The sequence below is a fragment of the Mycobacterium sp. genome (assembly GCF_046091765.1).
In the GTDB taxonomy this organism is placed as follows: domain Bacteria; phylum Actinomycetota; class Actinomycetes; order Mycobacteriales; family Mycobacteriaceae; genus Mycobacterium.
On record NZ_JBJTCF010000061.1, the window covers coordinates 1 to 54,244 of the forward strand.

The 54,244-nt window shown below is 69.5% G+C and carries 63 protein-coding genes and 1 pseudogene (1 of these 64 cut by a window edge); 15 read left to right on the forward strand and 49 right to left on the reverse strand.

Annotation, left to right across the window (positions count from 1 at the left end; translation table 11 throughout):
• Window positions 1-547: VldE C-terminal domain-containing protein (locus ACKOB8_RS06415; RefSeq protein WP_526376387.1), on the reverse strand; the 547-nt coding region annotated here is incomplete at its 3' end.
• Window positions 548-723: 176 nt separating this feature from the next.
• Between ACKOB8_RS06415 and ACKOB8_RS06420 the strand changes: the two genes are divergently transcribed.
• Window positions 724-1,692, forward strand: a complete 969-nt coding sequence (locus ACKOB8_RS06420) for a hypothetical protein (RefSeq protein WP_526376388.1) — start codon at window positions 724-726, stop codon at window positions 1,690-1,692.
• A gap of 9 nt (window positions 1,693-1,701) precedes the next feature.
• Here the strand turns inward: ACKOB8_RS06420 and groL are convergent, their stop codons facing one another.
• From groL to alr, 9 genes are all read right to left on the reverse strand, one after another.
• Window positions 1,702-3,321: a chaperonin GroEL gene (gene groL / locus ACKOB8_RS06425; protein WP_526376389.1), complete on the reverse strand. Its 1,620-nt coding sequence runs from the start codon at window positions 3,319-3,321 to the stop codon at window positions 1,702-1,704.
• Between the two features lie 129 nt (window positions 3,322-3,450).
• Entirely contained in the window at window positions 3,451-3,753 is a 303-nt protein-coding gene (groES, locus tag ACKOB8_RS06430; protein ID WP_509633913.1) for a co-chaperone GroES, read from the reverse strand.
• A gap of 197 nt (window positions 3,754-3,950) precedes the next feature.
• Window positions 3,951-4,424: a nuclear transport factor 2 family protein gene (locus ACKOB8_RS06435; protein ID WP_526376390.1), complete on the reverse strand. Its 474-nt coding sequence runs from the start codon at window positions 4,422-4,424 to the stop codon at window positions 3,951-3,953.
• Window positions 4,421-5,446 carry a tRNA (adenosine(37)-N6)-threonylcarbamoyltransferase complex transferase subunit TsaD gene (gene tsaD, locus ACKOB8_RS06440; RefSeq protein ID WP_526376391.1) on the reverse strand — a complete coding sequence of 342 codons (1,026 nt, stop codon included), beginning with the start codon at window positions 5,444-5,446 and terminating at the stop codon, window positions 4,421-4,423. The genes ACKOB8_RS06435 and tsaD overlap by 4 nt, the downstream gene beginning before the upstream one ends.
• Window positions 5,443-5,910, reverse strand: coding sequence for a ribosomal protein S18-alanine N-acetyltransferase (rimI, locus tag ACKOB8_RS06445; RefSeq protein WP_526376467.1), 468 nt, complete (start codon window positions 5,908-5,910; stop codon window positions 5,443-5,445). The genes tsaD and rimI overlap by 4 nt, the downstream gene beginning before the upstream one ends.
• Window positions 5,911-5,918: 8 nt before the next feature.
• Window positions 5,919-6,566 (reverse strand): tRNA (adenosine(37)-N6)-threonylcarbamoyltransferase complex dimerization subunit type 1 TsaB, encoded by a 648-nt coding sequence (gene tsaB / locus ACKOB8_RS06450; RefSeq protein WP_526376392.1) that lies wholly within the window; start codon window positions 6,564-6,566, stop codon window positions 5,919-5,921.
• The gene (gene tsaE / locus ACKOB8_RS06455) at window positions 6,563-7,018 is read right to left on the reverse strand and encodes a tRNA (adenosine(37)-N6)-threonylcarbamoyltransferase complex ATPase subunit type 1 TsaE (RefSeq protein ID WP_526376468.1); all 456 of its coding nucleotides are present in this window, start codon (window positions 7,016-7,018) and stop codon (window positions 6,563-6,565) included. Before tsaE ends, tsaB begins: the two co-directional genes overlap by 4 nt.
• Window positions 7,019-7,031: 13 nt before the next feature.
• Window positions 7,032-8,090 (reverse strand): alpha/beta fold hydrolase, encoded by a 1,059-nt coding sequence (locus tag ACKOB8_RS06460; RefSeq protein WP_526376469.1) that lies wholly within the window; start codon window positions 8,088-8,090, stop codon window positions 7,032-7,034.
• A gap of 64 nt (window positions 8,091-8,154) precedes the next feature.
• The gene (gene alr, locus ACKOB8_RS06465; RefSeq protein WP_526376393.1) at window positions 8,155-9,330 is read right to left on the reverse strand and encodes an alanine racemase; all 1,176 of its coding nucleotides are present in this window, start codon (window positions 9,328-9,330) and stop codon (window positions 8,155-8,157) included.
• A gap of 82 nt (window positions 9,331-9,412) precedes the next feature.
• On the opposite strand from alr, the gene ACKOB8_RS06470 reads away from it, so the two are divergent.
• Together ACKOB8_RS06470 and ACKOB8_RS06475 are read left to right on the forward strand one after the other, a co-directional pair.
• Window positions 9,413-10,333 (forward strand): phosphotransferase, encoded by a 921-nt coding sequence (locus ACKOB8_RS06470; RefSeq protein ID WP_526376394.1) that lies wholly within the window; start codon window positions 9,413-9,415, stop codon window positions 10,331-10,333.
• A 14-nt stretch (window positions 10,334-10,347) separates the two neighbouring features.
• Window positions 10,348-12,804, forward strand: coding sequence for an FAD-dependent oxidoreductase (locus ACKOB8_RS06475; RefSeq protein ID WP_526376395.1), 2,457 nt, complete (start codon window positions 10,348-10,350; stop codon window positions 12,802-12,804).
• 4 nt (window positions 12,805-12,808) lie between these two features.
• Here the strand turns inward: ACKOB8_RS06475 and gad are convergent, their stop codons facing one another.
• Genes gad through glmS form a run of 3 tightly spaced genes read right to left on the reverse strand, consistent with a single transcriptional unit; the run spans window position 12,809 to window position 17,546 of the window.
• Window positions 12,809-14,200, reverse strand: a complete 1,392-nt coding sequence (gene gad, locus ACKOB8_RS06480; RefSeq protein WP_526376396.1) for a glutamate decarboxylase — start codon at window positions 14,198-14,200, stop codon at window positions 12,809-12,811.
• 49 nt (window positions 14,201-14,249) lie between these two features.
• Complete coding sequence (locus tag ACKOB8_RS06485) at window positions 14,250-15,677, reverse strand: NAD(P)H-hydrate dehydratase (RefSeq protein WP_526376397.1); 1,428 nt, start codon at window positions 15,675-15,677, stop codon at window positions 14,250-14,252.
• Window positions 15,678-17,546: a glutamine--fructose-6-phosphate transaminase (isomerizing) gene (glmS, locus tag ACKOB8_RS06490; protein WP_526376398.1), complete on the reverse strand. Its 1,869-nt coding sequence runs from the start codon at window positions 17,544-17,546 to the stop codon at window positions 15,678-15,680.
• 38 nt (window positions 17,547-17,584) lie between these two features.
• Between glmS and ACKOB8_RS06495 the strand changes: the two genes are divergently transcribed.
• Window positions 17,585-18,442, forward strand: coding sequence for a hypothetical protein (locus ACKOB8_RS06495; RefSeq protein WP_526376399.1), 858 nt, complete (start codon window positions 17,585-17,587; stop codon window positions 18,440-18,442).
• A gap of 1 nt (window position 18,443) precedes the next feature.
• The gene (locus ACKOB8_RS06500; protein WP_526376400.1) at window positions 18,444-19,484 is read left to right on the forward strand and encodes an LLM class F420-dependent oxidoreductase; all 1,041 of its coding nucleotides are present in this window, start codon (window positions 18,444-18,446) and stop codon (window positions 19,482-19,484) included.
• A 7-nt stretch (window positions 19,485-19,491) separates the two neighbouring features.
• On the opposite strand, the gene ACKOB8_RS06505 is transcribed toward ACKOB8_RS06500, so the two are convergent.
• The 6 genes from ACKOB8_RS06505 to ACKOB8_RS06530 form a co-directional block, all read right to left on the reverse strand.
• Window positions 19,492-20,610 carry a hypothetical protein gene (locus ACKOB8_RS06505; protein WP_526376401.1) on the reverse strand — a complete coding sequence of 373 codons (1,119 nt, stop codon included), beginning with the start codon at window positions 20,608-20,610 and terminating at the stop codon, window positions 19,492-19,494.
• A 7-nt stretch (window positions 20,611-20,617) separates the two neighbouring features.
• Window positions 20,618-20,905: a type VII secretion target gene (locus ACKOB8_RS06510; RefSeq protein WP_526376402.1), complete on the reverse strand. Its 288-nt coding sequence runs from the start codon at window positions 20,903-20,905 to the stop codon at window positions 20,618-20,620.
• A 57-nt stretch (window positions 20,906-20,962) separates the two neighbouring features.
• Window positions 20,963-22,300, reverse strand: a complete 1,338-nt coding sequence (glmM, locus tag ACKOB8_RS06515) for a phosphoglucosamine mutase (RefSeq protein WP_526376403.1) — start codon at window positions 22,298-22,300, stop codon at window positions 20,963-20,965.
• Window positions 22,301-22,303: 3 nt separating this feature from the next.
• Window positions 22,304-22,813 carry a 30S ribosomal protein S9 gene (gene rpsI / locus ACKOB8_RS06520; protein ID WP_526376470.1) on the reverse strand — a complete coding sequence of 170 codons (510 nt, stop codon included), beginning with the start codon at window positions 22,811-22,813 and terminating at the stop codon, window positions 22,304-22,306.
• Between the two features lie 23 nt (window positions 22,814-22,836).
• Entirely contained in the window at window positions 22,837-23,304 is a 468-nt protein-coding gene (gene rplM, locus ACKOB8_RS06525; RefSeq protein WP_526376404.1) for a 50S ribosomal protein L13, read from the reverse strand.
• 290 nt (window positions 23,305-23,594) lie between these two features.
• Window positions 23,595-24,839 carry a type VII secretion-associated protein gene (locus ACKOB8_RS06530; protein ID WP_526376405.1) on the reverse strand — a complete coding sequence of 415 codons (1,245 nt, stop codon included), beginning with the start codon at window positions 24,837-24,839 and terminating at the stop codon, window positions 23,595-23,597.
• A gap of 81 nt (window positions 24,840-24,920) precedes the next feature.
• Here ACKOB8_RS06530 and ACKOB8_RS06535 point away from each other — a divergent pair, with 81 nt between their 5' ends.
• Genes ACKOB8_RS06535 through ACKOB8_RS06545 form a run of 3 tightly spaced genes read left to right on the forward strand, consistent with a single transcriptional unit; the run spans window position 24,921 to window position 26,978 of the window.
• Window positions 24,921-25,556: a cutinase family protein gene (locus ACKOB8_RS06535; RefSeq protein ID WP_526376406.1), complete on the forward strand. Its 636-nt coding sequence runs from the start codon at window positions 24,921-24,923 to the stop codon at window positions 25,554-25,556.
• Between the two features lie 45 nt (window positions 25,557-25,601).
• Complete coding sequence (locus ACKOB8_RS06540; RefSeq protein ID WP_526376407.1) at window positions 25,602-26,276, forward strand: cutinase family protein; 675 nt, start codon at window positions 25,602-25,604, stop codon at window positions 26,274-26,276.
• Between the two features lie 45 nt (window positions 26,277-26,321).
• Window positions 26,322-26,978: a cutinase family protein gene (locus ACKOB8_RS06545; protein ID WP_526376408.1), complete on the forward strand. Its 657-nt coding sequence runs from the start codon at window positions 26,322-26,324 to the stop codon at window positions 26,976-26,978.
• A gap of 5 nt (window positions 26,979-26,983) precedes the next feature.
• Here the strand turns inward: ACKOB8_RS06545 and truA are convergent, their stop codons facing one another.
• From truA to infA, 8 genes are all read right to left on the reverse strand, one after another.
• Complete coding sequence (gene truA / locus ACKOB8_RS06550) at window positions 26,984-27,952, reverse strand: tRNA pseudouridine(38-40) synthase TruA (protein ID WP_526376409.1); 969 nt, start codon at window positions 27,950-27,952, stop codon at window positions 26,984-26,986.
• A complete protein-coding gene (gene rplQ, locus ACKOB8_RS06555) occupies window positions 27,843-28,442 on the reverse strand; it encodes a 50S ribosomal protein L17 (protein ID WP_526376410.1) in 600 nt (199 codons plus the stop codon). Before rplQ ends, truA begins: the two co-directional genes overlap by 110 nt.
• Before the next feature lie 29 nt (window positions 28,443-28,471).
• Complete coding sequence (locus tag ACKOB8_RS06560; RefSeq protein WP_526376411.1) at window positions 28,472-29,524, reverse strand: DNA-directed RNA polymerase subunit alpha; 1,053 nt, start codon at window positions 29,522-29,524, stop codon at window positions 28,472-28,474.
• A 63-nt stretch (window positions 29,525-29,587) separates the two neighbouring features.
• Entirely contained in the window at window positions 29,588-30,193 is a 606-nt protein-coding gene (gene rpsD, locus ACKOB8_RS06565) for a 30S ribosomal protein S4 (protein WP_526376412.1), read from the reverse strand.
• A gap of 14 nt (window positions 30,194-30,207) precedes the next feature.
• A complete protein-coding gene (gene rpsK / locus ACKOB8_RS06570; RefSeq protein WP_526376413.1) occupies window positions 30,208-30,642 on the reverse strand; it encodes a 30S ribosomal protein S11 in 435 nt (144 codons plus the stop codon).
• Window positions 30,643-30,645: 3 nt separating this feature from the next.
• Entirely contained in the window at window positions 30,646-31,020 is a 375-nt protein-coding gene (rpsM, locus tag ACKOB8_RS06575) for a 30S ribosomal protein S13 (RefSeq protein WP_526376414.1), read from the reverse strand.
• A 138-nt stretch (window positions 31,021-31,158) separates the two neighbouring features.
• Window positions 31,159-31,272 (reverse strand): 50S ribosomal protein L36, encoded by a 114-nt coding sequence (gene rpmJ, locus ACKOB8_RS06580; protein WP_003879483.1) that lies wholly within the window; start codon window positions 31,270-31,272, stop codon window positions 31,159-31,161.
• Window positions 31,273-31,303: 31 nt separating this feature from the next.
• Window positions 31,304-31,525: a translation initiation factor IF-1 gene (gene infA / locus ACKOB8_RS06585; RefSeq protein WP_213516935.1), complete on the reverse strand. Its 222-nt coding sequence runs from the start codon at window positions 31,523-31,525 to the stop codon at window positions 31,304-31,306.
• A 198-nt stretch (window positions 31,526-31,723) separates the two neighbouring features.
• Between infA and rfbB the strand changes: the two genes are divergently transcribed.
• From rfbB to mmsB, 5 genes are read left to right on the forward strand one after another with little or no spacing between them, the layout of a single operon-like run.
• Window positions 31,724-32,719 (forward strand): dTDP-glucose 4,6-dehydratase, encoded by a 996-nt coding sequence (rfbB, locus tag ACKOB8_RS06590; RefSeq protein WP_526376415.1) that lies wholly within the window; start codon window positions 31,724-31,726, stop codon window positions 32,717-32,719.
• Window position 32,720: 1 nt separating this feature from the next.
• On the forward strand, window positions 32,721-33,314 hold the full coding sequence (rfbC, locus tag ACKOB8_RS06595) for a dTDP-4-dehydrorhamnose 3,5-epimerase (RefSeq protein WP_526376416.1): 594 nt from the start codon (window positions 32,721-32,723) through the stop codon (window positions 33,312-33,314).
• Between the two features lie 32 nt (window positions 33,315-33,346).
• Window positions 33,347-34,867, forward strand: coding sequence for a CoA-acylating methylmalonate-semialdehyde dehydrogenase (locus ACKOB8_RS06600; RefSeq protein ID WP_526376417.1), 1,521 nt, complete (start codon window positions 33,347-33,349; stop codon window positions 34,865-34,867).
• A gap of 15 nt (window positions 34,868-34,882) precedes the next feature.
• Window positions 34,883-36,046: an acyl-CoA dehydrogenase family protein gene (locus tag ACKOB8_RS06605; protein ID WP_526376471.1), complete on the forward strand. Its 1,164-nt coding sequence runs from the start codon at window positions 34,883-34,885 to the stop codon at window positions 36,044-36,046.
• Window positions 36,047-36,056: 10 nt separating this feature from the next.
• Window positions 36,057-36,929 carry a 3-hydroxyisobutyrate dehydrogenase gene (gene mmsB, locus ACKOB8_RS06610; protein WP_526376418.1) on the forward strand — a complete coding sequence of 291 codons (873 nt, stop codon included), beginning with the start codon at window positions 36,057-36,059 and terminating at the stop codon, window positions 36,927-36,929.
• 17 nt (window positions 36,930-36,946) lie between these two features.
• Here the strand turns inward: mmsB and ACKOB8_RS06615 are convergent, their stop codons facing one another.
• Window positions 36,947-37,441: a MarR family winged helix-turn-helix transcriptional regulator gene (locus ACKOB8_RS06615; protein WP_526376419.1), complete on the reverse strand. Its 495-nt coding sequence runs from the start codon at window positions 37,439-37,441 to the stop codon at window positions 36,947-36,949.
• Window positions 37,442-37,564: 123 nt separating this feature from the next.
• Between ACKOB8_RS06615 and ACKOB8_RS06620 the strand changes: the two are divergent.
• Window positions 37,565-38,899 (forward strand): annotated as a pseudogene (locus ACKOB8_RS06620) (HNH endonuclease signature motif containing protein); the annotation flags it as partial.
• A gap of 36 nt (window positions 38,900-38,935) precedes the next feature.
• Here the strand turns inward: ACKOB8_RS06620 and map are convergent.
• From map to secY, 3 genes are read right to left on the reverse strand one after another with little or no spacing between them, the layout of a single operon-like run.
• Window positions 38,936-39,733 carry a type I methionyl aminopeptidase gene (gene map, locus ACKOB8_RS06625; protein ID WP_526376420.1) on the reverse strand — a complete coding sequence of 266 codons (798 nt, stop codon included), beginning with the start codon at window positions 39,731-39,733 and terminating at the stop codon, window positions 38,936-38,938.
• 7 nt (window positions 39,734-39,740) lie between these two features.
• A complete protein-coding gene (locus tag ACKOB8_RS06630; RefSeq protein ID WP_526376421.1) occupies window positions 39,741-40,286 on the reverse strand; it encodes an adenylate kinase in 546 nt (181 codons plus the stop codon).
• A 7-nt stretch (window positions 40,287-40,293) separates the two neighbouring features.
• On the reverse strand, window positions 40,294-41,619 hold the full coding sequence (secY, locus tag ACKOB8_RS06635; RefSeq protein WP_526376422.1) for a preprotein translocase subunit SecY: 1,326 nt from the start codon (window positions 41,617-41,619) through the stop codon (window positions 40,294-40,296).
• A 217-nt stretch (window positions 41,620-41,836) separates the two neighbouring features.
• On the opposite strand from secY, the gene ACKOB8_RS06640 reads away from it, so the two are divergent.
• Complete coding sequence (locus ACKOB8_RS06640; protein WP_526376423.1) at window positions 41,837-42,745, forward strand: class I SAM-dependent methyltransferase; 909 nt, start codon at window positions 41,837-41,839, stop codon at window positions 42,743-42,745.
• Here ACKOB8_RS06640 and sppA read toward each other — a convergent pair whose 3' ends face one another.
• The 18 genes from sppA to rplV form a co-directional block, all read right to left on the reverse strand.
• Complete coding sequence (gene sppA / locus ACKOB8_RS06645; RefSeq protein WP_526376424.1) at window positions 42,746-44,419, reverse strand: signal peptide peptidase SppA; 1,674 nt, start codon at window positions 44,417-44,419, stop codon at window positions 42,746-42,748.
• A 47-nt stretch (window positions 44,420-44,466) separates the two neighbouring features.
• Window positions 44,467-44,910: a 50S ribosomal protein L15 gene (gene rplO, locus ACKOB8_RS06650; RefSeq protein WP_526376425.1), complete on the reverse strand. Its 444-nt coding sequence runs from the start codon at window positions 44,908-44,910 to the stop codon at window positions 44,467-44,469.
• Between the two features lie 14 nt (window positions 44,911-44,924).
• A complete protein-coding gene (rpmD, locus tag ACKOB8_RS06655) occupies window positions 44,925-45,104 on the reverse strand; it encodes a 50S ribosomal protein L30 (protein WP_526376426.1) in 180 nt (59 codons plus the stop codon).
• A 3-nt stretch (window positions 45,105-45,107) separates the two neighbouring features.
• A complete protein-coding gene (rpsE, locus tag ACKOB8_RS06660; protein ID WP_526376427.1) occupies window positions 45,108-45,842 on the reverse strand; it encodes a 30S ribosomal protein S5 in 735 nt (244 codons plus the stop codon).
• Window positions 45,842-46,246 (reverse strand): 50S ribosomal protein L18, encoded by a 405-nt coding sequence (gene rplR, locus ACKOB8_RS06665; RefSeq protein ID WP_526376428.1) that lies wholly within the window; start codon window positions 46,244-46,246, stop codon window positions 45,842-45,844. The genes rpsE and rplR overlap by 1 nt, the downstream gene beginning before the upstream one ends.
• Window positions 46,247-46,248: 2 nt before the next feature.
• On the reverse strand, window positions 46,249-46,788 hold the full coding sequence (rplF, locus tag ACKOB8_RS06670) for a 50S ribosomal protein L6 (protein WP_526376429.1): 540 nt from the start codon (window positions 46,786-46,788) through the stop codon (window positions 46,249-46,251).
• A 13-nt stretch (window positions 46,789-46,801) separates the two neighbouring features.
• Window positions 46,802-47,200, reverse strand: a complete 399-nt coding sequence (rpsH, locus tag ACKOB8_RS06675; protein WP_526376430.1) for a 30S ribosomal protein S8 — start codon at window positions 47,198-47,200, stop codon at window positions 46,802-46,804.
• Window positions 47,201-47,215: 15 nt separating this feature from the next.
• Window positions 47,216-47,401, reverse strand: a complete 186-nt coding sequence (locus tag ACKOB8_RS06680) for a type Z 30S ribosomal protein S14 (RefSeq protein ID WP_526376431.1) — start codon at window positions 47,399-47,401, stop codon at window positions 47,216-47,218.
• A 4-nt stretch (window positions 47,402-47,405) separates the two neighbouring features.
• Window positions 47,406-47,975: a 50S ribosomal protein L5 gene (gene rplE, locus ACKOB8_RS06685; RefSeq protein ID WP_526376432.1), complete on the reverse strand. Its 570-nt coding sequence runs from the start codon at window positions 47,973-47,975 to the stop codon at window positions 47,406-47,408.
• Complete coding sequence (rplX, locus tag ACKOB8_RS06690; RefSeq protein WP_526376433.1) at window positions 47,972-48,292, reverse strand: 50S ribosomal protein L24; 321 nt, start codon at window positions 48,290-48,292, stop codon at window positions 47,972-47,974. Before rplX ends, rplE begins: the two co-directional genes overlap by 4 nt.
• Complete coding sequence (gene rplN / locus ACKOB8_RS06695) at window positions 48,293-48,661, reverse strand: 50S ribosomal protein L14 (RefSeq protein WP_526247488.1); 369 nt, start codon at window positions 48,659-48,661, stop codon at window positions 48,293-48,295.
• A gap of 169 nt (window positions 48,662-48,830) precedes the next feature.
• Complete coding sequence (locus ACKOB8_RS06700) at window positions 48,831-49,709, reverse strand: formylglycine-generating enzyme family protein (RefSeq protein ID WP_526376434.1); 879 nt, start codon at window positions 49,707-49,709, stop codon at window positions 48,831-48,833.
• 3 nt (window positions 49,710-49,712) lie between these two features.
• Window positions 49,713-52,061, reverse strand: coding sequence for an arylsulfatase (locus tag ACKOB8_RS06705; RefSeq protein ID WP_526376435.1), 2,349 nt, complete (start codon window positions 52,059-52,061; stop codon window positions 49,713-49,715).
• A 23-nt stretch (window positions 52,062-52,084) separates the two neighbouring features.
• Window positions 52,085-52,402: a 30S ribosomal protein S17 gene (gene rpsQ, locus ACKOB8_RS06710; RefSeq protein WP_526376436.1), complete on the reverse strand. Its 318-nt coding sequence runs from the start codon at window positions 52,400-52,402 to the stop codon at window positions 52,085-52,087.
• Window positions 52,402-52,635, reverse strand: coding sequence for a 50S ribosomal protein L29 (rpmC, locus tag ACKOB8_RS06715; RefSeq protein ID WP_526376437.1), 234 nt, complete (start codon window positions 52,633-52,635; stop codon window positions 52,402-52,404). The genes rpsQ and rpmC overlap by 1 nt, the downstream gene beginning before the upstream one ends.
• Entirely contained in the window at window positions 52,635-53,051 is a 417-nt protein-coding gene (rplP, locus tag ACKOB8_RS06720) for a 50S ribosomal protein L16 (protein WP_526376438.1), read from the reverse strand. The genes rpmC and rplP overlap by 1 nt, the downstream gene beginning before the upstream one ends.
• On the reverse strand, window positions 53,051-53,920 hold the full coding sequence (gene rpsC / locus ACKOB8_RS06725; RefSeq protein ID WP_526376439.1) for a 30S ribosomal protein S3: 870 nt from the start codon (window positions 53,918-53,920) through the stop codon (window positions 53,051-53,053). Before rpsC ends, rplP begins: the two co-directional genes overlap by 1 nt.
• Window positions 53,920-54,244 carry the 3' portion of a 50S ribosomal protein L22 gene (rplV, locus tag ACKOB8_RS06730; protein WP_526376440.1) on the reverse strand. The gene runs 269 nt beyond the window's last position, so the window shows 325 of its 594 coding nt (coding positions 270-594); its start codon lies beyond the right edge, outside the window — the gene reads right to left on this strand; its stop codon occupies window positions 53,920-53,922. The genes rpsC and rplV overlap by 1 nt, the downstream gene beginning before the upstream one ends.

The window sequence follows — 54,244 nt, forward strand, 5'->3', positions numbered from 1 at the left end:
TGGGGGTTCCGATGCCGGGATAGAAGCCCTGCCGCCAGATGACGTGCAACACGCCCCAGCGTTTGGCGTTCGCCAGGGCGTAGCCGGCGATCTGGTTGCCGAGCTCGATTCCCTCGGGCGTGTCGGCGTTCGGGATCATGACGTCGATCGCCAGTCCGTTGGGGTGCCACTTGAGCGGGTCCTGCCGGAACCCGCCGATCGTCGTGACCTCCAGGAACATCATGCTGATGGATCGGGCCGCCCAGATGGTGTGGACCTGCAGCCCCTCCTCGGGCGCGACGCCGCGGGGTATCTGCAGCTCGAAGTCCTGGGCGACGAGCGGGGCGCTGGCTGCCAGCAATTCCGCCTCGGTGGGGACGGCGGCGTTGACCGCGCCGCTCGGCGGTGCCGGGGATTGCTGGCCGATCGGCGGGGCGGGAGCGGCCCCGGCGCAGCACGGCGCGTCTTTGCCCTGGGCATGGAACATGGCGACGGAAACGGCGATCGAGGTCGCCGCGGCAAGCCAGCGCCCCCTGCCGTTGGCGAACACCCTGGCCACCCTCACCACAGGAGACACAGTAACGCCCGCGACGGCGTCCGGGTGGCGGTCTTGGCGAGCCGGGCCACTTGGCCGGGCAAATCCTCGCGTCGAGGCGGAATATGCGCTAGTTTTCCCACGCCGCTCCAGACGGCCCCCGAAGCCCCAGAAGGCCCGAGAAGATCCCCGAGAGAGAAGGAAGACCGATGGTTGCTGTGGTCCGCCCCGCCGTCACCCTGACCGCCGCAGTTCTGGCGCTGAGCCCGGCCGTGGCCGTCACGCCGTCCGTCCTGCTCGCCAACCCGCCGAGCATCCCGATGTCGACCGTCGACGCGCAGAACATCGCGCTGACCGGATTCATCGCCGACATCTACAACAGCATCCAGCCGGCGGTGGCCGACGTCGTGAGCTACGTCAGCGGGCTGGTCTCCCTGATCCCGATCGTCGGGCCGCCGATCGCCGACCAGATCAACATCCTCTACACCTACGGGGAGGCCGCGGTCGCGGGCACGGTGTACTGGGTCGACGACCTGGTCACCCCGATCGTGAACGGCGATTTCTGGCCACTGTCCGGACAGCCCGGCAACTACATCGCGGGCGCGGTCGACTCGACCGTGAGTTGGATCAACGGACTGGTCAACACCGCGATCGGTTTCGTTCAGGCCGAGGTCAATTTCTTCCTCGGCTTGATCCCCAACATCCCGAGCATCCCGAACATCATCGACGACGTCATCGGGACCGTCCAGAACGTCGTCAACTGGATCATTGGATGGATTCCCGGCCCCTTCGCCGCGGTGCAGGCACCCTCCGCCGCTGCCTCGGTCTCCGCAGCCGTCGCAGCGGAATCGGCTCCCGCGGCACCCGCGGCACCGGCGGCCGCACCTGCCGAGGCCGACTCGACACCGGCCGCCGAACCCGCGCGCGCGGGCGAGTCGTCCACGGCTCCCGAGGCTGCCCCGGCGGCGCGTGCGGATGCCGTCGCCACGGCGGATCCCGACCCGGCTGGCGCCGAGTCGCCACGTCGGGCACCCCGATCTGCCGCAGCGGCCGATGCCGGTGACTCGGCGGGTGCGGCCACGCCGTCGAGCGGTCAGTCCGGCAAGGCTGCCGCTAAGCGAGCCACCCGCGGCGGCGCAGCCGCGAATTCCGAAGCGGAGAGCGAACCGGCCGCGTAACTAATGGGACTAGTGGGCGTGCCCGTGGTGGCCGTGACCGGCGGGTTCCTCGTCCACGGGCTTCTCGACGACCGCGGTTTCGGTGGTCAGCAGCATGCGGGCGACCGAGGCGGCGTTGACAACGGCTGACCGGGTCACCTTGACCGGATCGACGACGCCATCGGCGACGAGATCACCGTAGGTCAGCGAGGCTGCGTTGAAACCGTGACCGGCGGGCAGCTCGGCGACTTTGTGTACGACGACCGACCCGTCCAGCCCGGCGTTGGTCGCGATCCAGTGCAGCGGCGCCGAGAGCGCGTCGGAGAACACCTGCACGCCCAGCGCCGCATCGCCGGACAGCGAGTCGCGCAGCGGGGCCAGCGCTGACCGCGCCTGCACCAGGGCGCTGCCGCCGCCGGGGACGATGCCCTCCTCGACCGCGGCCTTCGCTGCGGCCACCGCGTCCTCGACGCGGTGCTTGCGCTCCTTGAGCGCGGTTTCGGTGGCCGCGCCGACTTTGATGACCGCCACGCCGCCGGCCAGCTTCGCCAGCCGCTCCTCGAGTTTCTCGCGGTCCCACTCGGAGTCGGTGGTCTCGATCTCCGAGCGCAACTGCTTGACCCGGTCGGCGATGGCGTCATGCGTGCCGCCGCCGTCGACGATCACGGTGTCGTCCTTGCTGACGACCACCCGGCGAGCGGAGCCGAGGACCTCCAGGCCGACTTCGCGCAGCACCAACCCGACATCGGGGTTGATCACCTGACCGCCGGTGACCACGGCGAGATCCTCCAGGAACGCCTTGCGGCGGTCACCGAAGAACGGGGCCTTGACCGCCACGGCCCTCAGCGTCTTGCGGATGGCGTTGACGACCAGGGTGGACAGCGGTTCGCCCTCGACGTCCTCGGCGACGATCAGCAGCGGCTTCCCGGCCTGAGCGACCTTCTCCAGCAGCGGCAGCAGATCGGGAAGCGAGCTGATCTTGTCCCGGTGCAGCAGCACCAGGGCATCCTCGAGCACGGCTTCCTGGGAGTCGAAGTCGGTGACGAAGTACGCCGAGATGAACCCCTTGTCGAAGCCGATGCCCTCGGTGATCTCCAATTCGGTGTTGACAGTGGAGGATTCCTCGACACTGACCACACCGTCGCCGCCGACTTTGGTCATCGCCTCGCCGACCATCTCGCCGACCTCTTCGTCGCGGGAGGCGACGGTGGCGACCTGGGCGATGGCGTTCTTCCCCGACACCGGGGTCGCTGCGGTGAGCAGCGATTCGCAGACCGCCTCGGCGGCGCGGCTGATGCCCTCGCCGAGCGCGATCGGGTTGGCGCCGGCGGCCACGTTGCGCAGTCCGGCCCGGATCAGCGCCTGGGCCAGCACGGTCGCGGTGGTGGTGCCGTCACCGGCGACGTCGTTGGTTTTGGTGGCCACCGACTTGACCAGTTGCGCACCGAGATTCTCGAAGGGGTCCTCAAGGTCGATCTCGCGGGCGATCGTCACGCCGTCGTTGGTGACCGTCGGGCCACCGAAGGCCTTGGCCAGCACGACATGCCGACCGCGCGGGCCCAGGGTGACCCGGACGGCGTCGGCGAGTTTGTCGACGCCGGCCTCCATCGCCCGTCGCGCGGTCTCGTCGTACTCGATCTGCTTGCTCATGAAAGTCCTGTGGCTCGTAGGGGCAACGCTGCGATGCGATCCGCCCCGGAAACCACCCGATGACGGGAGTTTCCGGGGCGGCTCACGAACTACTTGCTACTTGCTGGCTACTTGCTGACTACTTGCTGACTACTTGCTGACGACGGCCAGAACGTCGCGGGCCGACAGGATCAGGTACTCCTCGCCGTTGTACTTGATCTCGGTCCCGCCGTACTTGCTGTAGATGACGGTGTCACCTTCGGCGACGTCCAGCGGGATGCGCTTCTCGCCATCCTCGTCCCAACGGCCGGGTCCGACGGCGACGACCGTGCCCTCCTGCGGCTTCTCCTTGGCGGTGTCCGGGATGACCAGACCCGACGCGGTGGTCGTCTCGGCCTCGTTGGCCTGAACGAGGATCTTGTCCTCGAGAGGCTTGATTTTCACGCTCGCCACGTGGTTCCTCCACTGTGTTTTTCCGTATTAACCAGGTTTTCGGCATTCGTCCGAGTCCTCGCGCCGTCGTCGCGGGTGCCGACGCAGGGGTTGTCCGTCTGCCACCTAGCACTCTATACCGGCGAGTGCTAGCACTCAAGGGCAGGGGTGTGCTCATTCGCTGAGGGCGAAGTCCCTGGTCCCCGCGTCCTGCCCGTTCAGTGCCGGGAGTCGACGTCGAATGCCGCCGGGTCGATCAGCATGTGGTCGGAGACATCCCCGGTCATCTCCACGTCGATGATCCGTTCGGTGAAATACCAGCCCTGCTCGTCGCGGGCGAACGTGTCGTAGTAGCGGCCCACGACGACGGGCTGCAGCGGCAGGTTCTCGGTGGCCTGCACGACGCAGAAGGTGGACCGGGCGGTGGCCGTGTCGGGGTGCTCGGCGTCGATCTCCACGATCGGATTGAGCACCAGGTGCCGGGTTCGGGGAGTCCCGTCGGCGAAACGCTTGGTGGTCATCGCGAACAGGGCGGCGATCTGCTCGGCACCGGACATCCGCGCCGTCCGGGCGCCGCCGAACTCGGCGCGGGCCAGCAGAGCACCCAGCCCCTCGAAGTCGCCGGCGTCGATTCTCTCGGCGTAGCGGTAGATCAACTCGAGGATCTGCGACCGGTCCTCGGAGGCGCTCACGACACCTGCCCGGTGACGATCGGCAGGCCGGGGTCGCTGGCCACGGTCAGCGGCGACGGCCCGGCACCGGCGGCCATGAGGTGGGCCGCGTACGAGGCGATCATCGCCCCATTGTCGGTACACAGCCGGGGGCGGGGGATCCGTAACGTCAGACCCGCAGCAGCACAACGCTGTTCGGCGAGCTCTCGCAGCCGGGAGTTGGCCGCCACTCCCCCGGCGATCAACAGCGTGGCGACCCCCAGGTCGGTGGCGGCACCGACCGCCTTCGCGGTCAGCACGTCGGCGACGGCTTCCTGGAATCCCGCGGCGATATCGGCGGCCGGTGCGCCGGGATTGGCCTCGACGTAGCGTGCGACGGCAGTTTTGAGTCCGGAGAAGCTGAACGCGTAGCGCTCGTCGCGCGGGCCGGTCATGCCGCGCGGGAAGACGACGGCGTCACGCTCGCCGGTGCGGGCCAGCTCGTCGAGCACCCGCCCGCCCGGATATCCCAGGCCCAGCAGCCGGGCCACCTTGTCGTAGGCCTCCCCGGCGGCGTCATCCACGGTGCTGCCCAGCTCGATGATCGGTTCGCCCAGCGAGCGGACGTGCAGCAGGTGGGTGTGCCCGCCGGAGACCAGCAGGCCCACGCACTCCGGCAGCGGCCCGTGGTCGTAGACGTCGGCGGCCAGATGCCCGCCGAGGTGGTTGACGGCGTAGAAGGGCACGTCCCAGGCCGCGGCGTAGGCCTTGGCGGCGGCCGCGCCCACCATCAGCGCTCCGGCCAGTCCCGGCCCGATGGTGGCGGCCACCGCGTCGGGGCGCTGGATACCGGCGGCGGCCAGCGCCCGGCGCATGGTCGGACCGAGCGCCTCCAGGTGGGCGCGCGAGGCGATCTCGGGCACCACCCCGCCGAAGCGGGCGTGTTCGTCGACACTGGAGGCCAGCTCATCGGCCAGCAGGGTCACCGCTCCGTCGTCGCCCAGGCCGGCGATGCCGACTCCGGTTTCGTCGCAGGAGCTTTCGATGGCCAGCACGGTTCTCATGCCGGGTCCCTGCGCATGGTGTAGGCGTCCGCGCCGCTGGCCCGGTAGTAGCGCCGGCGCAGACCGACCTGCGCGAAGCCGAGGCTGCGGTAGAGCGCGAGTGCCGGTTCGTTGTCGGTGCGCACCTCCAGGAAGACCACGCTGCGGGGCCCGGCGTGGTCGAGCAACTCGGTCATCATCCGCCGGCCGATGCCCTGCCCCTGATACGCCGGATCGACCCCGATGGTGTGAATCTCGTACTCGAACGGCGGGGTGCGGCCCAGTCGTGCGATTCCGGCGTAGCCGACGAGCGTGTCCTCGACCCGGGCCGCGACATAGTGCGCGTGCGGCGCGGCCACCTCTCGCACGAAGGCCGCCCGCGGCCAGGGGTCGTCGCCGTCGAAGAGCAGCGCCTCCAACTCCGCGCAGCGCGCGGCGTCACCCGCGGCGAGCCGGTCGTAGCGGACGTTCCCCTCGGCGTTGATCTGGAGGTTCACCGTGACGACTCCGCCCGCTCGGCCAGGGTCTTGGCATCGGGCCGGCGCAGGTACAGCGGGATCAGCGCCGCCGGTGCCCGGTGCCAGTCGGTGACCGCGGCGACCAGGCCGGCCGACGAGGGGTACTGCGGTTCGGCGCGGGGCAGGGAGAACAGCTCGGTCATCGAACCGGCCACCCGATCGACCCCGGCCACCGCAACGTCGGCGGGGGCGGCCACGCCGGGGCCGTCGACGCGCACGCCGTCGCGGTAGCGCGCCCAGTAGACCTCGCGGCGGCGGGCGTCGGTGACCACCAGAACCTCGCCGTCGGTACCGGCGGTGCGCACCCCGATGGCATCCAGCGAGCACACCCCGTAGACCGGGATGCCCAGAGCGTGCCCGTAGGCGGCGGCGCTGGCCATTCCGACCCGCAAACCGGTGAACGGGCCCGGCCCGCACCCGACCACCACGGCGGTCAACTGATCCATCCTCAGTCCGCTATCGCGCACGGCGGCAACGGTATTGGGCGTGAGCTGCTCGGCGTGAGCGTGCGCGTCGATCGTGACCCGCTCGGCAAGGGTGGTGTCACCCAGCATCACACCGGCAAGGACGGCGGGGGTGGCGGTGTCGATCGCCAGCACCGGGCCGGCGGTGGGGGCACTCACCGGCCGCTCCACCGCCACGTCGCGGTACGGGTCTCGCTGTCGGGCGCACGCCGCAAGCTGACGTCCAGGTGCCGTTGCGCGAGCCGCTCGGCCAGGCCCTCGCCCCACTCCACCACCGCGACCGCCTCATCGAGGTCGGTGTCGAGGTCCAGCGAGTCCAGTTCGGCCAGCAGATCGCGGGCATCGCGCAGCCGGTAGACGTCGACGTGCACCATCGACGGACGGCCCGGCGCGCGGGCCCGGTGCACCCGGGCGAGCACGAAGGTCGGCGAGGTGATCGGTCCCTCGACGCCCATCCCGCGGGCGATGCCCTTGGCCACAACGGTTTTGCCGGCACCCAGCGGGCCGCTGAGCACCACCACGTCACCGGCCTTAAGCTCCCGGCCCACCCGCTCGCCGAACGCCAGGGTGTCTTCGACGGTGGGCAGCGGCTGCGTCCCGGCGTCGGTCACCGGCCCAGTCTCCTCAGTCACCCGACCGGTCCCTGATCCGCCGGGCGAAAGCCACCAGCCGGGACGGCGTCGCGCGTTCGACCAGCTCGACCAGCGCCTCGTTGATGACGTCGGGCCGTTCCAGCTGCACGAGGTGACCGGCGCCGGGCACGATCACCAACCTGGACTCGGGCAGCGCCGCGGCCATCTCCCGCGAGTGCCGGACCGGGGTCAGCACGTCGCGGTCGCCGCAGGCGACCAGGGTGGGGATGTCCGCCAGCACTGCCAGGGCGGCAGTCTCGTCGTGGACCTCCAGGGCGTGCAGGAACTCCACCAGGGTGGCGACCTCGGTGCCGTAGATCATCGACTCGGAGAAGGCGGCGAGCCGCGGGCTGACCGCGTCCCCGCCGAACGAGGCGGCGCGCAGGATCGGGCGCAGCGCCGAGCGGGCCGCGCCCCGGGTGCGGTGCACCAGCGCGGGCGCGTAGCGGGCGGCGAACCGCACGCCCTCCAGCGCCGGATTCTGCAGGATCTCCCCCACCGGCGAGCGCGGCAGTCCCTCGGCGGCCGAGGAGATCAGCGCGGCCCCCACGACCCGGCTGCCGTAGTTCCGCGGGAACTGGCGGGCGTGGGACAGGACGGTCATCCCGCCCATGGAGTGCCCCACCAGGACCACCGGACCGCGCGGAACCATCACCTGCAGAACGGTTTCCAGGTCCGCACCCAGCTGGGGCACGGTGTAGGTGCGGATCGGAGCCGAGTCGGACTGGCCGTGCCCGCGCTGGTCGTAGAACACCATCCGGACCTGCTCACCCCAGCGCTGCGCCAGCGCGGTGCGCTGGAAGTGGAACGAGCCCATCCGCAGACAGAAACCGTGCGCGAAGACCACCGTGAGCGGGGCGGTCACCGGTCCCACCTCGCGCACCACCAGCGGAACCCCGTCGGGGGTGGTGATCACACATCCGCGGTCGGCGTCGAGCAGTGCGAAGTCCTCTCCCTCGTAGGCGTCGCGGTAGCGGCGCTGGCGCAGCGACCGGGCCGCGGACACCCCCGCGGCGGCGCCGACCGCGCTCAGCCCGGCGACCCCGGCCATCAGTCCGGCCTTGCGTCCCGCGCGGCCGATCCGTCCGCGGCGTGGCCCGGAGCGGGGACTGCGCTCAGCGGCCACCGGAATCGCCTTGCCGGTAGGTCCGCTGGACCCGGCCTCGCGGGCCGGTGACCACCTCGTAGTGAATCGTGCCGAGCAGGTCGGCCCAGTCCTGCGCGGTGGGCTCGCCGGCGCTGCCGGGACCGAACAGCACCGCTTCGTCGCCCTCGGCGACGTCCGGGCGGCCCGGCCCGAGGTCGACGAGGAACTGGTCCATGCAGATGCGGCCGACACCCGGACGCAGCCGGCCGTTGATCAGCACCGAGAGCCGGCCGCTGAGTGCGCGCAACACCCCGTCGGCGTAGCCGATCGGCAGCAGCGCCACCGTGGTGTCGCGCTCGGCGACCCACCGGTGGCCGTAGGACACGCCCTCTCCGGCTGCCACCGGCTTGACCATGGCCACCCGGCACTTGAGAGTCATCGCCGGGCGCAGGCCCATGTCCCCGCGGCTGGGGATGGGACTCAGTCCGTACACCGCGATGCCCGGACGCACCATGTCGAAAGCCAGATCGGGGCGGGTCATGGTGGACGGCGAGTTCGACAGATGAGCCACCTCGAAGCCCACCCCGCGCCGACGCGCCTCGGCGAGCATCTCGGTGAAGCGCTGCGCCTGAACATCATTGAGCGGGTTGTCGGGTTCGTCACCGCTGGCCAGATGGGACATGATGCCGCGCACCCGAATCGAGCCGTCGGCGGCGGCGCGCGCCAGGGCGTCGAGCACCGCCGGGTAATCCCGCGCGCCGACCCCGTTGCGGTTGAGCCCGGTGTCGACCTTGACCGTCACGACCGCGGTACGCCCGGTGCGTCCCACCGCGGCCACCAGGTCGGCGATGTGCGCCGCCGAGGAGACACCGACCCCGATGTCGGCCGTCAGCGCCGGTGCGAAATCGGTGCCCGGCGGGTGCAGCCAGGCCAGTACCGGGGCGGTGATGCCGTCGCGGCGCAGCGCCAAGCCCTCGTCGATGGTCGCCACTCCGAGTTCGGCGACCCCGGCCGCCAGGGCCGCCCGCGCCACCTCGGTGGCGCCGTGGCCGTACCCGTCAGCCTTGACCACAGCCATCACCTGCGCGGGGCCGGCGTGCTCGCGCAGCAGTCCGACGTTGTGCGCAACGGCGCCGAGATCGATGACGGCCTCGCCCGGTGTGACCTGCGAGCCAGTGGCGGCGGTCAACGATGTTGTGTCCATGTTCAGTTCACCTGCCCAGAATTGTCCCAGAAAAGTGGCCTAGTCTTCAGACGCCCGCCCCCGGCACCGCAAGGACACCCGCATGTCGCTGCTCACCGACCCGGAATTGGATCGGTCGCTGGATCAGTTTCCGGCTCTGGCGGGCCGACCGCGCCGGCTGGAGGAACTCCCCGGCGGACTGACCAACCGCAACGTCAAGGTCGTCACGCCGACGGCGTCCTACGTCGCACGCTGCGACCTGGGCACCGCCCCGCTGCTCGGCATCGACCGCGAGAACGAGTACCACAACAGCCTTGCCGCCGCGCTCGCCGGCGTCGGCGCACCGGTGGTCGGCTTCCGGCCGGATCTAGGAATCCTGCTCGTCGGTTTCCTCGAGGGCAAGACGCTCACCGATTCCGACCTCCAGGCGGCCGACGTGCTGGCCCGGGTGGCTGAGGCATGCCGGAAACTCCACCGGGGGCCGCGGTTCCGGGACCGCTTCGACATGTTCGAGCTGCAGCGCGGCTATCGCCGTGTCGTCGAGCAGCGCGGTTTCCGGCTACCCGCCGACTACGACGACTTCGCCGGTCAATTCGCCGACATCGGCCGGGTGCTGCGGGCAACCGGCCGGACAACCGTGCCCTGCAACAACGACCTGCTGGCGGCAAACTTCATCGATGACGGCGACCGGGTGTGGGTGATCGACTACGAGTACTCCGGTAACAACGACCCCTGCTTCGAGCTGGGCAACATCTGGAGTGAGTGCGGACTTTCCCTGGACCAACTCGACGATCTGGTGACCCGTTACTTCCAGCGCCCGCTGCGCCACAAGACTGCGCGGGCGCAGCTGCAGGGCATTGCGGCGAAGTACGGCTGGACCCTCTGGGGTTGCATCCAGAACGCAACCAGCGCAATGGATGTCGACTTCTGGGACTGGGCCATGCAACGCTATGAGTCGGCGGTCGCGGAATTCCGCGACCCCCACTTCGCCGGACTGCTCGCCGCGGCACAGACGTCCGACTGAACCGGGAGGCACCCATGACCGACTCGGGGCTGCCCGACCGCGCGGAGATCGTCGTCGTCGGCGGCGGAGTGGTCGGGACCAGCGTCGCCTACCACCTGGCCAAACTCGGCCGGGCCGACGTGGTTCTGCTCGAGCAGGGCCAGCTCTCCTGCGGCACCACCTGGCACGCCGCCGGCCTGGTGGGGCAGCTGCGCCCGACCGAGAGCGGAACGCGGCTGGTGCAGTACTCCACCGCGCTGTACTCCGAACTGGAAGCCGAGACCGGACTGAGCACCGGTTACAAGCAGTGCGGGGGTGTCACCGTCGCCCGGACCGCCGACCGGATGACCCAGTTGCGACGAACAGCCGCCAATGCCGCCGCCTACGACCTGGAGTGCGAGTTGCTGACCGCCGGGCAGGCCGGGCAGCGTTTCCCGGTGATCCGCACCGATGACCTCGCCGGTGCGATCTGGCTGCCCGCCGACGGTAAGGCCAACCCGACCGACCTGACGATGGCGCTGGCCAAGGGGGCCCGGCGCCGCGGCGCCCGGGTCTACGAGCGGGTGCGGGTACTGGCGGTGACGACGTCGGCCGGCCGGGTCAGCGGGGTACGCACCGACGGCGGAGACATCGAGGCCGAGATCGTGGTGAACTGCGCGGGCCAGTGGGCCAAGCAGGTGGGCGCTCTGGCGGGTGTGAACGTTCCGCTGTATTCGGCTGAGCACTTCTACGTCGTCACCGAGCCTGTCGACGGCGTGCATCCCGACCTGCCCGTCCTGCGCGACCCGGACGGCTACATCTACGTCAAGGAAGAAGTCGGCGGCCTGGTGGTGGGCGGCTTCGAGCCGCAAGCCAAGCCCTGGGTCGCACCCGACCGGATCCCGTACCCGTTCGAGTTCCAGCTCCTCGACGAGGACTGGGAGCACTTCGGAGTCCTGATGGACAGCGCGATCCGGCGAATCCCCGCCCTCGAGCACACCGGATGCAAGAAGCTCTACAACGGGCCGGAGAGCTTCACCCCCGACAACCAATTCATCCTCGGCGAGGCGCCCGAGTGCGCCAACTTCTTCGTCGCGGCCGGATTCAACTCGGTGGGCATCGCCTCGGCGGGAGGTGCCGGACGGGCGCTGGCCGAGTGGATCGTCGGAGGCGCCCCGGCCACCGATCTGACCGCGGTGGACATCCGGCGCTTCGCGCCGTTCCACGGGAACGTCCGCTGGCTGCGGGAGCGGGTCTCCGAGGTCCTCGGCATGCACTACGCGATCCCCTGGCCGAACCGTGAGCCGACGACCGGGCGCCCGCTGCGCCGCTCACCCGTGCATGATCTGCTCGCGGCGGCGAACGCCGGGTTCGGCAGCAAGATGGGCTGGGAGCGTGCGAACTACTTCGCACCACCGGGTTGCGCGCCGGATATGGCGTACACCTGGGCCAAGCCGCACTGGCTGGAGTGGTCGGCTGCCGAGCAGACCGCAACCCGGTCCCGGGTGACGGTGTTCGACCAGACGTCGTTCTCGAAGTACCTGCTGAGCGGGCCGGATGCCGAGGCCGCCCTACAGTGGTTGTGCACCGCCGACGTCGCGGTACCACCGGGGACCACGGTGTACACCGGGTTACTGAACTCGCACGGAACCTACGAGGCCGACGTCACGGTCACCCGCACCGCACCGGACGAGTTCCTGATCGTCAGCGGGGCGGCGAGCACCGAGCGCGACAAGGATCACCTCCGCAGGAATATGCCGGCGGGCATGCGGGCCGAGGTCACCGATGTGACCGCATCACTGGCGGTGTTCGGCGTGATGGGCCCGCAGTCGCGTCGGCTTATGGCAGAACTTACCGATGCCGATCTGTCAGACGGGGCGTTCCCATTCGCCAGCAGCCGCGAGATCGCGCTGGGTCACGCCACCGTTCGTGCGACCCGGATCACCTACGTCGGTGAACTGGGCTGGGAGATCTACGTCCCGACCGAATTCGCCGTCGGTGTCTACCGTGCACTGCTGGATGCCGGTGCCGAACTCGGGATCGGCTGCGGCGGCTACTACGCGATCGAATCGATGCGTCTGGAGAAGGGGTACCGGGCCTTCGGGCGGGAACTCACCCCCGCCGCCGGACCCGTCGAAGCCGGATTGCTGTTCACCTGCAAACTCGCCACCGACGTGGATTTCCTGGGTCGTGCCGCGGTGGAGAAGACCCGCGCCGAAGGCCCGCGCCGGCGGCTGGTGAGCTTCTCGGTCGACTCTCCGGAGCCCATGCTGTGGGGTGGTGAACTGATCCTGCGCGACGGCGCGGTGGCCGGACAGGTCACCTCCGCGGCCTGGGGCGCGACCATCGGATCCTGCGTCGGGCTGGCCTACCTGCGTTGCGCCGATGGGTCCGTCGTCACCGGGGATTGGGTGCGCCACGGCAGCTACGCGGTGAACGTGGGCGGTGAGATTCACCCGATCACCGTGTCGCTGCGGGCGCCGTTCGACCCCGGAAGCGAACGCGTTCGCTAGCCGGTCAGTGCGCGAAATGCTCCTCGGTGAAATGGCCCTCGGGCTGGATCGCGTCGAGGTGCCTCAGCACCGCGTTGATGTCCTCCCACAGCGAGCGCGCGAGATCGGCGGAGAAGCCCTCGCGGACCACGACCCGCAGCACCGTGACGTTCTCCGCGCCGGTCGGCATCGTGTAGGCCGGCACCTGCCAGCCGTAGGTGCGCAGCCCCGCCGACACGTCGAATTCGGTGTAGCCGAAGTCCCCGGAGAGCTTGAAGGCGACCACCGGGATCTGCGAGCCGTCGGTGATGACGTCGAAGTGCTTGGAGGCCTTCAGCTGGTCGGAGAGCAACTGCGCGGTGTCCGAGAGCGTCCGCATCACATGCGAGTACCCGCCGCGGCCGAGTCGCAGGAAGTTGTAGTACTGCCCGACCACCTGGTTGCCGGGCCGGGAGAAGTTCAGGGTGAAGGTCGGCATGTCCCCGCCGAGGTAGTTCACCCGGAAGACCAGATCCTCGGGCAGCAGATCGGCGCTGCGCCACACCACGAAGCCCACGCCCGGGTAGGTCAGCCCGTACTTGTGGCCGCTGACGTTGATCGAGGCCACCCGCGGCAGGCGAAAGTCCCACACGAGGTCCGGATGCAGGAACGGGACGACGAACCCCCCGCTGGCGGCGTCGACGTGCACCGGGATGTCCAGACCCCGATCCTTCGCCACCGTGTCAAGCGCCGCGCAGATGTCGGCCACCGGCTCGAGCTCGCCGGTGTAGGTGGTACCCACGATGACCACCACGCCGATGGTGTCCTCATCGACGGCATCGAGGACCTGCTCGGGGGTGATCACGTAGCGGTCCTCGGCCATCGGCAGATACCGCGGCTCGATCTCGAAGTAGCGGCAGAACTTCTCCCACACGACCTGAACGTTGGAGCCCATCACCAGGTTGGGCCTGCGGGTGCGCCAGCCATCCCCGTCCGGGCCGCCGACCCGCTGCTTCCAGCGCCACTTCAGCGCCAGTCCGCCGAGCATCACCGCCTCCGAGGACCCGATGGTGGAGACACCGGTGGCGGTCGCGGCGTCGTCGTCGCGCAGGTTCTCGGCATGGAACAGGTCGGCCACCATGGCCACGCAGCGGGACTCGATCGCGGCGGTGGCCGGGTACTCGTCCTTGTCGATCATGTTCTTGTCGAAGGTCTCGGCCATCAGCCGCTCGGCCTCGGGGTCCATCCAGGTGGTGACGAACGTCGCGAGGTTCAGCCGGGAACTGCCGTCCAGCATCAGCTCGTCGTGGATGAACCGGTAGGCCGCGGCCGGCTCCATCGCCTCGTCGGGCAACCGCAGCGACGGGATCGGATTGGTGGCCAGCCGCCCGGTGTAGGCCGGGGCGATCGACGGGGAGCGGTACCTCATGTGCGGCATGGCTTTCCTCTCGGGTTGGGGTCACAGGGTTGGGGTCACAGGGTTGGGATCACAGATGGGCCAGGGCGTCACGGATATGGGCGAGGATGCGCGAGGCCGACGTGGGCACCGGTGTCGGCCCGGGATCGGCGGCCGAGCGGTTGGCGGCGCGGGCGTGCACGAACGCCGCCGCGGCGGCGGCCTCGGCCGCGGGCAGGCCGGCGGCGAGCAGTGAACCGACGATCCCGCTGAGCACGTCACCCGACCCGGCCGTGGCCGCCCAGGAGCCGCCGGCCGGATTGAGATAGGTCAGCCCACTGACCCGGGTGTCGGCGATCACGGTGACATTGCCCTTGAGCAGGACGGTGGCGCCGGTGTGCTCGGCCAGCCGCCGGGCGGCCGCGACCCGGTCGTCGCCCACCGGTCCCAGGCCGAATCTCTCGAACTCTCCGGCGTGCGGGGTCAGTACCGTCGGGGCCGTGCGGCCGGCGACCAGGTGCGGATGCGCGGCCAGCAGTGTCAGCGCGTCGGCATCGACGATCACCGGCAGGTCGGAGTTCAGCGCGAACGTCAGGGCACTCTCCGCGCTCTCGTCGGTGCCCAGGCCCGGACCGACGACCCAGGCCTGGACGCGACCGGCCGATGCGGCGTCGGGTGCGGCGACCACCTCCGGGAAGTGCGAGACGACCTGTGCCGCCGCGCTTCCCACGTAGCGGACCATGCCCGACGTCGCCGCCACCGCCGCGCCGCTGCACAGGATCGCCGCGCCCGGGTAGGCGCTGGAGCCGGCGAGAATCCCGACCACACCCTGGGTGTACTTGTCGTCGCGCGGTCCGGGCGACGGCCAGCGGGCGCGCACGTCGGCCGCGTCGAAGCCGACGAGTTCGGTGGGCGGCAGGTGAAGCCCGATGTCGATCAGTTCGACGCGCCCGCAGTCGGCCAGCGCGTGCACCGGTTTGAGGCCCCCGAACGTCACGGTGAGCGCGGCGCGCACGTGGGGTCCGCTGACCGCGCCGGTGTGGACGTCGATGCCGCTGGGGATATCCACCGCGACCACCGGAATGGCGGCGGCGTCCACGGCGGCGAACAACTCGGCCGCAGCCGGCCGCAGCGGGCCCGTGCCGGAGATGCCGACCACGCCATCGATCACCAGATCCGTTGTCGCCGGCGGGCGCGCGACGATACGGCCCCCCGCGTGCCGGAATGCACGCAGCGCCCCCTCATGGGTGTTGTCGGGATTGAGCAGCACCGCCGTGGCCGCAGCACCCCGGCGGCGCAGAAGTGTCGCCGCCCACAGGGCGTCGCCGCCGTTGTTGCCCGAGCCGGCCACCGCACAGACCGAGCGCCCCGAAACACCACCGGTTCGGCGGCGCAGTTGCACCGCGACTGCGTTGGCCAGGCCGGTGGCCGCCCGGCGCATCAGCGCGCCGTCGGGCAGGGCGGCCAGCAGTGGCGCCTCAGTGGCCCTGATCACCTCAGCGGTGTAGTAGGCCCGCATCTATTCGACGGTGACTGACTTGGCGAGATTGCGGGGTTTGTCGACGTCGTAGCCACGGGCCTGAGCCACCGACGCGGCGAAGACCTGAAGCGGCACGGTGGACAGTAGTGGTTGGAAAAGTGTTGACACCGAGGGGATTTCGACGATGAAGTCGGCATAGGGCCGCACCGTGTCGTCTCCCTCCTCGGCGATCACGACGGTCACCGCCCCGCGGGCCTGGATCTCCCGGATGTTGCTGAGCAACTTGGCATGCAGCGTCGCGGCATTCTTGGGCGAGGGCATCACGACGATGACCGGCAGACCCTCCTCGATCAGCGCGATCGGACCGTGCTTGAGTTCCCCGGCCGCGAAACCCTCCGCGTGCATGTAGGCGAGTTCCTTGAGTTTGAGCGCTCCCTCCAGCGCCACCGGGTAGCCGACGTGACGACCCAGGAACAGCACAGCCGGCGAGGAGGCGAAGTGGCGACCCAGGGCCGAGACCGACTCGGCCTGGCTGAGCACCTGGGCGACCAGGTCCGGCATGGATTCCAGTGCGCGGTACTCGCGGGCGACCTCATCGGGATACTTGGTGCCCCGCGCCTGCGCCAGTGCCAGGCCGACGAGGTAGTTGGCGACGACCTGCGCCAGGAACGTCTTGGTGGCGGCCACCCCGATCTCGGGTCCGGCCCGGGTGTAGAGCACGGCATCGGACTCGCGTGGGATCTGACTGCCGTTGGTGTTGCAGACCGCCAGCACCTTCGCCTTCTGGGCCTTGGCGTGGCGAACCGCCTCCAGCGTGTCGGCGGTCTCGCCGGACTGGGAGATGGCGATCACCAGGGTGCCGCGATCCAGCACCGGATCGCGGTAGCGGAATTCACTGGCCAGGTCCACCTCCACCGGCAGCCGGGCCCAGTGCTCGATGGCGTACTTGGCCAGCAGGCCGGCGTGGTACGCGGTGCCGCACGCGACGATGAACACCTTGTCGATCTCACGCAGTTCCTGATCGGAGAGGCGTTGCTCGTCGAGCACGATGCGGCCGTCGACGAAGTGGCCCAGCAGGGTGTCGGCGACCGCGGCGGGCTGCTCGGCGATCTCCTTGAGCATGAAGAAGTCGTAGCCGCCCTTCTCGGCGGCCGACAGGTCCCAGTCGATGTGAAACGGACGCGCGTCGGAGGATCCGTCGTTGCCGTCGAAGTCGGTGATCGAATACCCGTCGGTGGTGATCACCACCGCCTGATCCTGGCCGAGCTCGACGGCGTCGCGGGTGTACTCGATGAACGCCGCGACGTCGGAGCCGACGAACATCTCGCCGTCGCCGATCCCGACGACCAGCGGGGTGGACCGGCGCGCCGCGACGATCGTGCCGGGGTCGCCGGCGTGTGCGAAGACCAGCGTGAAGTGACCTTCCAGGCGACGCAGCACGGCACGCACCGAGGCCGGGAAATCGCCTGCGGTCGCGCCGCTGTGGTAGGCCCGGGCCACCAGATGCACGGCGACCTCGGTGTCGGTGTCGCTGGTGAACTCCACCCCCGCGGACTCCAGTTCTTGGCGCAGCGCCGCGAAGTTCTCGATGATGCCGTTGTGGACGACGGCGAATTCACCGGCGGCGTCGCGGTGCGGGTGCGCGTTGCGGTCGGTGGGCCGGCCGTGGGTGGCCCACCGGGTGTGGCCCAGTCCGGACGTTCCGGTCAGCACGTCGGGATCGGTCTCGGCGAGGGCGGCCTCCAGGTTGGCCAGCCGACCGGCCCGGCGGCGCACGGTCAGCCCGCCGCTGCCGTCGAGCACGGCCAGCCCCGACGAGTCGTAGCCGCGGTACTCCATGCGGCGCAGCGCGTCGACGACGACCTGTCGCGCCGGGCGGTGACCGACGTAGGCCACGATTCCGCACATGAAGTACCAGGGTAGTCCCGGTCGGCTACGGTCGTCAGATGGCCCGCACCCGCCGACTGTTCGCCGGTCTGACCCGCCGCGGTCCGCACAAGGTGCTGCGCGGGGACCTGGCGTTCGCCGGGATCCCCGGGGTCGTGCACACCCCGGCCACCGGGTTCCACCTGCCCGCGGTGGCCTTCGGGCACGACTGGCTGGCCGGGCCGGAGCGCTACGCGGGCACCCTCGCGCATCTGGCGAGCTGGGGAATCGTCGTCGCCGCACCGGCCACCGGGCGCGGCCCGGCGCCGTCGGTGCTGACGTTGCGCCACGACCTCAACGCCGCCCTCGATGTGGTGTCGGGGGTGCGTCTGGGTCGCGGGGACATCAGCGTGGCCCGCGACCGGCTCGCGCTGGCCGGGGTGGGGTTCGGCGCCGCCGCGGCGGTCCTGGCGGCGGCGTCTCGCCCCGCCGGCTCCGCGCCGGCCAAGGCGGTGGCGGTCGTGTTCCCGTCGGTCACCAAGCCCTCGGCCGAAGCCGCGGCGGCCACCCTCGGCAAGCCGGACGTCCGGGGGCTTGTGCTGGCCACCCCCGACGACGCGAAGTCGCTGCGCACCGACGCGCGCGAGATCGCCGGGGCCTGGCAGGGCTCGCTGCTGCGGGTCGTCGACCGGGCCGATGCGTCCGGTCTGGTTGAACGGCGCAACCTGCTGGGGCTGCTGGGCCTGCCGGCGCGAAGCTCCCGGGTCCAGAAGACGATTCGGGCGCTGCTGACCGGTTTTCTGCTGTGGGAGCTCACCGGCGACAAGACCTACCGCGAGTTCGCCGACCCCGACGCCGTGCTCCCCCGAACCAGTCTGCCCGACCCCGACGCTGCGCCGGTGACCGTCGAGGACCGCGTCGTGGCCCTGCTGCGCTGACATGCGCACCGGAATCTTCCTGGCGTACTCGGGCGGCTTCCGCGAAGCCGTCGACCATGTCGCCTCACTCGAACAGCAGGGCGTGGACATCGTTCTGGTGGCGGAGGCGTACTCGTTCGACGCGATCAGCCAGCTCGGCTATCTCGCCGCCCGAACCAGCCGGATCGAACTGGGGACCGGGGTGCTGCCCCTCTACACCCGCACCCCGACGCTGCTGGCGATGACCGCCGCCGGGCTGGACTACATCTCCGACGGCCGGTTCCGGCTGGGGATCGGAACGTCAGGTCCCCAGGTGATGGAGGGCTTCCACGGGATCCCGTTCGACGCGCCGCTGGGCCGGACCCGAGAGGTGGTGGAGATCTGCCGGCAGGTGTGGCGCCGCGAGCGGGTGACCCACCAGGGCCGGCACTACCAGATCCCGCTGCCACCGGATCGCGGCACCGGGTTGGGCAAGGCGCTGAAGATCATCAACACCCCGGTGCGCGAACGCATCCCGATCACGATCGCCGCCCTGGGCCCCAAGAACGTCGAGCTGACCGCCGAGATCGCGGAGGGCTGGCAGCCGGTGTTCTTCTTTCCCGAGAAAGCCGATCAGGTCTGGGGTGAGGCCCTGCGGGCCGGGAAGGCCAAGCGCGCGGACGCACTCGGTGAGCTCGACGTGATGGTCGGGGTGTCCCTGGCGATCGGCGAGCACGTCGAGGAGCGGCTGCAGTGGGCCAAGCCGCAGCTGGCGCTCTACATCGGCGGGATGGGCGCGCGCGGTCGCAACTTCTACCACAATGTGGCGACCCGCTACGGGTTCGGCGACGTCGCCGACCGGATTCAGGAGCTGTACCTGTCCGGTCGCAAGGACGAGGCCGTCGCGGCGGTGCCCGACGAACTGGTCCGCAATATCTCGCTGATCGGTCCGCCCGGATACGTCGCCGAGCGCATCGCGGCCTTCGCCGAGGCCGGGGTCACCACCCTGCTGGTCACTCCGGTGACCGCGGACGGCGCCGAGTACGTCAGCTTCGTCGAGCAGTTGCAGCGACTGCTGCCCTGACCGCGGCTCACGGCCCGGCCTGGGGCAGTTCGTCGGCGGCGATCGCACAGGGCGTCCGATCAGCGGCCGGCTCGGCAGACACCGGGGACCCGGCCGGTTCGGTAGCCGGTTTTGCAGCCGCTTCTGTAGCCGGTTCGGCCGACGGGGCAGGCCCGACAGGTTCGGCCGACGGTGCCGCAGCGGGTGCGGGGACCGGAGCGGCAGGTTGGCTGAGCGAGCGGGTGGCGGCGGCCTGCTTCGCGGCGGGCTCAGCGGGCTCCGGCTCAGCGGGCTCTGGTTCGACGGGCTCTGGTTCGGGGTCGTCGCCGAGCAGTTCGGCGATATGAGCGATCTGGGCGACCAGACCCCCCAGCGGGGCACCGATGTCGGGAACCGGCGGCAGTAACCCGGACAGGTCGGGCACGCCGGCCGGCCCGCCGGCGCCAGGCGGTGCGGGCGGCGCGGGGGGTGCCTGCGCTGCCGGCGGTGCGTCGGCGACCGGCGCTGCGGCGCGTGCGGGCTCGTGCCCGGCCAGCCGGGCGGCGGACTGTTCGTAGGCGGCCGCGACCGACTCGGTGGCGGTGCGCATCGCCGAGACCCACTCGGCACGGACGTCAGCATCCACGTAGGGCGCCACGTGCCGGCGCACGGCGTCGGCGGCGGATCCGTCGGCGGTCCCGCCGATCACCGCGGCGGCGTCGGCCAGCAGCCCGGAACCACCGTCGACCCGGCAGTCGATGCGCACCGCCGCATCAGCCTTGGCCGCCAGCAGGTGACCGAGCCGGTCGCGCAGCGCACCGAGCACCGCGCCCGCATCGCGCAACCCCGCCACGGCGGCGTCCGTCGCGGCGCAGTGCTGCGCGAGCCGTTCCACCGCGGCACCGCCCGCGGAACCCCGCCACGCCTCGGACAGCAGCGCGAGGGCCTCGCGCTGAGCGCGCAGCCCCTCCTCGGCGGCATCGGCGGCGCGGTGCAGCGCCGCGCTGTCGGCGTCGAGCGCCGCCAGGCTCAAGCCGTCCTCGGCGGCCCACATCTGCCGAACCGTATCCGCGCTCAGTCCCGCCGCTGCGACCCCCAGCGTGCGGCAGGCCGCCACATAGGTTTCGGTGTTGGCCGCGGCGGCCGCGCCTGACGCCAGCTGGGTCATCGAGCGCTCACCGCAGGGTCTCGGCGGACGACTGGTCGCAGTGCGAGTAGCGGTCCGCGCAGCCGCGCAGGGTGTGGGCGACATCCCGGCTCTCGGCGGCGGCGGCCACTGCGCCGGCGACCAGGCGGTCCACCGCGACGCGCAACGCCGCCCCCGCCTCGCGGTGGGACCGGCCGGCGAGCGCCGCATCGAAGTTCAGGCCGCGCACGTGCGGCCCCAGAGCGCCGCAGAGGATGTCGGCGGCGCTTTCCATCCGCTGTGCGGCCAAGCGCAACCCCGCGAGATCGGCGGTCATATCGGTGGTCATACCGGTTTTGACGCAGCCGTGCCGCCGGCGGTTCCCGAGTGGCGCTCAGCCCTGGGCGCTGACCGACCTCGCCACCCGGTGTGCCACCTGACGCGCGGTGGTCTCGTCGGACGCCTCCACCATGACGCGCACGATCTGCTCGGTGCCCGACGGGCGCAGCAGGATCCGGCCGGAATCGCCGAGTTCGGCCTCGGCTTCGGCGACCGCATGCCGCACCGCGGGGGCCTGGGCGGCAGTCGCCTTATCGCGCACCTCGACGTTGATGAGCACCTGCGGCATGGTGCGCATCGGCGCGGCCAGGCCGGCCAGCGGCGAACCGGTCTGTGCCATCCTGGACATCAGGCGCAGTCCGGTGACGATGCCGTCGCCGGTGGTTCCGAAGGCCGGCATCACGATATGGCCGGACTGTTCCCCGCCCAGCGCGTATCCGCCGGCGGACAGTTCTTCCAGGACGTAGCGGTCGCCGACTCCGGTGGTGCGCAGCGCGATACCCGCCTCCCGCATCGCCAGGTGCAGACCCAGGTTGCTCATCACCGTGGCCACCAGCGTGTTCGACGCCAACTCGCCGGCCGCCTGCATGGCCAGCGCGAGAACCATCATGATCGCGTCCCCGTCGACCACCCGGCCGGCGGCGTCAACCGCCAGGCACCGGTCGGCGTCGCCGTCGTGGGCCAGACCGAGATCCGCGCCGTGCGCGAGCACCGCGGCCTGCAGGGTGGCCAGGTGGGTCGAGCCGCAGTCGGCGTTGATGTTGAGCCCGTCCGGCTCGGCGTTGATCGTGATCACCCGCGCGCCGGCCGCGGAGTAGGCATGCGGCGCAGCGACCGACGCCGCGCCGTGGGCGCAGTCGACGACCACCGTCAGCCCGCTCAGACTGGCGGTGGCGGCTGCGGCGACGTGGGCGAGGTAGCGATCCAGCGCGTCGGCCGGGTGCAGCACGCGGCCGATGTCCGCGCCGACCGGGCGCGCGCCCGGACCCTGGGCCACCAGTTCCTCGATCCGGTGCTCGGTGTCGTCATCGAGCTTGTGACCGCCGGGGCCGAACACCTTGATGCCGTTGTCGGGCATCGGGTTGTGCGACGCGGAGATCATGACGCCGAAAGCTGCGCCGTAGGCGCCGGTCAGAAACGCCACCGCCGGGGTCGGAAGAATCCCGACCCGCAGCACGTCGACGCCTTCGCTGGCGATCCCGGCGACCACCGCGGCTTCCAGCATCTCCCCGCTGGCGCGCGGGTCGCGGCCGACAACGGCGGTGACCCGCCGCGACCGGCCGGGCGGGGCCAGGCGCCGGGCGGCTGCTGCCCCCAGTGCCAGGGCGAGTTCAGCGGTCAGGTCGCGGTTGGCGACCCCGCGCACGCCGTCGGTCCCGAACAGGCGGCCCATGCCTCAGCGCTTGCTGTACTGCGGCGCCTTGCGGGCCTTCTTCAGGCCGTACTTCTTGCGCTCGGTGGAGCGCGGGTCACGGGTGAGGAAGCCCGCCTTCTTCAGCGCGGGCCTGTCCTCGGGTTGCACCAGGATCAGCGCACGGGCGATCGCGAGGCGCAGGGCGCCCGCCTGACCGGACGGGCCACCGCCGTTGAGGTGGGCGTGGATGTCGAAACTGTCGACCCGGTCGACGGTGACCAGCGGTGCCTTGATCAGCTGCTGGTGCACCTTGTTGGGGAAGTAGGCCTCCAGCGTGCGGCCGTCCAGGTTGAACTGGCCGCTGCCGGGAACCAGTCGCACTCGCACGACGGCCTCCTTGCGCCGGCCGACCGTCTGGATCGGGCCCTCGAGGACGACCGGCTCGCGGTGAACGGCGGGTGCCGATTCGGCGGTCTCAGCGGACTCGGTAGCCGGGGCTGCCGGGGCTGCCGGAGTTTCGGGGGCTTCGGGGGCTTCAGAGACCTCGGGGATTTCGGGGTTCTCGGTCGACTCGGTCACTGCACCACCTGCTTGATCTCGTAGTTCACCGGCCGCTGGGCGGAGTGCGGATGATCGGGTCCCGCGTAGACCTTCAGCTTGCGCTGGATCTGCCGGGACAACCGGTTCTTGGGCAGCATGCCCACGATCGCCTTCTCGACGACCCGGTCGGGCTGCTTGCGCAGGAGCTCGCCGAGGGTGCGGGTCCGCAGACCGCCCGGATACCCCGAGTGCTGGTAGGACATCTTGCTGTTGAGCTTGTCGCCGCCGACGGCGATCTTGTCGGCGTTGACGATGATCACGAAATCGCCGACGTCGACGTTGGGCGTGAATGTCGGCTTGTGCTTGCCGCGCAGCAGGTTGGCCGCGGCGACGGCAAGCTGGCCGAGCACCACATCGGTGGCGTCGATGACGTACCACGAGCGGGTGGTGTCACCGGGCTTCGGCGTATAGGTGGGCCGGAATGACGGCCGGGAAGACGGCACAGCGCTGACCTCTCCTCTATCGGGGTGGATCCCGGGCGACCCGGGTGCCGGTCGGGCAACGTCGGCACGGGAATCCCGGCGACCGACACAGACCCGGAAAACCCGCCTACGCCGCATCGGCCCTGATCGGACCCACGGCGTACCACGCGCCAGCCTGACAGCCTACCTGCGGCGATCCATGCAGGTCAAAACGCCCGAGGCAGGCGGCCCCGGCGGGGCCGACACCTGTGCGGTCCCGACGGCTCTCCTCCGTCGGGACCGCACAAGCGTCGGAACACCTGGTTAGACGCTCACCCCCCTTGCTCGGTTCCGCCCAGTTCCCGGGCCGAACGTACCGCCTGGTCGCAGGCGGTGCGGATGCCGTCCTCGCCGCCCGGGCGGCTCTGGCACCCGACGCTGATCCGGGTGGAACCCTCCTGGAGCACCGACCAGCCGATCACCCGGGCGGGGCGCAGCTCCCGGTAGGTCACCGCGGCCCGGCCCGCGACGCTGGCCTGCGCGGTGAAATCCACGAAGACCCCGGGCGGCTGGTTGGCGATGGCCCGCCGCAGCGACTCGACGGTCTCGGCGAGGGTCACCTCGGGCGTGAAGGACTGGGTGATGTGCAGGGCGAGGGTGGGGTCGTCGGGAGAGGTCACCTGGACACGCCGGGAGCCCGGCCCGCCGGTGATCCGCTGCTCGGTCCAGCCGATTGGCACCTGCACGGCCACCCTGCCCTCGACGAGGGTGTTCACAGTGGAGCCCACCCTGGTGCTCACCGTGGTGCTCACGGTCCCGCCGGCACCGACCGGCGGGTCATGCGGCCGGGTCGGATTCCCGGACAGTCCTGCCGCCACGCCGACGGCGACGAGCAGGGCCGCGGCCAGTCCGGCCCGAACGCGGGGTCGATCCCGGCCGCCGCCGTGACCCGGCTGCGCACCGATGAGGCCGGTCGTGAGAGCGACGCGGTGCGCCGGCAGTCCGTTGTCGAGCACGGCATGGCGGATTGCGGTCGCTGCCGTGCTGTCGGCTCCGCGCGGAGCGTCGATCACGACCGTCCCCGTCCGGGAGCCCGGGTCGCCGGTGATCGCGTCCACGGCAGCATCCACGCCAGCATCGGTCAGCGCATCGGGGATGCGACGGAACACCGCGACGGCGCGAGCGCTGCGCACCGCCACGAACTCGGCGTCGACCTCCACGACGACAGCGGCATCGGTGCGGCCCTGCAGCCATTCCCCGCGCGCGGTCACCGCGACCCGTCGCGCCACCGCGGCGGCCGCGGCGCGGACCCGCTCGATCCGCTCCGGCGACCAGCGCGACGGGTGCACCACGACCACCGATCCGCGACGACCGCCGAGCACCGATCTGATGAGCGACCGCCAAAGGTCATCGACGCACACCGGCCGATCCCCCACGAGCACCACCGAGTCGTCGATCCCGGCGAGTGCGGATTCGGCGAGCGCGCCGTGGCGCCGCGCAGCATCGGGACGGCTCAACTCGCGGACCACCGCGGGACCGATCTCCAGGACGGCCGGAGTGGATCCGCCGAGGTGCACCGGCCCACGCTAGGCCGGTTCGGCTCGCCGCCGCGGCGCCGATACACAGCCTGGGGAGCGAAGCGATGGCACACTTTCCCCGTGCACTTCCGTCCCGTCGCGCTGGCCGCGCTGACCACTGCGCTGGCCGCCCTGTTCCCGCCCGTGGTGCCGCCGGCGGCCGCCGTCGCCTGCAACGACGTCGAGGTCGTCTTCGCCCGGGGAACCCGGGAACCGCCGGGGATCGGCACCGTCGGCGGGTCGTTCGTCGACGCCCTGCAGGCGCGCATCGGCAACCGCTCGATGGGCGTCTACGGGGTCAACTATCCGGCCAGCTACGACTTCCTCGCCGCCGCGGAAGGCGCCAACGATGCCAGCGCCTACATCCAGAGCGTGGTGAACACCTGCCCGAACACCCGCCTGGTGCTCGGGGGCTACTCGCAGGGGGCCGCGGTCATCGACGTCATCACCTCGGTGCCCTTCCCCGTCGTCGGCTTCACCAACCCGTTGCCGCCCGCCGTCGCCGATCGAGTCGCCGCCGTCGCGGTGTTCGGCAACCCCTCGTCGAAGATCGGCCTGCCGCTGACCTCGAGTCCGCTGTACGGCAGCAAGGCCATCGACCTGTGCAACCCGGGTGATCCGGTGTGCTCGGACGGCAACGACGTGCCCGCACACCGCAATTACGCCCCCGACGGATTGACCGGCCAGGCCGCCGCGTTCGTGGCCCGTCTGCTCTGAGCGGTGGTTTCCCAACCACGGCGGAGGTATGTGAGTATGGGCCGCATGCAGAGGGCGCGGGGGACGTCACCGTGGGCGCGGGCGGCGGCGGTCGCACTGTCCGTCACGGCCGTACCGCTGGCGTTGCTGCCCGTCCCGGCCGCACACGCCGCCGACTGCCCCGACGTCGAGTTCGTGTTCGCCCGCGGCACCAACGAGCCGCCCGGGCTGGGGCGCGTCGGACAGGCGCTGAGCAACCAGCTCGGAGCTCAGCTCGGGGGACGCACGCTCGGCGTGTACGCCGTGAACTACCCCGCGACGTACGACTTCCGCGCGGCAGCCGACGGCGCGTCCGATGCCACCAACCGCATCGCGGTCACCTCGCAGCGCTGCCCGTCGACGCGATTCGTCCTCGGCGGCTACTCGCAGGGGGCGGCCGTCATCGACATGCTGCTGGGAATCCCGCCGCTGGGCGAACGGGTCGGCGACGTCGGCTCGGCGCCCCCGCTGCCGGCCGGCTTGGCCGACCGGGTGGCCGCGGTGGCGGTGTTCGGCAACCCCGCGACGAAGTTCGGAAACCCGGTCACCGTGGCGGCACCGCCCTTCGTCGGCAAGGCGATCGACCTGTGCAACTCCGGTGACCCGATCTGCTCCCAGGGCCGCAATCCGTTCGCGCACACCAGCTACGAGAAGACGGATCTGGTCGGACGGGCTGCCGGCTTCATCTTCGGCCTGCTCTGAACGCCGAATTGGTAAGGCCGACTAGCTTTCAGCTACCATGAGGGCATGCGCAGTGCACCCCTGAGCAGAGCACTTGCCGTGGCGCTTGCCGCTGCAGCGACAGTGCTCGCGCCGGGTCCGGTAGCCGTCGCCGATCCATGCCCGGATGTCGAGGTGATCTTCGCTCGCGGCGCGAAGGAGCCCCCGGGTCCCGGTCAGATCGGCGACGCGTTCGTCAACTCGCTGCGGGCCAAGACCCCCAAGAGCGTCGGGTCCTATGCGGTCAACTACTCCGCCGACGTGGACTTCGTCCCCGGAGCCAACGACATGAGCGGGCGGATCCAGTACATGGCCGCCAACTGTCCCGACACCCGCCTGGTGCTGGGCGGCTACTCGCTGGGGGCAGCGGTCACCGACATCGTCCTGGCCGTCCCGTCGCCACTGCTGGGATTCGACAACCCGCTTCCCCTGGGCATGGATGATCACGTGGCGGCGATCGCTCTCTTCGGCAACGGCACCCAGAAGGTGTTCGGTCCGGTCGCCGAGATCAATCCGCTGTGGGGTCCCAAGACGATCGACCTGTGCACCGCCGATGACCCGCTGTGCAACGACAACCTGGATTCCCAGACCTGGCTGGACAACTGGCCGTCGCACTTCCAGGCCGCCTACATCGGCGGTGGTCTGGTCGACCAGGCCGCCGCGTTCGCCGCCGCCCGGGTCTAGCCCGTCTAGTCCAGCGTGCGCAGGTTCCGGGTCGTCGCCGCCCGGTTCCCCAGCTGCTCGTCGGGCGGGTAGTCGACGCCGATCAGCGTCAGGCCGCGGGCGGGCGCGGCGGCGAAGTCGCTGGACCGGGCATCAGCACCGAGCAGCCCCGCGCACCACTGCGCGGTGCGCCGGCCCTCCCCCACCATCAGCAGCGCGCCGACCAGTGAGCGCACCATGGACCAGCAGAAGGCGTCCGCGGTGACGTAACCGGTCAGCTGATCGCCGTCACGAACCCAGTCCAGGCGTTGCAAGTCACGGATGGTCGTCGCCCCGGGACGGTGCCGGCAGAACGCGGCAAAATCGTTGAGGCCCAACAGTTTCTGTGACGCGGAGACCATCGCGGCAACGTCGAGCGGCCGCGGCCACGGGGTGACGTAGCGGGCCAGGTGCGGTAGGGCACCGTAGGGGGCCAGCGCGAGCCGGTAGGCGTAGTGGCGGCGCAGCGCCGAGAACCGGGCGTCGAATCCCGGGGCGGCCCTGCTCACTGCGACGACGCGAACGTCTTCGGGGAGGAACTTGGCCAACCGGCGCACCAGGGCCTCGAACTCCGGCGCGTCGGGATCGGGATGCCGCGGATCGGCGTTCCGCAGTGCCTGCGAGGGTATGTCGACGTGCGCGACCTGACCCCAGGCGTGCACACCACTGTCGGTTCGCCCCGCGGCGAGCAGTCGCACCGGAACCCGGAAGATCGTGGACAGCGCATCGCCCAGCACGCCGGCCACGGTGCGGTGGTCGTCCTGGAGCGCCCAGCCGGTGAAATCCGTTCCGTCGTAGGCGATATCGAGGCGAAGGCGAACCGTCTCCGCAGCAGCCTGCGACGCGTCAGGACTTGTCGGGTTCAGCCTGCTCCTCTTCGGCCTGCTCTTGCTTTTCGGCCTGCTCTTCGGCCTGCTCTTGAGCGTGTTCCTGGGCGGCCTCCGCCGTCTGGGCATCGGCGAGTGCCGAGTCCTCCGCCTCGAGCTCCTCCAGCACGGTCTCCTCCGCGGCGGCCGCGGGCTTCTCGGCCTTCGGCGCAGCAGCCCGCTTGGCCCGCTTGGCGACCCGGGTTGCCTCGGCGGTCACCGTCTTCTCGCGCACCAGCTCGATCACGGCCATCGGGGCGTTGTCCCCCTTGCGGGCCTCGAGCTTGATGATGCGTGTGTAGCCGCCGTCGCGGTCGGCGAAGAACGGTCCGATCTCGGCGAAGAGAACATGGACGATGTCCTTGTCGCGGATCTTCTTCATCACCTCGCGGCGATTGTGCAGGGTGCCCTTCTTGGCATGCGTGATGAGCTTCTCGGCATAGGGCCGCAGGGCGCGGGCCTTGGGCTCGGTGGTCTTGATCCGGCCGTGCTCGAACAGCGACGTGGCCAGGTTGGCCAGAATCGCCTTCTGATGTGAGGACGACCCGCCGAGGCGAGGGCCCTTGGTGGGCTTGGGCATGGGTATCTCCTAGCGCTCCGGGTAAGGGATCAGAGCTGTTCGGTCTCGGCGTAGTCCTGATCGGCGTCAAGGTCGTAACCGTTGTCGGCGCTCCAGGTACCCGTTGCCACGTCGTAGCCGCTGATCTGGGACGGGTCGAAGCTCGCGGGGCTGTCCTTCAGCGCCAGGCCCAGCTGATGCAGCTTGATCTTGACCTCGTCGATCGACTTCTGACCGAAGTTGCGGATGTCCAGCAGGTCGGACTCGGTGCGGGCGACCAGTTCACCGACGGTGTGCACACCCTCGCGCTTGAGGCAGTTGTAGGACCGCACGGTCAGGTCGAGGTCGTCGATCGGCAGGGCGAACGCCGCGATGTGATCGGCCTCGGCCGGCGAGGGACCGATCTCGATGCCCTCGGCGTCGACGTTGAGTTCGCGCGCGAGGCCGAACAGCTCGACCAGCGTCTTGCCCGCAGAGGCCAGCGCATCGCGCGGGCTGATGGAGTTCTTGGTCTCCACGTCGAGGATCAGCTTGTCGAAGTCGGTGCGCTGCTCAACACGCGTCGCCTCGACCTTGTAGGTCACCTTGAGCACCGGCGAGTAGATCGAGTCGACCGGGATGCGTCCGATCTCCGCGCCGGAAGCCTTGTTCTGGACCGCGGGCACATAGCCGCGGCCGCGCTCGACGACGAGCTCGATCTCCAGCTTGCCCTTGTCGTTGAGGGTGGCAATGTGCATTTCCGGGTTGTGCACGGTGACCCCAGCCGGGGGCACGATGTCGCCGGCCGTCACCGCACCCGGACCCTGCTTGCGCAGGTACATGGTCACCGGCTCGTCCTCGTCGGAGGAGACGACCAGCCCCTTCAGGTTGAGGATGATGTCGGTCACGTCCTCTTTGACGCCGGGGACGGTGGTGAATTCGTGCAGCACCCCGTCGATGCGGATGCTCGTCACGGCCGCGCCGGGGATCGACGACAGCAGCGTACGGCGCAGCGAGTTACCGAGGGTGTAACCGAATCCCGGCTCCAGGGGCTCGATGATGAACTGCGAGCGATTTTCGGCGATGACGTCTTCGGACAGTGTCGGTCGCTGGGAAATCAGCATCTTCTTCTCTATCTCCTTCTGGGCACCCGCTATTTGATGCCGTCGGGGTTTTAAACGGAGGCGTTACTTCGAGTAGAACTCGACGATGAGCTGCTCGGTGAGCGGCACATCGATCTGGGCGCGCTCGGGCAACTGGTGGACCAGGATTCGCTGCCGCTCGCCGACCACCTGCAGCCACGCCGGGATCGGCCGGTCCCCCGCGGTCTCCCGCGAGATCTGGAACGGCACGGTGTTGATCGAGCGGTCCTTGACGTCGATGATGTCGTACTGCGACACCCGGTAGCTGGGCACGTCGACCTTCACGCCGTTGACGGTGAAGTGACCGTGGCTGACCAGCTGCCGGGCCATCCGGCGGGTGCGGGCCAGACCGGAGCGGTAGACGACGTTGTCCAGCCGGCTCTCCAGGATGCGCAGCAGGTTCTCGCCGGTCTTGCCGGACTGACGGTTGGCTTCCTCGTAGTAGCGGCGGAACTGCTTCTCCATCACCCCATAGGTGAACCGCGCCTTCTGCTTCTCCTGCAGCTGCGTGCGGTACTCGCTCTCCTTGATCCGCGCGCGGCCGTGCTGGCCGGGCGGATAGGGGCGCTTCTCGAAGGACTGGTCACCGCCGACGAGGTCGACACCCAGTCGACGCGACTTGCGCGTGGAAGGTCCGGTGTAACGAGCCATCTGTCGATTCCCTCCTAGACCCGACGCCGTTTGGGCGGACGGCAGCCGTTGTGCGGCTGCGGGGTGACGTCGGAAATCGCGCCCACCTCGAGGCCGGCGGCCTGCAGCGAGCGGATCGCGGTCTCCCGGCCCGAGCCCGGGCCCTTGACGAACACGTCGACCTTCTTGACACCGTGTTCCTGGGCCTTGCGGGCGGCGTTCTCCGCGGCCAGCTGCGCGGCGAACGGCGTCGACTTGCGGGAGCCCTTGAAGCCGACGTGCCCCGACGACGCCCAGGCGATGACGTTGCCCTGGGGGTCGGTGATCGTCACGATCGTGTTGTTGAACGTGCTCTTGATGTGCGCCGCGCCGTGCGGGACGTTCTTCTTCTCCCGGCGACGGGCCTTCTGGGTCTTCTTGGCGCCGGCCGCCTGACCCGACTTCTTCGCTGGTGGCTTTGTTGGTGGCATGGTCTACTTGGCCTTCTTCTTCCCGGCGATGGTGCGCTTGGGTCCCTTGCGGGTGCGCGCGTTGGTCTTGGTCCGCTGGCCTCGGACCGGCAGGCCCCGGCGGTGCCGCAGCCCCTGGTAGCAGCCGATCTCGATTTTGCGGCGGATGTCGGCCTGGACCTCGCGGCGCAGGTCGCCCTCCACCTTGAGATTGCCTTCGATGTAATCGCGCAGCTGGGTGAGCTGGTCGTCGCTGAGATCCTTGCTGCGCAGATCCAGGTCGATACCGGTGGCGGCCAGGATTTCCCGCGATCGGGTCCGGCCGATGCCGAAGATATAGGTCAGCGCGACCTCCATGCGCTTGTCGCGCGGCAGGTCGACGCCTACAAGACGTGCCACAGGGCTTCGTTCCTCTTCCTAAGCGGAGGTCTGGTCCCAGTCCGTTCCCGGGAAGTCCCGGGGCCCGGCCTCCGTCCGGGCGTGCGATGAGCGTCTGCTCACGGGTACTGGGAGGTCGTATTCAGTTGTGTCGGGCGGCTAGCCTTGCCGCTGCTTGTGGCGGGGGTCGGAGCAGATCACCATGACCCGTCCATGCCGACGGATCACCCTGCACTTGTCGCAGATCGGCTTGACGCTCGGGTTCACCTTCACGGCGGGTAGATCCTGTTCTTGCTCGTCGGGCTTACTTGTACCGGTACACGATGCGGCCCCGGGTCAGGTCGTAGGGGGAAAGCTCCACCACCACCCGATCCTCGGGCAGGATGCGGATGTAGTGCTGCCGCATCTTGCCGCTGATGTGGGCGAGCACCTTGTGGCCGTTCTCCAGCTCAATGCGGAACATCGCATTGGGCAGGGGCTCGACCACGCGGCCCTCGACCTCGATGGCACCGTCTTTCTTGCCCATAACCTCACATGTCCTGGGGTTTTCGGTCTGGTGCGGCGTCGGACCGACTGCACGGCGTGATCCAGGGAAGTTATCCGGGGTTGGGCACGCGGGTAGCCGGCACGAAAACCGCGCCGTTGCCCCACGATACCCGCTCGTCAGGGCTGCTGGCAAAACGGCCTCGGCAGGCCGGGCTACCGCGGGAGATAGGGTTGGCCGATGCGGCTCCTAGTCACCGGGGGCGCCGGTTTCATCGGGGCCAATTTCGTCCACCGGACGCTCGACGAGCGGCCCGGGACCAGGGTGACGGTCCTGGATGCGCTGACCTACGCCGGTAGCCGGGAATCGCTGGCCGGCCTCGATGACCGGATCCGGCTCGTCGAGGGTGACCTCACCGCCGAGACGCTGGTCGACCGCCTGGTCGCCGACTCCGACGCGGTCGTCCACTTCGCCGCCGAAACCCACGTGGACAACTCGCTGGCCGACCCGGGCCCCTTCGTGCGCAGCAACGTCCTGGGCACCTACTGCGTGCTCGAGGCGGTCCGCCGGCACGGGGTGCGTCTGCACCACGTATCCACCGACGAGGTCTACGGCGAGCTGCCGCTGGAGGGGTCGACCCGCTTCACCGCGGCGACCCCGTACAACCCGTCCAGCCCCTACTCGGCCACCAAGGCCGCTGCGGACATGCTGGTACGGGCCTGGGTCAAGTCCTTCGGCGTGCGCGCGACGATCTCCAACTGCTCGAACAACTACGGCCCCTTCCAGCACGTCGAGAAGTTCATCCCCCGCCAGATCACCAACGTGCTGACCGGGCGGCGACCCAAGCTCTACGGTTCGGGCGCCAACGTGCGCGACTGGATCCACGTCGACGACCACAACAGCGCGGTATGGCGCGTCCTGCACGACGGCGTCATCGGCCGCACCTATCTGATCGGCGCCGACGGCGAACGCGACAACCTGTCCGTGCTGCGGCTGATCCTGCAGTTGATGGATCGCGACCCCGAGGACTTCGACGCGGTCGACGACCGCGCAGGCCACGACCTTCGGTATGCGATCGACCCCGGCGACCTGCGGGACGAGCTGGGCTGGGCGCCCGGGCACACCGACTTCGCCGAAGGGTTGCGGGCCACCATCGAGTGGTATCGCGCCAACGAGTGGTGGTGGGCTCCGCTGAAGGAGCAGGCCGAGGCCCGCTACGCCGAACAGGGTCGGTGACATGCGCTGGCGTGCCTTGGCGGTACCCGGAGCATGGGAGATCAGCCCGGCGGTGCACGGCGATCACCGCGGAGCGCTGTTCGAGTGGTTCACCGAGGGGGCGTTCAGCGATGCGACCGGCCAACGGTTCGAGCTGCGACAGGCGAACTGCTCGGTGTCGGCGGCCGGGGTGCTGCGCGGGCTGCACTTCGCCGAACTGCCGCCCGGGCAGGCGAAGTATGTGACGTGCGTGAAGGGTGCGGTGTTCGACGTCGTCGTCGACATCCGGGTGGATTCACCCACCTACGGGCGGTGGGACTCGGTCCTGCTCGACGACGTCGAGCGCCGCACGACCTATCTCGGCGAGGGACTGGCGCACGGTTTTCTTGCGCTGCAGGATGATTCCACGGTGATGTACCTGTGCTCGACGCCCTACACACCGGAGCGCGAGCACACGATCTCCGCGCTGGACCCCGCGGTCGGGATCGACTGGCCGATGCCGGAATCCCGCTTGATCCTCTCGGAGCGTGACGCCGCCGCGCCGACTCTGGCGCAGGTGCGCGCGTCCGGCCTGCTGCCGTCCTGGCACCTTGCGCGGCCCGCAGACCGTTACTAGGATATGCAAGTATCTCGTCGGAAAGGCTCCCCATGACCACCCAGATCCCGCACTTCATCGACGGCCGGCGCAGCACCCTGGCCAGCACCCGCACGGCGGACGTCTACAACCCCAGCACCGGCGCGGTCCAGGCCCAGGTGCTGCTGGCCTCGGCCGCCGACGTCGACACGGCGGTGGCCTCCGCAGTCGAAGCGCAGCAGGAGTGGGCGGCGTGGAACCCGCAGCGGCGTGCCCGGGTGATGATGAAGTTCATCGACCTGGTCAACGCCAACGCGAACGAGATCGCCGGGCTGCTGTCGCTCGAACACGGCAAGACGATCGCGGACTCCCTCGGCGACATCCAGCGCGGCATCGAGGTCATCGAGTTCGCCGTCGGTATTCCGCACCTGATGAAGGGCGAGTTCACCGAGGGCGCCGGGACCGGCATCGACGTGTACTCGATCCGCCAGCCGCTGGGTGTGGTCGCCGGGATCACCCCGTTCAACTTCCCGGCGATGATCCCGCTGTGGAAGGCCGGTCCGGCGCTGGCGTGCGGCAACGCCTTCATCCTCAAGCCGTCCGAGCGCGACCCCTCGGTGCCGGTCCGCCTGGCCGAGTTGTTCCTCGAGGCCGGCCTGCCGCCGGGGGTGTTCCAGGTCGTCCAGGGCGACAAGGAGGCGGTCGACGCCATCCTGGCCCACCCCGACATCAAGGCCGTCGGCTTCGTCGGCAGCTCCGACATCGCGCAGTACATCTACTCCGGCGCGGCCGCGCACGGCAAGCGCTCGCAGTGCTTCGGCGGCGCCAAGAACCACATGATCGTCATGCCCGACGCCGACCTCGACCAGGCGGTCGACGCGCTGGTCGGCGCCGGCTACGGCAGCGCCGGTGAACGGTGCATGGCGATCAGCGTCGCGGTGCCGGTCGGCAAGGAGACCGCCGATCGGCTGCGCGCGCGACTGGCCGAGAAGATCAGCAACCTGCGCGTCGGCCACAGCCTGGACCCCAAGGCCGACTACGGCCCGCTGGTGACCGAGGCCGCACTCACCCGGGTGCGCGGCTACATCGACGCCGGGGAGGCAGCCGGTGCCGAGGTCGTCGTCGACGGCCGCGAGAAGACCAGTGACGAGCTGACCTTCGGTGACGACAGCCTGGAGGGCGGGTTCTTCATCGGGCCCACCCTCTTCGACCACGTCACGACCGACATGTCGATCTACACCGACGAGATCTTCGGCCCGGTGCTGTGCATCGTGCGCGCCAAGGACTACGAAGAGGCGCTGGCCCTGCCGTCCGATCACGAGTACGGCAACGGCGTGGCGATCTTCACCCGCGACGGTGACACCGCCCGCGATTTCGTGTCCCGGGTGCAGGTCGGCATGGTGGGCGTCAACGTCCCGATCCCGGTACCGGTGTCGTATCACACCTTCGGCGGCTGGAAGCGTTCCGGATTCGGCGATCTCAACCAGCACGGGCCCGCCTCAATCCAGTTCTACACCAAGGTCAAGACGATCACCGAACGCTGGCCCTCCGGCATCAAGGATGGCGCCGAGTTCGTCATCCCGACGATGAAGTAGCCGGTGACGTCTCTCATGTCCTTCACCCTGGACGACGACGAACGCGTCATCGCCGAGACCGCCGCGGCCTTCGCCGCCAAACGTCTGGCTCCCCACGCCCTGGAGTGGGACCGCACCAAACATCTGCCCGCCGACGTCCTGCGGGAGGCCGCCCAGTTGGGCATGGCGGCGATCTACTGCGGCGAGGACGTCGACGGCAGCGGGCTGCGCCGCCTGGATGCGGTCCGCATCTTCGAAGCGCTGTCCTACGCCGACCCCGCCGTCGCGTCCTTCATCTCCATCCACAACATGTGCGCGTGGATGATCGACACCTATGGCACACCAGAACAGCGCAAGTCGTGGATCCCCCGGCTGGCGTCGATGGACGTGGTCGCCAGTTACTGCCTGACCGAGCCCGGTGCCGGGTCGGACGCGTCCGCGCTGCGCACCCGGGCCGTCCGGGACGGCGACAGCTACGTGCTCGACGGCGTCAAACAGTTCATCTCCGGTGCCGGTTTCTCCGACGTGTACGTCGTCATGGCCCGCACCGGGGCTGACGGCCCACGCGGCATCTCGGCCTTCATCGTCGAGAAAGGAACTGCGGGAGTCAGTTTCGGCGCCAACGAGGAGAAAATGGGCTGGAACGCCCAGCCCACGGCCCAGGTGATCCTGGAGGGGGTGCGGGTGCCCGCCGACGCCATGCTGGGCGGTCCCGAAGGGGAGGGCAAGGGTTTCGGTATCGCGATGAACGGCCTCAACGGTGGCCGGCTCAACATCGCCGCCTGTTCACTCGGTGGCGCGCAGGCCGCCTACGATGCCGCGGTGCGTTACGTGGCCGACCGGGAGGCGTTCGGCACAGTACTGATCGACCAGCCGACCATCCGGTTCACGATGGCCGACATGGCGACTGCCCTGCAGGCGTCCCGACTGATGCTGTGGCGAGCGGCCGAGGCCCTCGACAATGACGAGGACGACAAGGTCACCCTGTGCGCGATGGCCAAACGATATGTCACCGATTCCTGCTTCGAGGTGGCTGATCAGGCTCTGCAGCTGCTCGGCGGCTACGGCTACCTGCGTGAGTACGGCCTGGAGAAGATCGTGCGGGATCTGCGCGTGCACCGCATTCTGGAGGGCACGAACGAAATCATGCGGGTGGTCATCGGGCGGGCCGAGGCCGCCCGGGTCCGCGCGTCGGTATAAGGGACAACAGATGACTGTGATCGCGTTTCTCGGGTTGGGCAACATGGGCACACCCATGTCGGGCAACCTGGTCAACTCCGGCTACACCGTGCGCGGTTTCGACCCGGTGCCCGCGGCCCGGGCAGCGGCCGGTGACAAGGGGGTCTCCGTCGTCGACAGCGGTGCGGCTGCCGTCGACGGGGCCGACGTCGTGATCACCATGCTGCCCAACGGCACCCTGGTCAAGGAGTGCTACGCCGAGGTGATGCCGGCCGCAACCGAAGGGGCGCTGTTCATCGACAGCTCGACGATCTCGGTCGACGACGCCCGGCTGGTCCACACCTACGCCGCCGACCGTGGTTTCAACCAACTCGACGCCCCGGTCTCCGGGGGCGTCAAGGGTGCGGTTGCCGGCACGCTGGCGTTCATGGTCGGCGGCGAGGCCAAGGCCCTGGAGACGGCGCGACCGGTCCTGGAAGCCATGGCGGGCAAGATCACCCACTGCGGTGCCTCCGGTGCGGGCCAGGCCGCCAAACTGTGCAACAACATGCTGCTGGCCGTGCAGCAGATCGCCGTCGGTGAGGCATTCGTGCTCGCCGAGAAGCTCGGCCTGTCCGCGCAGGCGCTGTTCGACGTGATCACCGGGGCCACCGGCAACTGCTGGGCCCTGCACACCAACTGTCCGGTCCCCGGACCGGTTCCCACGTCACCGGCCAACAACGGGTTCAAGCCGGGATTCGCCACCGCGCTGATGAACAAGGACCTCGGTCTGGCGATGGATGCGGTGGTCTCGACCGGAGCCTCGGCACCGCTGGGCAGCCACGCGGCGCAGATCTATGCCCGCTTCGCCGAGGATCACCCCGATCTCGACTTCAGCGCGGTGATCGGCACCCTGCGCGGGTAACCGCCGGGTGCGCCGACTCAGAAGTCGCCGGCATGGTGGCGCAGGGCGTCGATCGCGGAGACCAGCGCGCGCGCCTGTTCGGCGGTCATCCCGATGTCGGCGAACACCCGCTCGTTGAGGGTCGCCGTCGCGTCCTCCACGGTCGAGCGACCCAGCTCGGTGATGCCGACCAGGGTGGTGCGCCCGTCCGTCGGGTGCGGTGCCCGCTTAACCAGTCCGTCGGCCTCCAGCCGGCGGATGGCGTGGGTGACGCTGGTGACGTGGACCTGCAGCCGATCGGAGGCCTTGGTGATCGGCAGCGCGCCGGTGCGGCTGAAAGCCAGCAGGCGCAGCAGCTCGAAACGCGAGAAGCTCAGGTCGTAGGGCCGCAGCGCATTTTCCACCCGGGCCAGCAGGATCTGGTGCGCCCGCATGACCGAGGTCACCGCAACCATGCCGTCGGCGACCTCGCCCCAGCCGGCGCGTTCCCAGTTCGCGCGGGCGCTGGCGATCGGATCGGGTTTGGCGGGCATCAGCCGAACAGTAGCGCCAGGGGCGGCCCCGACGCCTGGGGATGAAATCGCGGCTGGGGATGACCCGGGCGCGGCGCGGTCGGGAACCGGCCGCCCGTCGGAGGGCCTCGTTAGCTTTCGAATATGAGTTCTACCCGGGTCGCCGCATTCGCGTCGTTGGACGCGGCGCTGCAGGCCCTCGGTGCGCTGGACTGGGACGGCGAACCGCCGGCGGACCTGCTGAGCGCCGTGGAGTGGCTCGAGACCGGACGGCGCCGGCTCACCGCGCTCGCGCATGACCTGGTGGCGGCGGTGGCCCGCCGCGGCGAGGACGAGATGGGTGGCTCACCGCATCGACTGCTGGCCGACGCCGCGCGGCTCACCCCCGGTGAGGCCCGCCGCCGGCTGGCCGACGCCGCCCAACTGCGGCCGCGCACGACATTGACCGGAGAGCCGCTGCCCCCGCAACTCCCGGCTGCGGCCAAGGCCTGGGAGGCGGGCGTGTTGGACCCCGAGCACCTCCGGGTGATTCAGGGTTTCCTGCGCGAACTGCCGGGGCACCTGCCGCCGATCGAGGTCGAACGCGCCGAGGCATTCCTGGTCGAGAAGGCCGCCGAGCTTCGGCCCGACCAGCTGAAGAAGCTCGCCGACCGGCTTGCCGTCACCCTCAATCCGGACGGGCGGTTCAGCGACTCCGACCGGGACCTGCGCCGCGGCTTCACCTGGAGCGGCAGCCAGCGCCCCGACGGGATGAGCATCGGCAAGCTGGTGGCGACGCCCGAACTGCGGGCGCTGCTGGATGCCTGGCTCGCGAAGTTCGCCGCACCGGGGATGTGCAATCCGGCCGACGAACGTCCGGTCACCGATGACCCGCCCGGTCCCGACGCGACCAGCGACGCCGCTGACCGCGACGCCCGGGGCCACGCCCAGCGCCAGCACGACGCGCTGGCGTTTCTGGTGCGCCGCCAACTCGGCGACCCTCGTCTCGGACGGCATCGCGGGCTGCCGGTGACGGTGATCGCGACGGCGACCGTCGATCAGCTCTGCTCGGCGGCAGGGCACGCCGTCACCGCCGGCGGCAGTCTGCTGCCGATGCGGGATCTGGTCCGGATGGCCAGCCGGGCCCTGCACTACCTGTGCGTGTTCGAGTCGCATTCCGAGCGGCCGCTGTACCTCGGCCGCGCCAGGCGCATCGCCAGCGCGGATCAGCGACTGGCCCTGCACGCCAGGGATCGCGGGTGCACCGCGCCGGGCTGTGACGTCCCGGGCGACAGGTGCGACGTGCACCACGTCGACGGCTGGGCCGCCGGTGGTCCCACCGACATCGACAAGCTCACCTTCGGCTGCGGGCCGGACCACGGGCTGATCACACCGGGGGGCTGGCGGACCCGCACACGCCGGGACGGACGGACCGCGTGGATACCGCCCCCCGGCCGGGGGTTGCGCGGCGGAGTCAACGACTTCCACCACCCCGAACGACTGCTGCCGGACCGGGGCAAGCCCGACGGGGCGAACTCACCGGGTCAGGATGCGGGGGCCGTCGTCGGTGACGGCGACGGTGTGCTCCCAGTGCGCGGCACGGGATCCGTCGGTGGTGACGACCGTCCACTGGTCGTCGAGGACCCGGGTGCGGGTGGTGCCCAGGGTGAGCATCGGCTCGATCGCCAGGACCGAACCGGTGACCAGTAGCGGACCGCGACCGGGTTCACCCTCGTTGGGCAGAAACGGGTCCATGTGCATGCTGCGGCCGATGCCATGTCCGCCGTAGCCGGCGACGATGCCGAACCGGCGGCCGTGTTCGGCTTCGGCGGCGCGGGCTCCCCGCTCGATCGCGTGCGAGACGTCGGTCAGCCGGTTGCCGGGCACCATGGCCGCGATACCGGCGTCCAGCGCCTTCCGGGTCGCCGCGGACAGCGCCTCGTCGGCGGGGGTCAGCGGGCCCGCCCCGAAGGTGATCGCCGCGTCGCCGTGCCAGCCGTCGAGAATGACGCCGCAGTCGATCGACACCAGGTCGCCCTCGACGAGCTTCTCGCTCTCCGCCGGGATGCCGTGCACGACGCGATCGTTCACCGAGGAGCAGATGCTCGCCGGGTATCCGTGGTAGCCCAGGAAGGACGGGATGCCGCCGGCCTCCCGGATCACCGTCTCGGCGACGTCGTCGAGTTCGGCGGTGGACACCCCCGGGCCGGCGGTCTGTTGCACCGCACTCAGTGCAGCGGCGACGACCGCACCGGCGGCGGCCATGGCGTCGAGTTCCCCGGCGGATCGGGCGGGCACGCTCTTGCGGCTGCGCAGGCCCGGCAGCGAGACCATCGGAGGGTCAGCGACCGAGCGCGTGCAGGGCCCGCGCGAAGACCTCGTCCAGCGAACCGACGGCGTCGACGGTCTTCAGCTCGTGCTGGTAGTAGTCCAGCAGCGGCGCCGTCTCGTCCCGGTAGACCTTCATCCGGTTGCGGATCACGTCCTCGGTGTCGTCGGCCCGGCCGCGGCCCTGGAGCCGGGCGACGAGTTCGTCCTCGGGCACCCGGAACTCCAGAACGGCGTCCAGTTTGGCGTTGCGGCGTTCCAGCATCGCGTGCAGCGCCTCGGCCTGCTCGACCGACCGGGGAAAGCCGTCCAGGATGAACCCGCCGGCGACGTCGGCCTCGTCGAGCCGCTCGTCGACGAGGGCGTTCGTCAGATCAGCCGGCACCAGCTCGCCGGCGTCAAGATAGCGCTTGGCTTCGACGCCGAGCGTGCTGCCGATGTCGATGTTGTGCCGGAACAACTCCCCGGTGGAGATCTGCGGGACCCCGAGTTTCTCCGCGAGCTTCACCGCCTGGGTGCCCTTGCCCGCGCCCGGTGGGCCGAGCAGGACTATGCGCACGTGTGCCTCACTTGAGGAATCCTTCGTAATTCCGCTGCATGAGCTGGCCCTCGATCTGCTTGATCGTATCGAGGCCGACGCCGATCATGATCAGAACGGCAGTTCCGCCGAAGGGGAGGTTCTGGACGCTGCCACTGCTGCCGGCCTGCAGGAACAGGTTCGGCAGGACGGCGATCACGCCGAGGTAGATCGAGCCGGGAAGGGTGATCCGGTTCAGCACGTAATTCAGGTAGTCGGCGGTGGGCTTGCCGGGCCGGATGCCCGGGATGAACCCGCCGAACTTCTTCATCTCGTCGGCACGCTCTTCGGTGTTGAAGGTCACCGACACATAGAAATAGGTGAAGAAGATGATCAGCCCGAAATAGATGGCGACATAGATCGGGTCGGCCGGGTTGGTGAGGTGGTTGGCGACGAAGCGGTCCCACCACCCGGTTCCCGGGCTACTGCTGCCGCTCTGAATCAGCTGAGTGACCAGCAGCGGAACGTAGATCAGCGACGAGGCGAAGATGACCGGGATGACGCCGGCCTGGTTGACCTTCAACGGAAGATAGGTCGACGTGCCGCCGTACATGCGGCGCCCCACCATCCGCTTGGCGTACTGCACCGGGATCCGGCGCTGACCCTGCTCGACGAAGACCACACCGACCAGGATCGCCAGCGTGGCCGCGCAGACCGCGGTGAACACCGCGCCGCCGCGGGTGTCCAGAATGGTCTTGCCCTCGATCGGGATGCGGGAGGCGATGCCGGCGAAGATCAGCAGCGACATGCCATTGCCGAGGCCGCGCTCGGTGACCAGCTCGCCCATCCACATGACCAGCCCGGCGCCCGCCGTCATCACCAGAACGATGACGATCAGGGTGAAGATGCTCTGATTGGTGAGGATGTCGAGGTTGCATCCCTGCAGCAGGCCGCCGTTGGCGGCGAGGGCAACGATGCTGGTGGCCTGCAGCAGGGCCAGCGCAATCGACAGATAGCGGGTGTACTGCGTCATCTTGGCCTGGCCCGCCTGGCCCTCCTTGCGGAGCTCCTCGAAGCGCGGGATCACCACCCCGAGCAGCTGCACGATGATGCTCGCGGTGATGTAGGGCATCACGCCCACCGCGAAGACCGACAGTTGCAGCAGGGCGCCACCGGAGAACAGGTTGATCAGCGAGTAGATCTGCGCCCCGGAGCCGCCGCTGAGCTGGTCGATGCACTCGTTGACGTTCTTGTAATTGACACCGGGTGACGGCAGTGCGGCGCCGACCCGGTAGAGGATCACGATGAGCAGCGTGAAGAGGATCTTTCGCCGCAGGTCAGCCGTCCGCAACGACGAGATGAAAGCCGAAAGCACTCTTCCTCCTGGGCGGCCGGACAGGGTCGCGGCGTGCCGATGCGGCTGGCCTGGCCAGCGTGTGATAGCCGATCGCGGCGCGCTCGATCAGTCTACGAGACTAACAGTTACCCCTGGCCGGCCGGGAATCCGTCCCGGCGCCGCTAGTTATACTACCTAGCTATATCACCCCTAGCTGAACCACCCGCCGAATCAGTCCGACCGCCCGGGTTCGCGCATGCCACGGCGTGACGACGACTCCTGGGATCTCGCCGCCAGTGTCGGTGTGACGGCGACCATGGTCGCCGCCGCGCGGGCGATGGCCACCCGGGATGAGCGCCGGCTGATCGACGACCCGTACGCCGAGCCGTTGGTCCGGGCAGTCGGCATCCCGTTCTTCACCGACCTGCTCGACGGACGCCTGGACACCTCCGTATTCGGCGAGGGCGGCCAGGAGCGGGCGGAGGCCATGGTGGCCGGAATGGCCATGCGGACGAAATTCTTCGACGACTACTTCAGCGCTGCCGCCGATCGCGGGATCCGGCAGGCGGTGATCCTGGCAGCCGGCCTGGACTCCCGGGCCTACCGGTTGGCCTGGCCGGAGGGCACCGTCGTCTACGAGGTCGACCAGCCCGACGTGATCGACTTCAAGACCACCACGATGGCCGGCCTCGGTGCGGTGCCCACCGCCACCCGCAGAGCCGTGGGGATCGACCTGCGCGCGGACTGGCCGGCCGCGTTGCGCGAACAGGGATTCGACGCGACGGTCCCGACCGCATGGCTGGCCGAGGGACTTCTGATTTACCTGCCGCCGCAAGCCCAGGACCGCCTGCTGGACACGCTGACCGCGCTGAGCACACCGGGCAGCGCGGTGGCCACCGAGTACGTCCCGGGCATCGAGGACTTCGGCGCCACGCGGTCCACCGAGATGGCCTCCAATCTGCGAGCGCACGGGCTGGACCTCGATATGCCGGCGCTGATCTACTCGGGCCCCCGCAACAATGTCATGGACTACCTGCGCGGCATCGGCTGGCAGGTCACCGGCGTGCCGGGTGCCGAACTGTTCCTCCGAAGCGGCCTGCAGCCGCCGGATCGCGACGACTACGACCCGCTCGGCGAGATCACCTACGTCAGCGCCGTGCGCTGATCAGAACCGCGACTCCCCCACCCACAGCGCCGTCGTCCGGTCGGTGAGCAGCACGCCCACGGCCTCGGCCAGCAGCGCCGCGGCCGGCTGCGAGGAAGCCTTGGGCCGCAGGTAATCCAGCACCGAGGCGCCCGGGTAACCGATCAGTCGTACCTCGGCGTCGGCGTCCAACCCGGCCAGCACCTTGGCGCGGCGCACCGCGGTACGCAGTCCGCCCAGTTCGTCGACCAGACCGCGCTCGGCGGCGTCGGCGCCGGTCCAGATCCGGCCTCGAGCCACCGCCTCGACGGCCTCCTCCGACAGACCGCGCGCCTCGGCGACGCGGCGAACGAAGTCCGTGTAGAACAGATCCGCCTCGGCTTCGACCAGCGCCTGTTGCTCCGGGGTGAACGGCGCGTTCGGCGACCACGCGTCGGCATTGGAGTTGGTCCGCACGGAGTCCGAGCCCACGCCCAGCCGATCCTTGAGTTCGCGGGCGACCAGTTTCCCGGTCACGACACCGATCGATCCGGTGATCGTCGCCGGATTGGCCACGATCTTCTCGGCAGCCATCGCCACGTAGTAGCCGCCGGAGGCGGCCACGGCTCCCATGGACGCGACCACCGGCTTGCCGCCCGACCGGGCCCGGCACACCTCACGCCAGATCGTCTCCGACCCGGTCACCGATCCGCCCGGGCTGTCGACGCGCACCACGACCGCCTTCACCTCGTCGTCGGCTGCGGCTTCGCGGAGCGCCGCGGCAACGGTGTCCGCCCCGGCGCTGGAGCGACCGGGCAGCAGCTGGGGCCCTCCCCGGCCACTGACGATCGGCCCGGCAACCGTCACCACCGCGATCAGCGGATTCTGCTTGCGGCCCGGAATCGCAGGGGCCGGTTTGCGGGTCTGCGCGTAGCGGGAGAGGAACAGCCTGGGCGGGGCTTCCTCGTCGTCGGGATCTGCGCACTCGGTGCCGGTCAGCTCAGCAATGTGGGCATAGGCCTCGTCACGAAAACCGATGCGGTCCAACAACTTCGCGGCGATCGCATCTTCGCGGAGCAGCGGGGCCCGGTCCGCCAGCGCCTCCAGCGCGGACTCGTCGATTCCGCGCGCCTCGGCGATGCCGGTCCAGACCTGATTGTGCATGCTCTCGATCAGTCGGGAGTCAGCTTCCCGGTGGGCGTCGGTATAGCGATCCTCGGTGAAGAGATTCGCCGCCGACTTGTACTCGCCCCGGGCCACGAACTGCGCCTCGATCCCGACCTTGTCCAGGGCGTCCCGGAGGAACAGCGCGTTGGTCGCGAAGCCGATCAGGCCCACGGTCCCCGACGGCTGCATCCAGATCTCGGAGAATGCCGTCGCGAGGTAGTAGGAGAGCGTGCCGGGGTAGGTCTCCGCCCAGGCCAGGGACGGCTTCACCGCCGTGAAGGCGGCGATGGCGTCGCGAAGTTCCTGGACCGCTCCCGGCGGGGCGGCCGCGAGTTGCACCCGGGCGATCAATCCCGCGACCCGGGGGTCCTCGGCCGCGCGGTGCAGGGCGGCGACGGCGTCGCGCAGCTGCAGCGGCCGGCCGGTTCCGCTGAGGATGCGCAGCGGGTCGAACCCCGCGGTCTCCGGTGGCACCGACTGAAGATCGAACTCGAGAATGCAGCCGCCCGGCACCCCGCGGTGGCGGGCGGTGTCGACCCTGCGCGCCAAGCCCCGTAACTCGCCGGGGACGGGCAGGAACGCGAACCTAGGAGACTTCAGGACATCTCCGTTGCTGATCCGCCCGCGGCGGCGATCTTTTCGCGCGCGCTGCCGCTGAACTTGTGCGCGGTGACGTCGACCTTCACCGTCAGCTTGCCGTTACCGAGGACCTTGACCAAGGTGTTCCTGCGAACCGCACCCTTGGCGACGAGGTCGGCGGGGGTGACGTCGCCACCGGCGGGGTACAGCCGGTTGAGGTCGGCGACGTTGACCACCTCGTAGGTGGTGCCGAACCGGTTGCGGAAGCCCTTCAGTTTCGGCAGCCGCATGTGGATGGGCATCTGGCCGCCCTCGAAGCTCGCCGGCACGTTCTTGCGGGCCTTCGAGCCCTTGGTGCCGCGGCCGGCGGTCTTGCCTTTGGATCCCTCGCCGCGGCCGACCCGGGTCTTGCGGGTCTTGGAACCCGGCGCGGGCTTGAGGTCGTGCAGTTTGATCGTCATCTTTCCTGCTCTCCTCAGACTTCCTCGACGTCAACGAGATGGTGAACGACCCTGATCAGGCCGCGCGTCTGGGGGTTGTCCTCCCGGATCACCGACTGGCGGATCTTGCGCAATCCCAGGGTGCGCAGGGTTTCACGCTGCTTCCAGCGCGCCCCGATGGTGCCGCGTACCTGGGTGATCTTGAGCTCTGCCATGGGTTACGCACTTCCTTCGGTCGCCGCGACGGCCTGCCGGGCCTGCGCTTCGCTCTCCCGGCGGGCGCGGAGCATGCCGGCCGGCGCGACGTCCTCGATGGGCAGACCGCGGCGAGCGGCCACCTCCTCGGGGCGCTGCAGCATCTTCAGCGCGGCGACGGTGGCATGCACCACGTTGATCGCGTTGTCGCTGCCCAGCGACTTGGCCAGGATGTCGTGGACCCCGGCGCACTCCAGCACCGCGCGAGCCGCACCGCCGGCGATCACGCCGGTGCCGGGGCTGGCCGGACGCAGCATGACCACGCCGGCCGCCGCCTCGCCCTGTACGGGATGGGTGATGGTCCCGCCGATCAGGGGGACCCGGAAGAAGTTCTTGCGGGCTTCCTCGACACCCTTGGCGATCGCCGCGGGCACCTCCTTGGCCTTGCCGTAGCCGACACCGACCATGCCCTTGCCGTCACCGACGATGACCAGCGCGGTGAAGCTGAACCGGCGGCCGCCCTTGACCACCTTCGAGACACGGTTGATCGTGACGACGCGCTCGAGGTAGTTGCTCTTGTCACCGTCACGACCGCCGCGCCCGTCGGAACGTCCGCCGCGATCGTCACGGCGGCGCCCGTCGCGGTAACCCCGGTCGTCGCGGCTCTCGCCGCCGCCGGCTGCCGCGGTGCCGGCTGCTGGCGTCTCCGCTTCGGGCGCAGTCGTCGGTGTCTGCTCCGGGTTGGTAGCTGCGTTCATCAGAATTTCAGTCCGTTCTCCCGTGCGGCGTCGGCCAGGGCCGCGATCCGCCCACCGTAGGTGTGGCCGCCCCGGTCGAACACCACGGTGTCGATCCCGGCCGACTTGGCGCGTTCGGCAATGAGCTGGCCGACTCGGACACTGCGGGCTTTCTTGTCGCCGTCCACGCCGCGAACGTCAGCCTCGATCGACGATGCCGCGGCCACGGTCGTGCCGTTCTCGTCATTGACGAGCTGGACGTGGATATGTCGCGAGGAGCGGTTGACCACCAGACGCGGCCGCTCGGCGGTGCCCACGACCTTCTTGCGCAGCCGCGCGTGACGGCGTAACCGGGCCACCCGCCGGGTTGCCGAAGCACTGGAGCCGACCGGCTTGTGCGCGGTGGCTGTCTGTGTGGGTGCCATGCCTACTTACCTGTCTTTCCGACCTTGCGACGGATCTGTTCGCCTTCGTAGCGGATGCCCTTGCCCTTGTAGGGGTCAGAGCGGCGCAACCGCCGGATGTTCGCCGAGATCTGGCCGACCTTCTGCTTGTCGATCCCCGAGATCGAAAACTTCGTCGGGCTCTCCACCGCGAAGGTGATGCCCTCGGGGGCCTCGATGAGAACCGGATGGCTGTAGCCCAGGGCGAACTCCAGGTTGCCGCCCTTCTGCTGGACGCGATAGCCGACGCCGAAGATCTCCATCTTCGTGGTGTACCCCTCGGTCACCCCGGTGATGACATTGGAGACCAGGGTGCGCGACAGCCCGTGCAGCGAGCGGTTGCGCCGCTCGTCGTCGGGGCGGGTGACGACGATCGCGCCGTCCTCGTCGCGGGACAGCACGATGGGCTCGGCGATCGCCAGCTCCAGGGCACCCTTGGGGCCCTTCACCGACAGCTTCTGCCCGTCGATGCTCACGTCCACTCCGGACGGGACGGGCACCGGCTGCTTACCAATTCGCGACATGTCTAAATCCCTCTCACCACACGTAAGCCAGGACTTCGCCGCCGACACCCTGCTGGGCGGCCTGGCGGTCGGTCAGCAAGCCCGAAGACGTGGAGATGATCGCCACCCCCAGCCCGCCGAGCACTCGCGGCAGGCTCGTCGACTTGGCATACACCCGCAGACCGGGCTTGGACACCCGGCGCAGGCCGGCCAGGCTGCGCTCCCGGTTCGGCCCGTACTTGAGTTCGACGATCAGCGACTTTCCGATCCGGGCATCCTCGGTGCGGTAGTCGCTGATGTAACCCTCGCGCTTGAGGATCTCGGCGATATTCGCCTTGATCTTCGAGTGCGGCAGCGCCACTTCTTCGTGGTACGCCGAATTGGCGTTGCGCAAACGGGTCAGAAAGTCTGCGATCGGGTCCGTCATCGTCATCTGGCGCTGCTCCTCCTACCAGCTGGCCTTCTGCACACCGGGCAGTTCCCCGGCATGCGCCATCTCGCGCAGGCAGATCCGGCACAGACCGAACTTGCGGTACACCGAGTGCGGACGACCGCACTTGTTGCAACGGGTGTAGGCCCGCACCGCGAACTTCGGCTTCTTCTTGGCCTTGTTGACCAGTGCCTTCTTTGCCATTGCTCTAGTTCTCCTTGAAGGGGAAACCGAGGGCCCGCAACAGTGCCCGCCCCTCGTCGTCGGTCGTCGCCGAGGTGACGACGGTGATGTCCATGCCCCGCGGCCGATCGATCGAGTCCACGTCGATCTCGTGGAACACCGACTGCTCGGAGAGACCGAAGGTGTAGTTGCCATGGCCGTCGAACTGCTTGGGGCTGAGCCCCCGGAAGTCGCGGATACGGGGCAGCGCGATCGAGACGAGCCGGTCGAGGAACTCCCACATCCGGTCGCCGCGCAGGGTGGCCGTGACGCCGATCGGCATGCCCTCGCGCAGCTTGAACTGGGCGATGGACTTGCGGGCCTTGCGGATCTCCGGCTTCTGGCCGGTGATCAGCGCGAGGTCGTTGACCGCGCCGTTGATGAGCTTCGCGTCGCGGGCGGCGTCACCGACGCCCATGTTGATGACGACTTTGACCACCGTGGGAATCTGCATCACGTTGGCGTATTCGAACTGCTGATGCAGGGCATCGCGGATCTCGCTGCGGTAGCGCAGCTTGAGCCGCGGCGCGACCTTCTGGGCTTCTACGGTCGTCACGAGATGTCCTTACCGTTGCGCTTGGAGATGCGGACCTTCTTGCCGGTCTTCTCGTCGACGCGGTGACCGATCCGGGTGGGCTTGCCGTCGGAGTCGACGACCATCACATTGGAGACGTCGATCGACGCCTCCTGGGTGACAATCCCCCCGGAGGAGGCGCCGCGCTCGTTCGCCGAATTCGGGGTGTGCTTCTTGATCCGGTTGACGCCCTCGACCAGAATCCGGTTGCGGTCCGGGTAGGCCTGGAGCACCTTGCCCTTGGCACCCTTGTCCTTGCCGGCGATGACCAGGACGGTGTCGCCCTTCTTGACCTTCATCTAGAGCACCTCCGGGGCCAGCGAGACGATCTTCATGAAGCGCTTCTCCCGCAGCTCGCGCCCGACCGGGCCGAAGATGCGGGTACCGCGCGGGTCGTTGTCGGCCTTGATGATCACGGCGGCGTTCTCATCGAACTTGATGTAGCTGCCGTCGGGGCGGCGGCGCTCCTTGACGGTGCGCACCACCACGGCCTTGACCACGTCGCCGCGCTTGACGTTGCCGCCGGGGATGGCGTCCTTGACAGTCGCCACGATCACGTCTCCGATGCCGGCGTAGCGCCGCGAGGATCCGCCGAGAACCCGGATGCACAGGATCTCCTTGGCGCCGGTGTTGTCGGCAACCTTGAGCCGCGATTCCTGCTGGATCACCAGATCTCCCTCGGTTGTGCACAGTTCCCTGCGGGCAGCCCGAAGGTAACTTCCGTGCGCGGTCGTCGTCACCCGGCACGCAGGGCTGGGGGGCTCACGCCACCCGGCCGAGGTCTGCCCGAGGCAACCTCCCCATAGTAGGCGAGGCCCCGCTCAGGGCCAAATCCGGTCAGCCGCTGGTCACCGCGCAGCGGAACCCGATGTGGGTGGTGGAACTGTCCTGGGACTGCGGGGAACGCGCCGGGGGGCGGTAGCGGTGGCAGTACTCCGGGGCGCACAGGTGCGAGCCGCCCTTGAGGGTCTGGCTGACCCCCGGGTCCGGGTCCGGACCCGGGCAGCACGCGGAGCGCGGTTCGGCCAGGTGGTGAGCCGAAAACCGGGTCGCCGTCCACTCCCAGACGTTGCCGATCATGTCCAGCAGGCCGAACGCGTTGGGCGGGAAGGCTCCGACCGGGGAGGTGCCGGCCCAGCCCAGCGCCCCGTCGTTGCGGTAGGGAAACCGACCCTGCCAGGTGTTGGCCATCAGTTCACCGCCGGGCCGGGGCTCGTCCCCCCAGCCGTAGGTCGACTCGGAGTCCGCCCGCGCGGCGTACTCCCATTCGGCCTCGGTCGGCAGCCGCCGGCCCGCCCAGTCCGCGTACGCCGCGGCGTCGGAAAAGGCGACCTGAACGACCGGGTGGTCCTGCTTTCCGGCGATGTCGCTGCCGGGCCCGAAGGGTTCCCGCCAGTGCGCGCCGGGCGCCCAGTCCCACCACTGCCGCCAGTCGGCCAGGTTCACCGGACCGGCGGTCGGCCGGAACACCAGCGCACCCGGCGCCAAGTCCGCTCGCGCGACTCCCGGATAGAGCGCCGGGTCCAGCGGCCGCTCGGCGACCGTGACGTAGCCGGTGGCTGCGACGAATTCGGCGAACTGGGCATTGGTCACCGGGTGGCGTTCGATCGCGAACGCACCCACGCTCGCGGTGTGGACCGGGGCTTCCTCCGGGTAGAACCTGGTCGACCCCATCCGAAACACCCCGCCGGGTACCTCGACCAGCGCGGTCAGCACAGCTCAGTCCTTGGCGAAGGCCAGTGCCAGGGCGCGCTCGGCGTCGAGGTAGGGCTCGCCGGACACGTCGACGACCACGCGGGCGATCGTGCCGCCGCTGAACTCGAAGGGCGCCCGGTAGGCCGTGGACACCGGCTGCCCGAGATTGCGGCCGACGCTGACCCCGCCCCCGGCGATGCCGAAGATGAACGGGTGGGCTTTCACGCCGGACACGGTCGCCACCGCGGCGCCGTCCACGTAGAGGGTCACCTCGCCCAGGGGTGTGACGCTGCCCTCCGCCGTGCCGGTGCGGACGTACCCGACACCCAGGATGTGGTTGCCGAGCGGCACCGGATCCGGCGCGGACACCTGCTGCTCCACGTCGCCGAAGAAGTTGTAGACGAAGTGCAAACGACCGTCGGCGACGAACAGCGTGTAACCGCCGTGGCCGGAGCCCTGTTTGAGCAGCACGCCGTGCACGTCCGCCGACTCCACCGCCACCTCGGCCAGCACCGAGAAGGAGCGGCCGGCGATATTGACGCACGCCCCCAGCGGGACCTGCGCGGTGTGCGGGTAGTAGACGTAGCGGGAGCGATCGCCGGCCAGCGACGGTCGCGGCCGCCCGATGATCTCGCCGATGCTGAAATCACCGAGCGGCAAGCCGTTGTACTTGTCGGCTTCGGCGAACCACAGCTTCTGTAGCGCTTCAAGCTTCTCGGGATGCTGCCCGGCCAGATCGTGGCACTGGCTGCGATCGGCGTCGATGTGGTAGAGCTCCCAGCGGTCAGCATCGAAGTGCCCCCAGCCCGATGGGGCGGCGGCGTGCACCGTATTGGCGAACCAGCCCTCGTGCCAGATACCCCGGGTGCCGAGCATGGTGTAGAACTGGGTCTTCTTGGCGGTCTTGGCTTTCGAATCCTCCAGTGCGGCTGTGAAACTCACGCCCTCCAGCGGTCGCTGGGGAATTCCCTTCACGGTCTTCGGCTCGGCGATACCCAGCAACTCGTAGACCGTGGGGGTGATATCACAGACGCTGACGTAGTTGTCACGCAACTCACCGTGCGCGGCGATTCCGGCGGGCCACGAGATGATCGCGGTGTCGGCGATGCCGCCCTCGTGGGAGGCGTAGCGCTTGTAGAGCTTGTAGGGCGTGTTGAACGCCATCGCCCAGCCGATCGAAAAGTGGTTGTAGGTCGACGGTCCGCCCAGCTCATCGTAGAAGCGCAGGCTCTCCTCAACGGTGTCGATGTATCCGTTGAAGAACTTGATCTCATTGACCGACCCGTTCGGGCCGCCTTCGCCGCTGGCACCGTTGTCGGAGATCACCACGATGATGGTGTTGTCGAGCTGGCCCGACTCGTCGAGGTAGTCGAGTATGCGACCGATCTGCGCGTCGGTGTAGGACAGGAAGCCGGCAAACACCTCGGCCATCCGGGAGAACAGTCGCTTCTCATCAGCCGACAATCCGTCCCAGGGCCGGACGGTGTCCTGCAGGGGCCACGGCTGTCCATCCGGGCCCTTGACGTCGGCGTAGGGATTCATCGGCGACAATTCGGTGTCAGGGGGAACCACGCCGAGCTTCTTCTGGTTTTCCAGCACGATCTCGCGGTAGCGCTCGTAACCCATGTCGAAGCGGCCGGCGTACCGATCGGCCCACTCCTTGAAGACGTGGTGGGGGGCATGCCCGGCCCCCGGGCAGACGTAGGAGAACCACGGCTTGTCCGGTGCGACGACTTTCGCGTCGCGGATGAACTCGATCGTCTTGTCGGCGAGGTCCGCCGAGAGGTGGTAGCCGTCCTCCGGGGTGGCAGGCGCCTCCACCGGGTGGTTGTCGTAGATCAGCTCCGGGTACCACTGGTCGGTCTCGCCGCCGAGGAAGCCGTAGAACCGTTCGAAGCCGCGGGCCAGCGGCCAGTGTCGCTTGGTGGCGGCCAGGTTGGACTCCTCCAGCGGGGTCATGTGCCACTTGCCGGTGCAGTAGGTGTTGTAGCCGCGCTCGGCGAGCACCTCGGAGATCAGCGCGGTCTCCGCCGGAATCCGACCGCTGATGCCCGGGAAACCTTCGGTGAACTCCTCGATCACCGCCATTCCGACCGACGTCGCGTTGCGTCCGGTCAGCAGCGAGGCCCGGGTGGGTGAGCACAGCGCGGTGGTGTGGAACTGGGTCAGCCGGACACCGCGCTCGGCGATCCGGCTCATGGCCGGCATCTCCACCAGCCCGCCGAAGCAATCCCAGGTGGCGATACCGACGTCGTCCCACACGAGATAGAGCACGTTGGGCGCGTTCTCCGGCGCGGTCGGGGCGGCGAACGGCCCCCAGTCCGGTTCGGAGTCGCGGATGTCGAGAGCGATCTTGCCGCTGAACTCTGCCATGACCAGGATTCCCTAGCCCCGAACTACTTGGCCTTCTCGAGGATGTCGACGAGCCGCCAGCGCTTGGTGGCCGACAGCGGTCGGGTCTCCATCAGCGAGACCCGGTCGCCGATACCGGCGGTGCCGTCCTCGTCGTGCGCTTTGACCTTTTTCGTCGTCCGGATGATCTTGCCGTACTTGGGGTGCTGCACGCGCGACTCCAACTCGACAACGATGGTCTTCTCCATCTTGTCGCTCACGACATAGCCGATCACCGTCTTGCGACGCCCGCGCGGCTTCTCGGTCCGGGGAGTGTGCTTGGCTCCCTTGGCGTCTGACGCCGCCTTCTTCGTCTCAGCCATCACGCATCCTCACCGCTGGGTCCGGAAGCGAGGCCGAGTTCGCGCTCGCGCAGCACGGTGTAGACCCGCGCGATCTCCTGTCGGACGACGCGGAGCCGGCGGTTGTTGGCCAGCTGCCCGGTCGCCATCTGGAAGCGCAGGTTGAACAGCTCTTCCTTGGACTCGCGCAGCTTGGTGGTCAGCTCTTCCTCGGTGAGCTCACGCATTTCGCCTGCACTGACACCTACAGCCATCAGAACTGCTCCTCTCGGGTCACGATGCGCGCCTTGATCGGCAGCTTGTGAATCGCGCGGGTCAGGGCCTCGCGGGCGATCTTCTCGTCGGGGTAGCTCAGCTCGAAGAGCACCCGTCCGGGCTTGACGTTGGCCACCCACCACTCCGGCGAGCCCTTACCCGAACCCATGCGGGTTTCGGCGGGCTTCTTGGTCAGCGGACGGTCCGGGAAGATGTTGATCCACACCTTGCCGCCACGCTTGATGTGACGGTTGATGGCGATACGCGCCGACTCGATCTGGCGGTTGGTCACGTAGGCGTGTTCCAGCGCCTGGATGCCGTAGTCGCCGAACGACACACTGGTGCCGCCGCTGGCCACTCCGCGCTGCTTCGGGTGGTGCTGTTTGCGGTGCTTGACCTTGCGCGGAATCAACATCACTGCGCTCCCTCTGTTGACGCCCCGGTCGACTCCGGGGCCGGTCCGGACTCCGGCGCCACGACGTCCGCAACATCGCCAACGTCGGCCGGTGCGTCCTCAAGGCCCGTTGCGGCGCGGCCGGCCTCGGTGCTCGTCGCGGTCGTGCCGGACGCACCACTGCGGCGCGGGCGGGTCCCGGACGGACGATCCCGACGGGCGCGGTCGGCCGAGGGCGCTGCCGAGGCCAGTTCACGCTTGCCGCCGACGACGTCGCCCTTGTAGATCCAGACCTTCACGCCGATGCGGCCGAAGGTTGTCTTGGCCTCGTAGAGGCCGTAGTCGATGTCGGCGCGCAACGTGTGCAGCGGCACCCGACCCTCGCGGTAGAACTCCGAGCGGCTCATCTCCGCGCCGCCGAGGCGACCCGAGCACTGCACCCTGATGCCCTTGACATGGGGCTGACGCATGGCGGACTGAATGGCCTTGCGCATCGCACGGCGGAACGCGACGCGGTTGCTCAGCTGCTCGGCGACCCCCTGGGCGACCAGCTGGGCCTGCGATTCGGGGTTCTTGACCTCGAGGATGTTCAGCTGAACCTGCTTGCCGGTGAGTTTCTCGAGGTCGGCGCGGATGCGGTCAGCCTCAGTGCCGCGCCGTCCGATCACGATGCCCGGGCGGGCGGTGTGGATGTCGACGCGGACCCTGTCGCGAGTCCTCTCGATCTCGACGTCGGCGATCCCGGCCCGTTCCAGCCCGGCCGCCAGCAATCGGCGGATGGCGACATCTTCTTTGACGTACTCGGCGTACTGCTTGTCGGCGAACCACCGCGACTTCCAGTCGGTGGTGATGCCCAGCCGAAATCCGTGCGGATTGATCTTCTGGCCCACTACTGCGAGCCTCCCTTCGATTCTTCGGAAGCTTCGGCCGATTCGGGAGCCGCCTTCTTCGGGGTGGCTTTCTTCACGGCCTTCTTCGCAGGAGCCTTCTTGGCCGGCGCCTTGGCGGCGGTGGCCTTCTTGACGGGTGCCTTCTTGGCCGGAGCGGTTCCGGCACCGGCGACCGCCTTGCTGGCCTGCGCCCGACGCGAGCGAGTCGATGGTGTGGCCCGCTGGTCGCGAGGCGGACGGCTCTCCACCACGACCGTGATGTGGCTGGTGCGCTTGCGGATTCGGTAGGCCCGACCCTGCGCGCGGGGCCTGATTCGCTTGGCG

What these genes read in the sequence shown, in the direction of transcription:
- ACKOB8_RS06420 (WP_526376388.1), top strand. Translation starts at nt 724, where the DNA reads ATGGTTGCTGTGGTCCGCCCCGCCGTCACCCTGACCGCCGCAGTTCTG.
- groL (WP_526376389.1), bottom strand. Translation starts at nt 3,321, where the DNA reads ATGAGCAAGCAGATCGAGTACGACGAGACCGCGCGACGGGCGATGGAG.
- tsaD (WP_526376391.1), bottom strand. Translation starts at nt 5,446, where the DNA reads ATGAGAACCGTGCTGGCCATCGAAAGCTCCTGCGACGAAACCGGAGTC.
- ACKOB8_RS06460 (WP_526376469.1), bottom strand. Translation starts at nt 8,090, where the DNA reads ATGGCCGGGGTCGCCGGGCTGAGCGCGGTCGGCGCCGCCGCGGGGGTG.
- alr (WP_526376393.1), bottom strand. Translation starts at nt 9,330, where the DNA reads ATGGACACAACATCGTTGACCGCCGCCACTGGCTCGCAGGTCACACCG.
- ACKOB8_RS06470 (WP_526376394.1), top strand. Translation starts at nt 9,413, where the DNA reads ATGTCGCTGCTCACCGACCCGGAATTGGATCGGTCGCTGGATCAGTTT.
- ACKOB8_RS06475 (WP_526376395.1), top strand. Translation starts at nt 10,348, where the DNA reads ATGACCGACTCGGGGCTGCCCGACCGCGCGGAGATCGTCGTCGTCGGC.
- gad (WP_526376396.1), bottom strand. Translation starts at nt 14,200, where the DNA reads ATGCCGCACATGAGGTACCGCTCCCCGTCGATCGCCCCGGCCTACACC.
- ACKOB8_RS06485 (WP_526376397.1), bottom strand. Translation starts at nt 15,677, where the DNA reads ATGCGGGCCTACTACACCGCTGAGGTGATCAGGGCCACTGAGGCGCCA.
- glmS (WP_526376398.1), bottom strand. Translation starts at nt 17,546, where the DNA reads ATGTGCGGAATCGTGGCCTACGTCGGTCACCGCCCGGCGCGACAGGTC.
- ACKOB8_RS06495 (WP_526376399.1), top strand. Translation starts at nt 17,585, where the DNA reads ATGGCCCGCACCCGCCGACTGTTCGCCGGTCTGACCCGCCGCGGTCCG.
- ACKOB8_RS06500 (WP_526376400.1), top strand. Translation starts at nt 18,444, where the DNA reads ATGCGCACCGGAATCTTCCTGGCGTACTCGGGCGGCTTCCGCGAAGCC.
- ACKOB8_RS06505 (WP_526376401.1), bottom strand. Translation starts at nt 20,610, where the DNA reads ATGACCCAGCTGGCGTCAGGCGCGGCCGCCGCGGCCAACACCGAAACC.
- ACKOB8_RS06510 (WP_526376402.1), bottom strand. Translation starts at nt 20,905, where the DNA reads ATGACCGCCGATCTCGCGGGGTTGCGCTTGGCCGCACAGCGGATGGAA.
- glmM (WP_526376403.1), bottom strand. Translation starts at nt 22,300, where the DNA reads ATGGGCCGCCTGTTCGGGACCGACGGCGTGCGCGGGGTCGCCAACCGC.
- ACKOB8_RS06540 (WP_526376407.1), top strand. Translation starts at nt 25,602, where the DNA reads ATGCAGAGGGCGCGGGGGACGTCACCGTGGGCGCGGGCGGCGGCGGTC.
- ACKOB8_RS06545 (WP_526376408.1), top strand. Translation starts at nt 26,322, where the DNA reads ATGCGCAGTGCACCCCTGAGCAGAGCACTTGCCGTGGCGCTTGCCGCT.
- truA (WP_526376409.1), bottom strand. Translation starts at nt 27,952, where the DNA reads ATGCCCAGACGGCGGAGGCCGCCCAGGAACACGCTCAAGAGCAGGCCG.
- rplQ (WP_526376410.1), bottom strand. Translation starts at nt 28,442, where the DNA reads ATGCCCAAGCCCACCAAGGGCCCTCGCCTCGGCGGGTCGTCCTCACAT.
- ACKOB8_RS06560 (WP_526376411.1), bottom strand. Translation starts at nt 29,524, where the DNA reads ATGCTGATTTCCCAGCGACCGACACTGTCCGAAGACGTCATCGCCGAA.
- rpsD (WP_526376412.1), bottom strand. Translation starts at nt 30,193, where the DNA reads ATGGCTCGTTACACCGGACCTTCCACGCGCAAGTCGCGTCGACTGGGT.
- rpsK (WP_526376413.1), bottom strand. Translation starts at nt 30,642, where the DNA reads ATGCCACCAACAAAGCCACCAGCGAAGAAGTCGGGTCAGGCGGCCGGC.
- infA (WP_213516935.1), bottom strand. Translation starts at nt 31,525, where the DNA reads ATGGGCAAGAAAGACGGTGCCATCGAGGTCGAGGGCCGCGTGGTCGAG.
- rfbB (WP_526376415.1), top strand. Translation starts at nt 31,724, where the DNA reads ATGCGGCTCCTAGTCACCGGGGGCGCCGGTTTCATCGGGGCCAATTTC.
- rfbC (WP_526376416.1), top strand. Translation starts at nt 32,721, where the DNA reads ATGCGCTGGCGTGCCTTGGCGGTACCCGGAGCATGGGAGATCAGCCCG.
- ACKOB8_RS06600 (WP_526376417.1), top strand. Translation starts at nt 33,347, where the DNA reads ATGACCACCCAGATCCCGCACTTCATCGACGGCCGGCGCAGCACCCTG.
- ACKOB8_RS06605 (WP_526376471.1), top strand. Translation starts at nt 34,883, where the DNA reads ATGTCCTTCACCCTGGACGACGACGAACGCGTCATCGCCGAGACCGCC.
- mmsB (WP_526376418.1), top strand. Translation starts at nt 36,057, where the DNA reads ATGACTGTGATCGCGTTTCTCGGGTTGGGCAACATGGGCACACCCATG.
- ACKOB8_RS06615 (WP_526376419.1), bottom strand. Translation starts at nt 37,441, where the DNA reads ATGCCCGCCAAACCCGATCCGATCGCCAGCGCCCGCGCGAACTGGGAA.
- map (WP_526376420.1), bottom strand. Translation starts at nt 39,733, where the DNA reads ATGGTCTCGCTGCCGGGCCTGCGCAGCCGCAAGAGCGTGCCCGCCCGA.
- ACKOB8_RS06640 (WP_526376423.1), top strand. Translation starts at nt 41,837, where the DNA reads ATGCCACGGCGTGACGACGACTCCTGGGATCTCGCCGCCAGTGTCGGT.
- rplO (WP_526376425.1), bottom strand. Translation starts at nt 44,910, where the DNA reads ATGACGATCAAACTGCACGACCTCAAGCCCGCGCCGGGTTCCAAGACC.
- rpmD (WP_526376426.1), bottom strand. Translation starts at nt 45,104, where the DNA reads ATGGCAGAGCTCAAGATCACCCAGGTACGCGGCACCATCGGGGCGCGC.
- rpsE (WP_526376427.1), bottom strand. Translation starts at nt 45,842, where the DNA reads ATGAACGCAGCTACCAACCCGGAGCAGACACCGACGACTGCGCCCGAA.
- rplR (WP_526376428.1), bottom strand. Translation starts at nt 46,246, where the DNA reads ATGGCACCCACACAGACAGCCACCGCGCACAAGCCGGTCGGCTCCAGT.
- rplF (WP_526376429.1), bottom strand. Translation starts at nt 46,788, where the DNA reads ATGTCGCGAATTGGTAAGCAGCCGGTGCCCGTCCCGTCCGGAGTGGAC.
- rpsH (WP_526376430.1), bottom strand. Translation starts at nt 47,200, where the DNA reads ATGACGATGACGGACCCGATCGCAGACTTTCTGACCCGTTTGCGCAAC.
- ACKOB8_RS06680 (WP_526376431.1), bottom strand. Translation starts at nt 47,401, where the DNA reads ATGGCAAAGAAGGCACTGGTCAACAAGGCCAAGAAGAAGCCGAAGTTC.
- rplX (WP_526376433.1), bottom strand. Translation starts at nt 48,292, where the DNA reads ATGAAGGTCAAGAAGGGCGACACCGTCCTGGTCATCGCCGGCAAGGAC.
- ACKOB8_RS06705 (WP_526376435.1), bottom strand. Translation starts at nt 52,061, where the DNA reads ATGGCAGAGTTCAGCGGCAAGATCGCTCTCGACATCCGCGACTCCGAA.
- rpsQ (WP_526376436.1), bottom strand. Translation starts at nt 52,402, where the DNA reads ATGGCTGAGACGAAGAAGGCGGCGTCAGACGCCAAGGGAGCCAAGCAC.
- rpmC (WP_526376437.1), bottom strand. Translation starts at nt 52,635, where the DNA reads ATGGCTGTAGGTGTCAGTGCAGGCGAAATGCGTGAGCTCACCGAGGAA.
- rplP (WP_526376438.1), bottom strand. Translation starts at nt 53,051, where the DNA reads ATGTTGATTCCGCGCAAGGTCAAGCACCGCAAACAGCACCACCCGAAG.